Source organism: Pseudolactococcus plantarum, from assembly GCF_002441715.1.
GTDB classification, from domain to species: Bacteria; Bacillota; Bacilli; order Lactobacillales; family Streptococcaceae; genus Pseudolactococcus; species Pseudolactococcus plantarum.
Genome location: NZ_JXJX01000002.1, coordinates 57,672 through 115,342 on the forward strand (window position 1 = coordinate 57,672; position 57,671 = coordinate 115,342).

Below are 57,671 nucleotides of genomic sequence, written 5' to 3' on the forward strand. Positions count from 1 at the left end.
TCCCATTGGTGATAACACCTTTAAGCATATCTGTAATGATATAGGCTGTGGTTTCTTTCATCGCACGACTTCTTACAGGTTTTAAGACAGTTTCTTTACCTTCAGAATCGACGATTTTATTGACATAATACGGTTCTGTATAAACGCCACCAGCACCTAAAGCAGCATAGGCAGCAGCCATTTTTTCAGAACTTGCACCATAACTTTGCGCTTTAGGATCATTGTCATCTGGCTTATTATTACTTGAAATCGCATTAGAATATTGCATATTCGGATAATGAATTCCTAAGCCTTCAAGGAATTTTTGAGAGTTATCTAATCCAACAGCTGCAAGTGTTTTTACAGCTGGTATATTTCTAGATCCCCAAAGGGCTCTCCGCACTGTGATATTACCTTGGTACAACTTATCCCAGTCATACACCGGAATGTTAGTACCTGGGTAGACATACCAATTATCACCGATGATATCGCCTGTAGATTTATAAACGCCATCTTCATAAGCAGGTCCATAGTCTGTTATCGGTTTCATGGTAGATCCCCAATCCCGGTTCGTCTGCACTGCTTGGTTGAGCCCAAACGTCACATCTGTCGGTTGTTTACGCCCACCAAGTTGCGCGATAACTGCACCCGAGTTAACATCAACAATCGTTGAAGCAACTTGGAATAAGTCATCTGGGAAGTGTACATATTGATCTGTGTTAAAAATATCCCACAATTTCTGTTGCGCAGCATTATCTAGTGGTGTATAAATTTTAAGTCCAGCTGTAGCGACATCTAAGCCAGTTTTATCTTGGACTTCATGCATCACTTGCTTGATATAATTATCAAGATAACTTGGGATAGATTTATTATCTGCTTTAGGCTGTAAGCCATCCGTAATCGGTTTAGCAATCGCTTCAGTCATCTGTTGCTTAGTGATGGTCTTATAGCGATACATTGCTCGTAACACCATATCACGTCGATCTTTAGCCGCTTCTGGATGGGCATAAGGATCATAAGAATTTGGTGCTTGCGGCATTCCAGCAAGTAGCGCAATTTGAGATAGATCTAAGCTTGAGAGTTCTTTACCAAAATAACTTTTTGACGCCGTTAACATCCCATAATAGCCATTTCCTAAGTATGTTTTATTAATATAATAAGTAATAATTTCTTCTTTAGTTTTTTGGCGTTCTAGATTAACTGCCATCCACGCTTCTTGCGCTTTACGCTCAATCGTTGCATCTTTAGTCTTTGTAGAGAAAAAAGATAACTTAATTAATTGTTGCGTGAGTGTTGAGCCACCTTGTGTGCTGTCATTTTGCGTGTTATGGACAACTGATGATATGATCCGAATCGGATCAACCCCTCGATGTTTAAAAAATCTATGGTCCTCGATAGAAGTGATCGCATTAACTAAGGTTAATGGGATGTCTTTAGTCGATGCAAGTTCTCTTTTTTCAACTCCCAAATCCGCTAAAACTTGTCCATCTTTGTCATAAAAAACGGAAGAAGGTTTAGATACAAGTTTAGATTCTTCTAACGGTGGTGCATCTTTAGCATAATAAACAAAGAGTGCAACGCCAGCTGAAAAACCTAAAATGATTAACGTGAATACTGAAATCAACAGCCACTTAATCACTTTTATAATACGAAGATTATTATTGTGTTTTAGACTTGAAATGTGAGTTACCTCCTAAAAGTTTGTGAATACAGTCAAGATAAGGAATACTTGGTAGTTTATTTTTTGAAATTTCATATCCTTTATCTTCTATAAAAGCAATCGGGATAGACTTTTGTCCCTGTTTTTCCTTATAAAATGGAATGAGATCTGTCGCTTTTAACAAAAACGTCCTAGACAAAACTGTAAAATGCAAAAGAACAAACGCTATCCCATTTTGTTCGACAACATTCTCCATATGGAGAATCTGATGAGCGTGAAAATTTTTCAGAGGAAAACTCGTTTTATTTTGTGTTTCTTTTGCTTCAAAATCAATATAGTGTCCTTGATAAACGCCCGAATAATCCGTAGTCGATGCCTGGCGAAAATAAGCTTCTGTAATCTTGGCTCGGCTACGCTGTGGATAATCTACTTTAACAATCTGGACTGGTGTTGGTTTTTTATGTATGACCGCAAGCCCATGGGCTAAATAGTAGGCATTTGTCGCGTTTATTTCAGCTTCAAAGTCCATCCCACGTTTGCCAAACATGATCGCTTTCGGTTGTCTTGGTGTTATTTTTTTGGACCTTAGCATCCCAGCAGGATAGTTAACCATATTTTCCCTTTCATTTTATATTAAAATAACTTATTCAACTACTCTTACAAGAGGACACCCTGATATCAAAGACTAGAGTTGACATATATTATGTTTAGCATATCATCAAATCTGTCATACATTATATAGTAGTCTTTTATTACCTTATTTTAATAAAATACAGTTATAATAAGTATATAGGTTTATAGCAAAATGTGCAAGTATGACCTTACTAATCATGATATGAATTAGATAGTTATACCACAATTAAGGAAACAATGAGAATCAAGCACCATAAATTTAAAAGGATAATACACTGATATGAAGACACTTTTAGTTACAGGATATAATGCCTTTGACTTAGGCATTTTTGATGAAAAAGATTTGAAGTTGACCATTATCAAAACAGCTATTCGAAAAAAGTTAGAGCAGTTTGCCTCGCAAGGGCTAGAATGGCTTATATTCACTGGCAACTTAGGATTTGAGTACTGGGTACTAGAAATCGCAATTGAGATGCAAGCAGATTATGGCTTCAAACTAGCTACAATCTTTCCATTTAAAACACATGGTCAAAATTGGAACGAGGGTAATCAAGCAAAACTTGAGCTGTTCAAAAAATCAGATTTTGTACAATATGCCTACGATGCATACCAAAACGGCAACCAATTTCGTGAGTATAACGAGTTTCTCATCCAAAATGCTGATGGTGCATGGGTATTTTATGATGAAGAAAATGAAACAAAGCTTAGCTACTTAATTACCAAATTTAAGCAAACAGCTGACTTTCCTGTTTACTTTCTAACATTTGATGTATTACAAGATATCGCTGATGAGCTAAATGATTCCGAATAAATAAATTAATTCCCAAATAAAAAGCTGGCTAGTTGAATAATCCATCAACTAGCCAGTTTTTTGTAAGACATGCTAGTAGATGCTCACACAGGTGCCATCCACTATCCCATTTTCTGAGAGAGTTAGCTAATTTTTTATGAGGTAACCATGCAACTAAGTCATATGAATTAAATCAAATCACCTTGCCAGAGTGCCACGCCACCCTTAACGTTTGTCACATCGTAACCTTCTTGACTCAAAAATTCACATGCACTGACTGAACGAACGCCCGCATGACAAATCACATAATAAGACTGATCTTTAGTTAATTGGTCATAGTCTAAAACAAGACTACTTAACGGCATATTTTTACTCCCCTCGATATGCTCCTCTTCAAACTCATGTGGTTCTCTAACGTCTATAATCGTTAGCGATTCTATTTGTGATTTCTGAAAAAACACATCATTTTCCATCGATTTATACATTTTTGATTATCTCCTATTTAGTATACTAAACCATATATTAAACACTATCACTATCACAAAGTCAACTCATTTAACTTGGTTAACTCATCCATTTTATCTTTAGATTTTTAATGCCCATCTCAAGAGTCCTCTAGGGATACTCATGAAATTTACGCAAATAAGCAGTTTATCTCTTATGCTAATATCAATAGCAATAAAAAAACAGCTACTCTTTAAGTAACTGTTTAATGTTTTTTTGTATATTAGGTAATTTGAATTACTTGCTGTGAGAGTTGTTTAAAGGATAATTTAGATCTTTTCATTACTTTAAGTTGATAAGTCATCGCTTTTATCTTAGTTTGTCCGATCAACACACATAGCGCATCATCTTTGGTTTTTAAACAATACATCCCTTTTGCTAAGTGATCAATCTGATAAGTACCCGTCGCATCTGGTATTAATATCACCGCCTCACCTTGACGCTTCAATGCTCTTTTACCCGTTCGATCATAAAGATGTAAAGGTTGTGCGTAAGGCGATTGATCTGAGGTAATAATCTGTAAAACAATCGACATATTTTGCTTAGCGAGCAGGTATTGGTGGATAATCCGATAAAGTATCCAGAGCATTAAGCAAACTAGTAAGGTAAATAAGACTAGCAAAGCAAGTTGGATCAGTTTGCGATTATGGTCATTTTGCGCTAACATCTTTTCAACTTTTGGCGTATAAGGGACACGACTGCCAGTAACTAGTAAGCGATGAGAGTTGATCATATAAGGTGTACAAGTCAATAACGTCACCAAGTCTTGCCCTGGCTCTATCTTTAAGACCTGTGTTTCTTCTGGTTTCACCACAACAATCGTCTTCACTTCATAGGCTAATTTATGACCCAATACTTCTAAAACAAATATATCCCCTGCTTTTAGTTTTGGTAAATCAGTAAAAAGTGCACGGTCTGGTAGCCCTCGATGAGCCGAAATCACAGCGTGTGTATTTTGACCTCCTAATGGGTATGAGGTCCCATTTAAGGTTGTTGCACCAATTTCTAACAGTTCACTATTAGTCGTATCAAATAGTGGGATTTTAATGTTGATCTTAGGAATATCAATGGTGCCTAGTAGATGTTTTTTATAATAATCTTCAGAAACACCACTTGCTTTGGCATCTTTAAAAGGATCTGTAGAGGGTGTCAAGCCTTGTTTAGCTAATTTTTCATTAGCTGCTTTCAACTGCTTTTCTTGTGTGTCGTGAGCTTTTTGTAAACTATCCTTATAAAGTGACACACGAACATTATCTAAATAGTCATTTAAGGCACTGATATAAAACGGATATAGCATGATCAATATACCAATCAAAAATAAACTATAAACCATCAAATTAATCAAAAAACGCTTGCCTATGCTTTTTTTAGCCTTAGCTTGTGGCTTTTTTTTATTTTGCATGATGTCCCCTATCGATGATATAGTCACGATGATGTTGCTTACCGGTTCTTTTTACGCGTGCACCACGAGCCTTAAGTGTAAAGTTTTGATCCTGTAACAGTCGCACAAATCCAGATACTTTTGGAAAAGCGGTTTGTTCATCAGGATAAGCAACATAACGGCCACCTGGAATACCTTCAAACAGGACACGCCCATCTTTATCACTGATTGCTTTAAGTCGTTCACCGTCTCTTAATACTGGTATTTTCCCTTTTTTCTCTACCAGATAAAAGGCTAAATTAGCGATTCCTTGTCCATCAGCTACAGCATAGAATACAAAATCATAGCGATGTTTGATACATAGATAATAGACAAACTTGCGCCATATCAAGTATGCAAATAAGAAACAAAAAATCGGGATACCGACTGCAAAAGCGAGTAGTCTATTCTCATGATAGGCTTGTGCTTTCTTGATTTGCTTGGTCATCTTTTGTTCGACAAAAGGAACGCGTTCTCCCGTGATCAATAACCGATGCGTATTAACCATATAAGGAGTACAAGTCACTAAAGTGACTAAATCTTTGCCATCTACTATCTTTAAACTCTCTAATTGCGTTGGTAATACTGTTTTAAAGTCAACTGCTCGATAAGCTAATTTCTCACCCAATACTTCAATGTAAAATAAGTCACCTTTTTTCAATTTATCCAAATCCGTAAAGAGTTTTTTATCTGGTAGACCACTGTGCCCAGTCAAAACTGAATGTGTACTGATACCACCTATCGGATAAGAAGTTCCCTGTAATACTGTAGCGCCTTTTTCTAATAAATCATCGTTAGTTTCATTAAAAATGGGTAGGCTAACATGAATAGAAGGAATAAAAACGGCACCTATCATATGAGATTGGAAATAAGCTTTGCTTGGTGTCACATTATTTTTTAGTGCACTTTCAAACGGATCTTCAACTAAGCCCATGCCAGGAATGTTTGTCGTATGCTCTTGTTTGAGAAGGGATTCATTTTCTGCTTTCATTTGCGTTAAGCGTTTTTTTTGTTGTGCTTTATGTGCTGTTTGATATTGAGTTTGATAGTTATCAATCACACGTTGATCATAAAAATTATTAATGGCATCTACCACAAAAGGATAGGCGAATACCATTGCACCAACAAAGAACAAAAGTGCCATCAAGACCTTAAGCCATAAATTGATTCTTTCGTTTTTTAAGTTATCTTGCTGCGGGTATTGTTTTTTCAATGCTGATTCACCTTCCTTTCCGAAACACAACAAGGCTGGGAAAGTTCCCCAGCCTTGTTAACGTTAACCTTTAACTTCAGGAAAACACCTGTTAGTCTAAAGACTTAAACTTCTGCTTGTTGTCTTGATTTTTTAAACCAAATATATGCACCAATCATCATCGCTGCACCAATAATGATGAAGGCGTAGATACCAGCACCACCAGTTGATGGCAATAGCCCTTTAGGTGTATTCTTAACATCTAAGTTTGATGCGCCATATTTACCATGTTCAACTGTAAATGTAATTGTACCATCTTTTAAGAGAACATAGTTAGCTGAAGGTGTATCCGTTTCATTTAAAACATAATCGCCATTTAACAACCCAATGACTCTAATAGATCCGTTAGCATCTGAAACGACTTTAGTCGCAGCATCTTTTGTATCTACCCATTTTGTAAATACGTTATCACCATTAGCATTAGTAGTAAAAGTTGCAAATTTTGATTGATCTTTATTGGTTACAACAAATTTAGCGTTTTGTAACACTTTACCAGTTTGAGCGTCTTTTTTAGTGAATTTATAGCCACCAGTTCCTACTGGTGTAGGCGGTGTGATTTGTTGCTCAGTATCATTGTTAATTTGAACACTTGCTTTGTTACTTTGTAAAGCATCTGGATCAACCGTCGCTGTTAAAGTCATGTTATAAGCTAATTGTAGTTTTTGACCTGCCAAAGCTTTAACAGCAGCACTATCTAATTTAAGATCAACAGTAAAACCACCATCATGTTCAGTAATTGTATAATCAGTATCTTTTACTAGACTACCTACTTTAACTGTTCCAGCTACTAAAGCCAAGCCAGCTGACGGTTTATCATTGATTTTGTAACTTGTTACGGCATTTGAATCACCGATATTAGCAGGGATATTTACAGTTAATTTGTAATTTAATGTATCACCAGTTGTAACATTTGCAAATGTTGTACCGTTTACAGTAACTTGATTGAATTGTCCTAGGTTACTAAATTCTTTAGTATCTTTAGCTGTTTCATTTTTAGGATATAACTGGATATCTTTATTGATGTCATTAGTTGGTTTTAGATTTGCATCTAATTTGTAGATCGGCATTGCGACTACCATCGGTACAGCACGTTTTGTAATCGTCACATTATTAGGTGTTTTTGTTTCTACAAAAAGGTATACAATATATTTACCATTTGAATCTGTAAGTGGTAGATTAGCAAATGTTGCTTGACCTTGACCAGCTGTTGTTTTGGCATCCACTTTTTTAGCATAATCTGGTGCTACACTAGCAGCATCTTGTTGAATTTTAGCGATAGCAGTATTTTGGTCGCTTCCTTTAATTAAGCTATAATATTGATCACTCACATTATAAACTGTGAATTCTGAACCATTTAAAGGTTGACCACCAAAGTCACTCATCACATCACCTGTATTTTGTTTGTTAGCAGGTGTTTTTCCTTCATCAAAAATACGTTTGTTGATTGTGATATTCGTATTTTTTACATCTACATTATCATCAGCTGAAACGATATGCTGATTTGACACAAAAGCGGTTGTTAACAACAAAATTGTTGCTAAAATCACTTGTAAGAATTTGTTTGTTTTCATATTTTTCTCCAAAATTTTCTATATAAGCTTGACAATAATTGACAAAGACTTTAGTTTATGACGGCTTTGGCTTACGTCGGTTATACCAAAAGCTAACTGCTATGATTACGACAATACCACCCAAAACAACCATTACCGACTTAACTTCACCTGTATCAGGTAAAAAAGGGAAATGAGGTGGTTTCGGATTTACCGGATTTACTGGTGGGATAACTGGTGTTTTGACTGCTGTATTTTTAGGATACAGATTTATCGTTGTCAAAAATGATGTTTTATCAACAGGATTCGCTACTGGTAATATAACCAACATCGGTGTTGCCGTCATCTTGACTTGACCTGCATCTTTATCAGAGATCTGCTTCTCCAGTATCAGATAAGCACTGTTTTGAGAAGTAGGTTGAACACTAAATCGTGCAACACCATCTTCTCCATCGCTTGAAACTGTCACAACTTCCTGACTTGTTGGCTGATATGGCTTTATTTCGGCCAATAGGCTAGCCTTATCAGTATTTGTGACGTGTTTCATAAGCGCCTCTTTAGATGTACTTTTTAAAGCATTTGATACATAGCTAGTAACATCATAAACATCGAAAGTGACACCATTCAACCCATATGTTTTATCCGAATCAATCACACCTGAATTGGGATCATTAGGTGTAATCACTAACCCATTATCTTTAATTGTTTTTAAGTCTCCACTATCTTTAAAGACACGTTTATGTAAGATAAAGGTAATCGGTTGTTCATCTGCTGCTATTTTCTGAGCATTTGTAAAGGTTATCCCAAGAGACGTGATTAACAGCAACAGTAACAGATGACTTTTGTTAACTGGACCTTTAAGAAGTTGATGATGACGTAGACGTCTATTACGATAATAGAAGATACCACCGATAATCGCAACTAATCCCATAAAGATAAGACTCGCTATAAAATAGCCTGTCCGACCAGAGCCACCTGTACTAGGGAGAATACCTTTTTGCTGATTTTTAACGGTTAGTTTAATCGTATAATTATCAGCAGAAATAGGCTTCCCATCTTGTGTAACAGATCCATTCTTGGCAACAGTGATGATAATCGGCTGACTTAAAATAACATAACCATCTGGTGCTTTCGTCTCAGTTAACGTATACGTACCAGGTGTTAAGTTTGCAAATGTAAAAATAGCACCTGTTGAATCTGTATTAATACTGAACTCTTTACCACTCGAATTTACCAGTTTAAAACTAGCACCTGCTATATTTTTACCATTACTATCAGTTTTTGTGACCTGTAAATTTAAGGGTTTAAACTGTTTTGTATTTTTATAAGTCATCTCATCTACTTTAGTACCATCATAACCATTAACAGCGACTTCCTCAGATACACTATAGTTGAATGCGACACCATTTGTATTGTACTTAGGTAACGATAAACTAGGTTGACTAGTTGCATCTACTGCAAGTTTTGAGACACTTGTCGTCCATGTATCATTGCTGGACGTACCTTGGATAGTGGCAAATCCTTTTTGCCAAGCATTGTTTGTTACAGTATTGTTTCGTGTGATACCATATGTCACTTGAGTTGGTCGATTGGTTTTAATCCCATCATACTCTTCCCAAATCTTCTTTAGGTTAAGTGTGATTCCAGGGGCCTTCGCAGATGGCACACCAAAATCAACTTGATAATCAGGAGTGTTGATATTTGGCATCAGCGTCGTACGACCATTCATCTGATACCAATAATCTGGTTTAAAATCATTGGTCTCAGTATTTAAGCGAACTTGGTAATGAAATTGAACTTCTTCACCTGCACCTAAAGACATATCTGACACGTTTAATTGATTACTCGTCATATTCGTCGTAGGTAATTTCACAATTGACTTAGTCCCAATACTTTTCACATCGACTGTACCATTATACTGAAATTGTGATCCTAGAGGATCTGATATCGTCGCATTATTGACCGTATCGAATTCACTGATCACATTTTGTGCACGATCTTGTAGATATTTTTGGATATCATTTGCTGAATTAGCATCTTGATAGAGATCCTGAGATGCTAATAATTTCATATTAGACAAAACTTGCTGTCGCGTCATGTAGGGATTACTACTATCATTGTAATAACCATTGTCTTGGTCCAGTTGAATTCCTAAGGCATGAAGAATAACTCCTTTATCCTTCGAAATTTTAGCCTCTCCTAAAGTTGCTGGCCATGTATCTTTAATCAATATTGGATTGTTACGTGAACCTATATTATAAGGTGATTGAAATTGGGCTGTATTGCCCGGGTTATCTATAGAATTAGAAAAAGATGTTCCGTAAAGAGTACCACCATAATTTTGAGCTGCAGTCACTTTGTAAGCATATGTTGGTACACCATCTGTTAGCAAAATCATCATCTTCTGATTTTGACTACTATCTTGAGCTAACATCTCAGTACCTTTGCGAATTCCTAACTGAGTGAAAGTCCCACCTTTAAATTTCGGACTTATTGCATTATTTAGCGCAGATATTTGCCCTTGATTAGATACCTTGTTCATCGGAACAGAAATATATCCAGTTCCAGGAGTTACAGAATCATTTCTTGTACTTGAAAAACCGATTAAACCAACATTCACATAATCACCAATCCCAGCGTTTGTGATTTGTTGTAAAAAACTAGATATCCCAGATCGTACAGCGGCAGCTCGATCAGGCTCCATAGAGCCCGACATATCGACAACTAAGACGATATCAACCGGTTTGATATTTTTTTGATCGTTACCTCTGACATTTAGATAAACATCATATAAGCCTGGTGTTGCTGTTTCTTTAGCGTACTTACGCATGGCAAACTGTGCAGCACTCCCTGTTCCACCATATTCTATATAAGAAGTGCTCTTGTTACTAGGATCACCACTCCATGATTTGTTGCCATCCCATTGATTTGTGGCATTGACATTACCTTGATGGTTAATGACTGTCTGATTGCCTGTTGGGATCCAACTATTAGTCGGATATATTCCTGTCGCATCAGTTGTATATTGCGGAACTATATTAGGGCCAGCTGTTAACATTTCAGTCTGAGATTTAGTAGCAGTTGACTCACTTGCTAAGGTCGACGCCCTTGTTTGACTTGCTTGGGAGTTCGTCACTGAATTTGATGTAGTTGAAGCTGAACTTGAACTTGGCGTTGCACTAGAACTGGATGATGTTGAAGCACTTGACTTACCAGCTACTGCATTTTCAGGTGGTGTTAACGCATAAGTTTTACCAATGTCTTTAGGTAAGATATCTGTTTGCAGTTTGCCAGATTTATCTTGTGCGTCAGCTTGAACATTTAAAGAAATCTTAGTAATACTACTTTCAGTTGTTAATCTGACATAGCCTTCATCTTGTGCTCTAAAGGTACTAAGCAATTGCTTATCTTTGGTTATCGTCCAGCCTTTTTCTGGTACTACAGTAATCGGTTGGCCTTGAGGATCTAAAAACTGAAATTTCAAACGCCTTGTTTCACCATCTTCAACTGCATGATAACGATAATGAATCACCCAAGCATTACCTGTTTGAGTAGGAGTTGCTTTATAACTGACTAATAAGTCATCATCTTGTATTAACATCGTTTCATCACTCGCTAATGAATCTGCTAATACAGTATAACCATGTCTAATATTTGCTACTATACCCAAGCATAGTACCAATAGGCTGAGCCAAGTCGCCCACTTTTTCTTCATATATCGTCCCCCTTTCTCTTAAAATATATATGTAAGCAAATCTTGACTCCCATCAAAGATCTGAAAACAGCTTAATTCGGTTGGAAACTCAAAACAATTATTACGCTCAACTTTTTAATTTATATCATCTAGATTTATATCATAATACTAGAGATATATTTTCTAATTTTTCTTATACTACTTTTATGTTATAACTATTATTTATTATCAAATAAGTTTTAACAAGCTGTTTGCTAGCATAAGTTTGCTGTTAAGATGCGATACTTTATCCATTCAAAAGTAAAATTATGTTATTAAACTATAATTTTCAAATCATTTCATACAATTTCTTTTGAAATATTAAATAACTTTAATATTTCAAGAGAAATTGTATAAGTAAATAGTTACCATTAACCATTATATAGACTATATAACTTTAGATAATTTCTATCAAAAGTGATGTTGTAATTATAATAAAAATACAAAAACATTAGAACTATTTTTAGACATTTTACCAATACTTGTTTTAAATTGCAACTTAGTTGACTCATTATTTCTCTTTTTTTAATCAACCTATAATAATTGGGAATAATGTTAGTTTATTACCATATTTTCAGATATAGAGATCATTTTTTAATAAAAAAAGATTATATGCTCAGCACATATAATCTTTATATATAAACTAATGAATAGCTATGACTTTAAAACAAGTCGTAAGCATTATAACAATTAATGACTAAGACACAGATAACGACTGACTGAAAAACGAGTGTGACCTTATCTTCTGATAATAGATGAGTCAGTTTTGCACCTATGATACCCCCAATCATTGCAGCAGGGATAATATAGTAGAGCATACTTAAATCATACTGCATCACACCAGTTGTAAACAAAATCGTTAGTAATTTAGCCAACTGTGAAAAAAATATGGTACAAATAGAGTAAAACGTAGCCTCTTTAATTTTAAAAGAAAACATCAACATGAATAGAGATACATTAATTGGGCCGCCACCGATACCTAATAAGCTAGCTAAAAACCCTAAGCATAACCCACAAACCAAATACCACTTGCAACGCATTAACTTTGCTGTTGGCCAATCGTATTTTGTAAAGCAAAAAGCAAAAAGTAGGGTGATGACGGTCAAGATAATCTGCATCAGTTGCACTTTGTCTTCACTCTCGAAACGGTTAAGACTATACTCCAGTGTGATATTTCCTAATATCCCACCCATAATCGCACCTGTTGCAACCCAGAAAACAATTCGCCAGTTAGCTTTTTGACCACTTTGTATTTGTCGTGTTGTCGAAACTATCGACATGGTAAATACAGCTAAAGTAGCATAAAATGAAATCTCTGAAACTGAGTGAACGTTTATCAGATCAAAAATTGGTTTGATCAACACCCCGCCACCCATACCAGATATAGCACCAATTGTATTGGCTAAAACGATTACGATAACATACAAAATACCTATCATCATCTTCTCCTATACTAACGCTAGAACCTCTTCAATTTTGGGTATAAAATCATGAAGTAAACTTGCATAACCACAGAAATCTGCTTCATCAACATATACCGTATCCTTCATTCTCTTACAACCGCCTCGACACATGTTTAAGAACGGACAATCGTCACATGTACTAGGCAGCGTCGTCCTTTCACAAAGAAACTGTCTTCGTATATCTTTTGAAAATAACTCTCGTAGTGTTTCATCTTGAATATAGCCCATTCGATAGGCATCTAATACATAGAAATCACATGGATAGACACTACCATCTGCTTCAATCACATACTGAATCTGGCAATTGCCCAGCATCCCACAAGCCGTTACCTGCTTTTTAACAAGTAAATTCAAAATATCATCAAATAATTTGATACTGATATAATGACCCTGTCTCAGCTCTTTCAGCCAATAAGCTAATAATTCTTTATAAAATCCTGCAAATGCTTTAGGCGTCAGTGCATTGTGGTTCACTTCTGTTACCTCTAAATCATCCAAACAGGGGATGAATTGGATGTAGTGAATATCTTGCTCCTGAATAAACTGAAATACTTTTTGGGCTTCTTTAGCTAACTGATTCGTTAAGACACATAAAACATTATACTCGATCTCAAATCTATCAAATAGTTGCTTAGTCCTGATGACTTTATAAAATGTCCCTCGACCCTTAGTATCTATCCGATTTAAGTCATGATACATGGGATGACCATCAATCGAGAGGCCCACCAAAAAATTATGTGACTTTAAAAACTGACACCAATTTTCGTTAATTAAGATACCGTTTGTCTGTATAGCATATTGAACGCTGACAGTTTTGGATTGTTCTGAAACTAGTGTCGTAATCAGCTTAAAATAAGATAATCCGGCTAAAGTTGGCTCCCCACCTTGAAATGCGAGGGTAAGTTGATCGCCATCTGCCAAATCTTGGTAGATATTGTCAATCATCTTTTGTGCCACTTCTGTTTTCATTTTACCAAATGAACGTACTTCTCTCAAACTACTGACATTTGCATAGAAACAATACTTGCACCGGATATTACAAAGTGATGAGGCTGGTTTAATTAAGACTGATATATGTTTCATGCGCGCCCCTTTCTAGTGTTGCCTTTATGACGGTAAATACCACCTACTTACTATCTTTTATCACGTTTATTTGGTACAAAATCTGTTGTCTCCATATAGAATTGCGTCACTCTATTTTTCATTTCTTGTAACATCTCTTGATATTCAGGTTTCACAGCTAAATTATTAAGTTCCATCGGATCTTCTTTTAGATAATACAGTTCATCTAGTTCATACAATCTCATGATATATTTATAGTCACCCATTTTACACATGACAGCCTTGGTATGTTCTGGGCCCTCACTATATTGCGTTGAAAGTCGTGGCCAGTATGGTGATGATGGCCCATGCCCTAACTCCATCGCTTGGGTTTCACCATGTATACGTCCGCCTTCACAAAATACAGCATCTTTATGTATCTCTTGTCCTGCCAGAACAGGTAATAGCGATTTGCCAAACTGTGTATAAGATAAATCAAAATCTGCTAGTGCCGCTATAGTAGTCGGTAAATCTAACAACTCAACTTGTGCTTTAGAGATACGTGGTACAACTGCAATACTTTTAGCTGGTTTAATCAGTAACGGGACATTTGAGATTGGATCCTCAAAACAGTTTTGTACTTTTTCAGTAATCGAGTAGTCGCCTGTGTAATCACCATGATCACTAAATACAATCAAACTGGTGTCATCATAAAGATTGGTTGCCTTTAGTTTATCTTTGATTAACCCAAGTTGTGCATCAAATCGTGAGACCATCGCTAAGTAAGTCGCACGTAACTCATCAAAACGCGACTCTGTCCAATTATCTAACTGTTGTTTTTGATTAATCCCATATAGCATAGATGCTTTGTTTGGTACATCTTTTATATTTGGTCTACGTTTTGGTAGTAGATGACGATCAATACTCGAATACCACGGATCTTCACAAGCATATGGCGGATGTGGAAAAGCAATCGTGCAATAAACAAAGAAGGGTTTATCAGACTTTTCTTGACTTCTACGATCGATATAGTCAAGTGCCTTTTCAACACAGTTCCAATCTGTCTTACCATATCCTTCACCATCCGGCAATTTACCCATATAAAAAGAATAGTAATTATCGCCAGAAAGCATCTTTTCTTGCAGTTTTTTACTTGCTTCATTCATAGTTGCACCATGATCCACTTCACTGTTTTCGGCGTCACGTGTGTTTTCATCCAACACGCCGTCGTAGTATTCATCACAGTAATCCGTTTTTTTACGATCAGCAGGAACGACATCATTACGACCAATCCAGATGACTTCATAACCATTATTTTTCATTTCTTTCAAAATATTAGGTTCATCGTCTCTTTGCAGATAGTGCATGGTTCTATGTCCACCAACATGAGGATATAAACCCGTTAAAAAGCTATTTCTTGACGGTACACAGACTGGATTTTGACAATAAGCATTTTCAAAAGATACCCCCTCATCTACTAATGCATCCAAGTTAGGGGTAATCGCTGCCGGATTACCCATATGTGCTAGTGAATCATTTCTCATCTGATCAGCCACAAATAAAAATATATTTTTTTTCATCATTTTTCTCCTTAATTGATAACCGTTAACAATGTATCTGTGGGTTCAACGTGCGTGTCGCTTGTTGTGACAACCTCTAAAAATTGTTTATAATTTGTGACAATAACTGGTGTCTGCAGGACATAACCCGCCTCTTGGATAGCAGTCATATCAAATGTCATGAGTAGTTGACCTTTTTTGATACCCTGTCCTTGCTTAACCAACGGGTTGAAATACTTCCCTTTTAGATTAACCGTATCCATGCCGACATGAATTAATAGTTCAATACCAGCTTCAGTTGTTAATCCTAAGGCATGATTTGTAGGAAATAGTGTTGTGATTTCCCCATCTGCAGGTGCATAAACTTTTCCTTCTTCTGGAATGATTGCAAGACCCGTACCCAATAGTCCAGTAGCAAAAGCGGCATCTTTTACCTCACTTAAGGGGAGTACTTGACCTTTTATCGGTGTTTCAAGTTCATATAAAACTGTTTGCCCAACTGATTCAGGTACCCCTTCAAGCACTGCTACTTCATCATCTATATCTGCTACGATATCCTCATCTATTTTAGGGTTGTAGGAGTAAAGATAAGTGATTAAAAATCCTAATCCAAAAGCAACTGCACTGGCTATAGCAAACCCTATAAAACTATTATCTATCCCTGCTTTAGGATTGATATAACGAGGTAAAGCAAAGATACCTGTTCCGCCATTAATATACACTCGCGTTTTAAACAACCCCATAATACCGCCTGCAACTGCAACTGCGATAGATGTGGTATAAAAGACTTTCTTTCTAGGTAAGGTCACGCCATATAGGGCTGGTTCTGTGATACCAAAAAATGCTGAAAGAAAGGCAGGAAAAGCAACTTCTTTTAATTTTCTATTTTTGGTTTTCAGACAAACGGCAAGCGTTACCCCTGCCATTGCAACTGGTGTCGTCGCTCCAGACATCATGACCACGTCATATCCTAATGTCGCAAAATTATTCAAGGCAATCGGTAAGAATCCCCAGTGCAATCCAAACATGATGAAAATTTGCCAACATCCGCCAATGACGATACCAGCTATCACAGGACTAAAACTATAAGCAGCTGATAATGATTTCCCTAAAAATAAGCCTAGCCATGTTGTGAGTGGTCCAACGATTAAAAACACAATTGGCACTGTGATAATAATTGTCAAAAATGAGACAAACAAACTTCTGATCGCACGTGGTAGCATACGTGTAAAAAGGGCTTCAATTTTGGCGGCCATAAAGGATGCAGCGATAACCGGAATAACACTGGACGTATAATTCATTAAAATAATCGGAATACCTAAAAATGTGATATGGATTGGCGTTTCAATAATCGTCCCCGAAAATAAAGTATATAAAACAGTCGGACTTGCATTAGCCGCTAAAATACCTGGATAAACCAAGGCTGCCCCTATCGCCATGCCCATAAACGGTTTACCACCAAATTTTTTTGATGCCGTATACCCTAAAAATAATGGGAAAAAGTAGAAGAGAGCATCTCCAGCAGCATTTAAAATAATAAACGTACCAGAGGTCTTATCTAATACATTAAATGCCGTAAGCACCGCTAACAATCCTTTTATCATCCCTGCAGCCATCAAGACATTAATAACAGGGGTAAAGATAGCTGATACATTATCAATAAAGATATTTAAAATGCCTTTAGGCTTATCAGTATCACTTTCTGCCTCTTGATCTGTTTGAATACCAGCCAACTTAACAAACTCGTCACAAACTTCTCCAACATGATTCCCAATAACCACCTGATATTGACCACCACTTTGTACAACAGTTACAACACCTGATAATTGTTTAATCGTTTCCGTTTTTGCCTTCGACTCATCGTTTAACTTAAATCTCAATCGCGTCATACAATGTGTGATGCTCTTAATATTTTCTTTGCCGCCAATATTATCTAATAGCTCGGCGTTCAGTGTTTCATAAGCCATAATAACTCTCCTCCTAATATATAAAATAAAAAAAGCAAGACTAAACAAAGCTATATTCTAGCTTCATTAAGTCTTGCCTGCTATAACAGTAACACCTTATTTAGTTTTNAGCGATACTTGAGTATGTCATCGAATTAAATTTAATGGAGTGATTTGTTGGATAGCCTCCTGTAGAAGAACTGATATTAAAATGTAATTCTGAATTTTGGTCAACAATTCCGTTAAGATTTTTACTAAAATGATATATTGTTCCGTTGTAATTTAGCTCAACTGTTAGTCCCATATTACCATCATAATTAATAGATAATTTATGGTATTGACTATCTAAAATACCATCGGCGATTTTTTGATAACTACTCGCATCAATCTTTCCAATCCCTGAAGCATTAGTAGTCACAAATGCACCATAAGGTACTTGTTTCCCATTATCATTTTCTCCTTTGAGATCATTGGAATTTTGAAAGGGGTTAGACTTCATTGATTCATTATTTTGCCAAGTATCAATTTTCCAGCCGAAAGCGTTAGGAATGCCATAAATACCCAAATTACCAGCTGAACCACCAATTTGTTGCTTTTCTCCGGAATAAAAAGCAATCCCAATGCCATCAGCAGCAGGTGCAGTGCCAACATTTATATCAATGTCAAGATGAAATGCTTGCTGTAAATCGATATTATTATTGAATGTCACCACTCCAGCTTGTTGAGATCCAGTAGTCATTTTTTGAATTCCGGTATTTACTTCATAATTATTTAATGCCGAACCAAGCTGCGTAAAGTTTTTTAAAAAATTTTCTCTTGAAATAGTATTTCCGTTAATAGCACTTGACTCGTCGGCCAATGCGATTATTGGATTAGAATATAACGGTACAGAACATGTAGTCAATGTTAAGATTCCTGCTGCAGTTAATTGTATAATTTTCTGCTGTTTAGACTTTTTTTTCACTTCTTATCTCCCAAAATAGTTTGTTAAACATATAATATAAAATTATGACTGGTCAAAATATTATTCCCATCAAAAATAAATACAATTTCAATGATACGATATATTTATGCTTTATTCAATTATTTAATTTTATTATTATATATTTATTACTATTTTATAAAGAAATGACAAAAATTAATGTGATTGTTGTAAGATATGGGGTTAGCGTTTATAATGCTAGGATGCAGAAGCTATAAATTTGCACAGACTCTTCATTAAATAAAGTAAAAAAATTTTATTACTATTTAATTTTAGTTAATTAAATAAATTTTAGTAAGAGAAAGATGAAATTAAACTCAATTCCATGTCTATACTAACAAAGTTATATTCTAGCTTCATTAAGTCTTGCTTGCTATAACAGTAACACCTTATTTAGTTTTCAAGTATTTTTTGTATGTGTAGAGTGATATAGAGCTGTTCTTCCTCAGCAAATGCTTGTCCTAGATATTGTTCAATCAACTTTGCCGTCTCATAAGCTAAGCTGCTCTCGTTAATCACGGATAGATTATACTATCTAGCAATAGATAAAATATTTTTCGTCGTATCCTTCAAATTATTCTCAAATAGTCCTTGATATAATTTAAAAGATAAATCTCTATACCAATATCAGAATCCTTCCTTCATCCGACAAATACATAATTATTATTTAAAATAATACTCATCTCCAAACAAATAGTCACTTCCTTACAAAAAACTATACCTTAAAACACACTCGATAATTTGAGTACATTTCAAGGTATAGCCTGTTTCATCAGTAACTACCCATCTAATTAACTTAATTCTATATCATTTCTATAGAAAATGCAAACGTTTTATTGGTCGATTTTTACACTGATTTATCTATTTTATTTGAAAAAAATATTTTTGCTAATCAATTACTTTTTGCAATTTATAAAATAGTATTAGAATTATCTTCGTCATTTACAAATTACTTCTTATTTTTTTTTACTCGGAACAACAAAGATCCCAATGCGCCTACTAGTAACATGAATCCTAAATATATTGAATTCGAAGGCTTTTCAGATGTTTGTGGTAAGTTTAGTACAGAATCAGGTATTTTATCTTGACTCGCTGCTGGTGTCTTAGTACCGTTTTGAGTATTCTCTTTACCCGGCAATGTTTGATTGTCTTTAGTAACAACACCAGTCGCTGGTTCACTATCTCGGTTACTACCTGGTGCTTTTTGCGTAGCAGTAAGTTTGTCACCAGCTTTTAATGTACCTTGTTCTACTGGAAGATCCCACTTACCGTCTTCCTTAACAGTTGCGGTACCTAGTTTTTTGCCTGATGCGTCATAAACTGTAACGCTATTGCCAGGTGTACCTGTGCCGGTCACACTAGTGTCGGAATCTTTAGCGTTATTAATCACTGGTTTATCCGCAGCTTTATCTTCACTAACAACACCAGTCGCTGGTTCACTATCTCGGTTACTACCCGGTGCTTTTTGCGTAGCAGTAAGTTTTTCACCAGCTTTTAATGTACCTTGTTCTACTGGAAGATCCCACTTACCGTCTTCCTTAACAGTTGCAGTACCTAGTTTTTTGCCTGATGCGTCATAAACTGTAACGCTATTGCCAGGTGTACCTGTGCCGGTCACACTAGTGTCGGAATCTTTAGCGTTATTAATCACTGGTTTATCCGCAGCTTTATCTTCACTAACAACACCAGTCGCTGGTTCACTATCTCGGTTACTACCTGGTGCTTTTTGCGTAGCAGTGAGTTTTTCACCAGCTTTTAATGTACCTTGTTCTACTGGAAGACTCCATGTGCCGTCTTCCTTAACAGTTGCGGTACCTAGTTTTTTGCCTGATGCGTCATAAACTGTAACGCTATTGCCAGGTGTACCTGTTCCAGTCACACTAGTGTCAGAATCTTTAGCGTTATTAATCACTGGTTTANGAGTTGTTCTTCCTCAGAAAATGCTTGTCCTAGATATTGTTCGATCAACTTTGCCGTCTCATATGCAATGGGATACTTATTTATCACATGTGGTAGCAACGAATGACTACCGTTTGTCGGTGGTCTTTTTTCAAGTCGTTTAAAGAAAAATCTGAGATGTGTCACAAACCGTTCAAAAGCTAAACTGTTTTCATCAATTTCGACTTGATTGTGCAATCTAATAATCGATATAATATCTTTTATTTTTTCGGTCATATCTTCAATATTATCAACACACTTGGCACTGTTTAGTTGGGCATTAATAAAATGCATGGCGATATAACTCCCCTCACATTCATCCAATACAACACCAAACTTTTGATTAATCAACTCGACCGCCTTCTCACCTACTGCAAATTCAGTCGGATAGAACTTTCGAATCTCCCAAAAAAGGTAATGTTTTAAGACCACGCCTTCTTTTTGTAAGCGAATTGTATTATAAATATGGTCTGTCAAAGAGATATAAATGGCATCACTAAAGGCATAAGCTAATTCTTTCTTAGCATACTGGATGATATCATCAGCTAACGCTGCATACGTAACTGGTATTTCTTGTAGCAAATTCATCAACCGTTCAGTTGACTGTTTTTGCAAAATAAACACACGCTCGATCTTACTATCATCGGCTTCTTGGCCTGGCTTTTTCCTAAAGCCAATACCAGTACCGACCCAAATATAATCCTTCATCCCCTGTCCAACTAATACAGAATTATTATTTAGCACTTTTCTGATTTCCAAACAACACGTCACCTCCTTACAAAAAAGCTATACCTTAAAACATACGCGATATCATCGGGCATATCTTAAGGTATAGCCTGCTTTATCAGTAACTACCCACTTAACTAACTCTATTTTATATTAAACTTCCTAAAATTGCAAGCGCTTTCTTATTTATTTATGCATTTACTTTTTTATTTACTAAAAATCATAGAAACTGCCTTGATACTCACGCGCAACTAACCGTTGCTTGATACGTCCTCAGTTTGTTTCAACTGCAATACCTCAACCTGCTTTTCTGCAGCCAGTTCATCCAGATGATCTGATAAATAATCATAAGCATCTTGCGTCGTTTTCGCTTCTTTAAATAGATCAACTAGATTAAACGCATCAACCATTGGAGTATGATGTCTGGATAGCAACTCAAACAATGCAACAACTACACTGATCGATTCACATGCAACATGTAGCTGAGTATCATCTTTTAACAGTAGTTTCAGATCCAAATTAATGCGAAATCCCAGTCCAAAAACAGCACCTATCACCTTTTTTACAGGATTAATCTCTATGTGCTGTATTTGCTCGTAAGCTAAAGTAGTGATAACCTCTTTCTTCTTTTTGTTTAACAATGGCGCAACTCCATGTATAGCGATACCACTTTCGTCGAACGTTAAGTAGCAAAACGCTGGCATTTTTATAGGAAAACTTGGGTATACATCATCATTAATTTCAATGATTGCTTGTAAAATACGATTACTAGCAAATTCTCTAAATGTTTTTGTATCCATATATGACCTCTTCTATTTTATAAAAATCATGCAACTATCTTGACGATGTTCAACTACCTTTAGCGACTACTTCTTAGTCAGTAATACTTTTTTAGCTACTGCTTCTATAACTGATAGCTCACCCTCTACTTTATAGAAAACGTTTACTTTTTACCGACATTATAACACTTTATAGAGAAAAGACAATCATTTACTGTTAATCATGGACCATTTTCGTGCTATTCTATCAGAAACTTATCATGGTATGGACTAAATATAGTCAAGCTGTGTGAGGAAAATTCAGTATCATTTTCGTTTTTAAGCTAAGAAAAAAATCAAGTCGGCATACTTGATTTCAATCCCTTCTGTTTTAGGACTACCAGCTTAATCAGTTCTTTTTCTAACTTTATAAGATACTAAACAAGCAGTCAACACCATCGTTATTCCCACTAATATCTTTATTTTGGGGCTTGTTTCACCAGTTTTAGGCAACACTTTAAGTCTATCTTTGCCCTTATCATAAGAGTTATTCGTATTCCCTGTGACGACAGGTTTATCTTTTGGTGATTGAGTGTTTTCTTGATGTATCCCACTACTTCTCTCTTTTACCGTGACTGTAATTGTTTTAGTGGCACTACCATTTCGATAACTAACTCGATATATACCAGCTTTTGACGTATCAACGTCATGACTTACCATGCTTGGATTAAATGACATCATATGACCTGATTTATCTGTAGTAGAAATAAAGTTATCCTCTGCTGACCACTTATCTCCGATAAATAGCGTTGAGTCCTTGGCATCTATTGATTGTTTACCTGCCTGAACCGTTATTTTTGCGACACTAGTGACACCGGCATAGCTATAGTTGACTTCATAAACACCTGCCTTATCCGTATTTAGGGTCTTAGGTGTATAAGTTAATAAACCTGATTTAACTGCATCAGAAAAAGCATAGGGAGCGTCATCTTTGATCAATTCAGCAATCGCCAATTCTGGATCCCAGGCATCTCCTTGTATTAAGGTAACATCCTTTAGTACTAGTTTATTTATAGGTAATACTGGTTTTGCTACTTTTTTATAAATAAATGTATGGCTTATAGGTTTGAGTTGATAGCGCAACTCTATACTCGCAGTACCTTCTTTAAGTTGGTATCCGGGAATATTTTTTGCTTGGCACTGTCGACTTTCACCAAATCGTCCAGTTTGACTGTCTGGAGCAGCTATGACTTGTCTATCCTCATCAAGGTAGTATAACGTCATCACGCCAGGTCTAAGATTTAAAAAGTCTTGATATGCTACTAATAATTTATCTCGGTCTTTTTCAGGTAAAGCAAGTATTGCGACAATGATTTGATTTTTTTCAGGTGAATCTTTAATCTCGCTAATAGCTGGATCTTTCTTCAAATTATCAATCGCACTAATAATTTTCTCAACCCTAGATGCTGTATCTGGTTCGCCATTCTGATTAACTAAATATCCATTTTTAACAAGTAGGGTATTCGTTTTACGCTTTGCATCAATCAACCCAGTTGTTGTCGATGTCAAACGATTTTTAGTTTCAGCATGAAATATTTGAATTTGAAACCCTTCTTTTATAGGTATGTCAACTTTCTCAAGTTTAGCATTAGTACCGTCTATGTCTTTTTCATATACTAAATTTCCTAACTCATCAAATATTTTTAAAGAGGCATAAAGTTCCCCAGCATAACGGCTGTGAGGATTCTTTGTAAAAACATCAAATGTCAGGTTTTGGTTTTGAAAATCTGTTTTGATTGTTGCAAACTCATAACTCCACCCTCTAAACCTGATCGTTTCATCAAATAACTGACTCCCATTCAAAACTGTAAAATTAACCTGCGTATCATTTTGTGTATCTCGTACATAGGCATAGTGATTATCAATGTCATATCTTCTTTCTGTTTCCGGAAAAGCCATTGTATAGATACCGTTTTTCATATCTGGTATCACTAACTCAGGAGAATCAATCGTCACTTCTTTTACAACCCGCTGACCATCCTTTAATGCTAAGGTCTTACCTTTTAACTGTGCAAACTCATCGATCTTTAAATGAATTGTTAGTGATCCTCCAGATAAGTTCATGCCAATCAAATCTTGATTCGTTACAAGGTTAAATTTAGAATCTATCAACAGGTTTTGACTTAATGCAGTAACTGCTTCATCTAATTTATCTTTGGGCACAACGTCTACGAGTGAACTCACTGCTGGATAGTCATTTCCTCTATTGATTGTAGGTTGTCTCGTAGCTGTTAGTGACAACCCCCATTTGTTAAATATCGGACTATAATCTTTCTTAGTTTGATCACTATAATAGAAAGTAAACAAATCAGGAAGGGATAAATTTTTGACAGCTATATTGCCATTATTAATCGCTTCTCTGTAAAATACATTAAATTTTGTCCAATTTTCTTTGCCTGCGCTTTGTGTCAAATCAGACAATAAAATTAATCTGCGACGATGATCTAAATCTGCATAACTTTTCTGTTGTTCAACTAATAACTGATATAGAGAATCTTCAACACTTTTTTTCTTATTATAGTTATACAACCAAGATTTTTTATCACCAATGGTTTTCCCTCTATGTTCATAAGTAAATAAAACAGCTAATAAATTATTGGATACCTCACCTGTATACATTCCTTTATTATTATATGATGGTTGATAGGCATGTCCTAACTCATGTAATGTTCCCCAGTCCCATTTTGACATCCACATGCCAACAACAGTTGAATAGCCGTTTGCAGTATAATTATTACCATAATAAGCGCCTACCCCAGAAGGTGTCCCGCCATCTCCTTTCAGAAAAAAACGATTTTTAGGTGTCTTATTAAAACCTGTTGTTGATGATAGCCCCATCGTATCATCATAATAGGTGATAATGCTATCTTGATAAGTCATATAAGTATCAAGCGTATCAAAATCAGGTAAACGTTTAGTTTTATTTTTTTCCGCAAGTGGTATTAATAATTGAAATTTGTCTCCTTTAACTAGTGCGAAGGGTGCATCACTACCATCCCATTCTGAAAAAAATTTTGCTTCACTTGTATTTTTCTCATAGATAGGTAATGGTGTTGCTGACCCCTCAATCTCATATTCAATTTCTGTATCAGTTGTCCCATATGGTGTATCTATGAATGGTACACCACTTGATTCAATCTTGATTGTTTGCCAATCACCTGTCAGCGAAACAGATTTTTCAGCATTTCTATTATTACCCAGGAGCCTAAAATTCAAATTTTTATAGCCATCTGATGTATTCGACTTTCTGATTTTTATCGTTGCACCTGAATTCAAAACAAGCCCTAAATCTTGTCTATCATGATACTTCCCGCGCGACATCCCCGTTTTAAAAACCCAAGAAGGTTCTTCCAAACAGGTAATTTTTTGTGTCTTTACTTGTGCTTGCACTGATTGCATAGACAAAAATAGACTCAAAAAAAATAATACGCCAACTAACCCCATCTTTTTACTCATAAAACACCTTTTTCTGTATACTAATCACGATATTCCCATTATACTAACAATTTAATCTTTTATCAAGTCGTCGAACATTTTAATTTAATGGTAAGTTGTGATTATTTTATGATAAAGGTGGAGATATGAGAGATTGTCAATAGACATGCAAAAAATTTTTTTAAAAATAAAAAACCTCCAAAATGGAGATTCTCTAATTATAACCCGACTTTATCTTTAAGCCCATCAAATAAATGTTTTGCTTCATCTTTAAGATTTTCAGGCGCAAGTTTTTCAATGCCTTCAGAAACTACGTCAGAAACCTTCTCCTTGATATCATCAGGTACTTTACCTGTGAGGTCCTTTGCTTTTTCTTGTAAGTCGTTAATGTCCATCGATCGTCTCCTCTTACTTAAATATAATTCATTATATCATAGGCTATAATTTGTTTAAACTATTTGATACTGGTCCTAATTTTTACTAACAGAAAAAGCTATCAAACTTATTATGGATCTTTTTAGAAATGTCATCACGTATATTAATCTATTTTTTTACAAATGGATAGGATTTTTAGATTGATTTAAAATCATCTAATCAGACTTCATTACAATATTTTCTTTATCAATAATACGCCTGATATACGATTTTATAACCTTTCTGTATAATACTATAGCAAAAAAAGCAAAAATAGCCAAAAGTATAATCCTTATTATACTCAAAGATAAAATCATATCTGATGTAGGAATCTTATAATCGCTACCTTCAATTTTATTCTTATTCATTTCAAGAGCTAGTCTTTCAACTACTCCTTTATCACTTAATTCTTTTGAAATTATTAATGAAAAGTATATAATAACATTATATACAAGAAGTATTATTCTACCTCTCATAAACTTAATTTTTAAAGAATAAGGTAACTGATCTTTTTTTATTTCTTCAGGAACAAAAAAAATCATAATATCTTCCGAATATAAAACCGTCACTAATGCTGATAACAGCGATATTCCTGTCCACCATTCAGGTTTTATATATCCAATAACATATACTACTATAATTAAAATAACTAGCTCTCTGAATCTTATAGATAAGGACAATAAAAGAATTCTAATTAATAAAAATAAACCAAAAAATGTGAGCAAAAAATCATCTAATATTACTTTATCTTTCAAATCTAAAATGTTAAATTGATATAAAAATTCAACTAATGTAATACAGGGTATCAATAATAAAAAATCAAGCCCAAATCTTTTAATTTTTATAAGCCATTTTGCATATTTATCTGTTCTTACCTTACAAACATAATAAATAATATAACGCAAAGACCCCAACATTACTAAAAAAAATCGAATATTTGCAAATAAATTAAATCCTCTAGTAAAAATAAAAAATATGAGCATTAAAACCCAAAAACTTTTTTCAATATTTTTTTTTAAAATACCTTTCATATAAACACCTTTCTTTTATTTTAGTATACCAAAAAAACACGCCCTAAGACGTGCTATTTTTTAATTTACTGATTTTATTATTAATGCCATGTGTCCTTTCAAACACTATAATCACACTCTAAGTATAATCTTATTTTCGACAAAAAAAGCTATCAAACCGAATGTTTAGATAGCTTTTATATTTTTTACCCAACAGAGCCTTCCATTTCGTAAGAGATGAGTCGGTTAAGTTCAACTGCGTACTCCATAGGGAGTTCTTTTGTAAAGGGTTCTACAAATCCCATAACGATCATCTCAGTTGCTTCTGATTCACTAAGACCACGACTCATGAGGTAGTAAAGTTGTTCCTCAGAAATCTTAGAGACTTTGGCTTCATGTTCAAGGGCAACTTGTGAGTTGTGAATTTCGTTAAATGGAATAGTATCAGATTTAGACTGATCATCCATGATAATCGTATCACACTCGATATGGCTGACTGATTTTTTACTAGCTGGGTTAAAGGTTACTTGTCCACGATAGTTGACCTCACCACCACCTTTAGCAATCGATTTTGAAACGATCGAGCTAGACGTATTTGGTGCATTATGTATCATTTTTGCACCTGTATCTTGAATTTGTGAGCGGTTGGCAAAGGCGATAGACAGCATCGTCCCACGTGCACCAGGCCCATCAAGATAAACAGCAGGGTACTTCATGGTAATGGCAGCACCCAAGTTACCGTCGATCCACTCAACAGTCGCATTAGATAGGGCACGCGCACGCTTAGTTACCAAGTTATACACGTTATCAGACCAGTTTTGGATAGTTGAGTAACGGACATAAGCACCATCAAGTGCAAAGATCTCAACAACAGCCGCATGGAGTGAGTTACTGTTATAAGTCGGTGCTGTACAGCCTTCTACATAATGCACACTTGCGCCTTCATCTACAACGATCAATGTCCGCTCAAACTGTCCAGTATTTTCATTGTTAATCCGGAAATAAGTTTGCAATGGAATATCGACTTTGATGCCTTTAGGCACATAGATAAAAGTACCACCAGACCAAACAGCCGAGTTAAGTGCTGCGAGTTTGTTATCAGTTGGTGGGACAAGTTTCGCAAAATATTTTTTAAAGATTTCAGGATATTCTTTTAACGCTGAGTCTGTATCTGTAAAGACGATCCCTAATTTTGTGAACTCGTCTTTCATGTTATGATAAACAACTTCTGACTCGTACTGTGCTGAAGCACCGGCAAGATAAGCACGCTCAGCTTCTGGAATCCCGATACGCTCGAACGTTTCTTTAATTTTTTCTGGTACGTCATCCCATGAACGCGCTGGTTTATCTGAAGCTTTTTGGAAATAAATAATATCATCAAAGTTAACTTCTGACAAGTCAGGTCCCCACTTAGGTAGTGGTAATTTATGGTAAGCTGCTAAAGCTTTTAAGCGAAACTCAAGCATCCACTCAGGTTCTGCTTTAGCTTCTGAGATATCTCTAACAACCTGCTCAGTTAAGCCACGACCGGTCGAGTAAATCGGCGTTACATCATCATGAAAACCAAACTGGTAATCGCCTAAATCCACTTCTTCAATATTAGGTTTAATTATATCTTCTGCCATCTGTTTTATTACCTTTCATTTTTTTACAATTACGGTTCAACCCGTTCTCATTGCCAGTCTTTAGGACTGGTATAGAGGAAATCTTGTGCTCTTTCTTGTCCATAATATCTGATAAGAAAGTCACGTTTATAAGCCCAGAAAGCAGCATCTGATTCGTTTAGTTTCTGACGGATTTCTTCCACCGTCCGGATCACAAAACGTTCATTATGAATACTAGCAAGCACCATACCCGTTACTTCATTTGCCTTAAATAGATGGCGCATATAAGCTTTGGTATGATTGAGACAAGTATAGCAATCACAGTCTTGATCGATCGGCGTAAAATCATCTTCAAATTTTTTGTTTTTGATATTAATTCGCCCATCATAGGTGAAAATCGCACCGTTTCTGCCTTGTCTCGTTGGTGCGACACAGTCAAAGGTATCACAGCCAAACTCGACTCCCAAGAAGAGGTCTGCTGGTTGTGCACCCATGCCTAACAAGTGACGTGGTTTACCTTCAGGTAGTGTCTCATTTATCCAAGTCAAGACATCTGGTAACTCTTCAGGTTGGAAGGTCCCACCGATCCCAAAACCATCAAACTGCTCACCCGTTTCAAGAGTCAAACCACCTAAGAAACCAGCACTCTCATAGCGAAAGTCTTCTTCTCTAGCACCCTGTACAACACCGAACAAAGCTTGTTGGTGCTCTCCTTTTTCAGCATGTAGGCGATTGAGTTCAACGTGACGTTTTAAAGACCGCTCAGCCCAGGCATGTGTCGTATCGAGCGCTGATTTGATTTGCTCACGACCAGAAAGTGGAGACGTCAACTCGTCAAATGCCATGTGGATATCTGCAGCGATTTTATGCTGCAACTCCATAGAATATTCTGGTGTCATGAAAATCTTATCACCGTTAAGATGACTCTTAAACCAAACACCTTCTTTATTAACTTTAGTGAGTTGATCTGAACTCATCACAGCATTATCAGATGACCCTTTTGTCGTATGACTCGTTGCATCTAACCCTTTTTTATAAGCCATGCCAAGTGAGAAAACTTGGAAACCACCTGAATCGGTATACATGGGTTTATGATAGTTCATAAATTTATGAATACCACCTGCTTTAGCTAATAAATCAGCACCAGGACGCAACATGAGATGATAAGTGTTTGATAAAATCGACTGAGCACCAAGCTCGTCAATTTCAGCATTTGTTAATGTTTTCATCGTTGCCGCAGTCGCTGCACCAATATAGGCTGGTGTTTGGATGTCACCGTGTGGTGTCGAAATCACACCAGTTCTAGCTAAAGTATCAGGTAACTTGCGTTTTATATCAAATGTTAATGGGGGTGTATGTTGTGTCATCTTAACTTTCACAGTGTCCTTGCAAGTTGGCAACTTGTGCGCTACCACTTGCATTTTCTAAAGCTTTTTTCAAAGCATTCCATGCTAAGGTTGAGCATTTGATGCGTTGTGGAAATTTTGCAACACCTGCAAGCAGGGCGCCATCTCCTAATTGTTTTTGACGATCATCTGTTTTGCCTTGCACCATATCTGAAAAAATATCAGCTAATTCAAGACTCTCAACCGCTGATTTACCGATGACAGCATCTGTCATCATTGAAGCTGAGGCTGTCGAAATACTACAACCTGAGCCACTAAATGCGATATCTTTGATCGTGTTTCCTTCTAGTTTTAAAGTCAACTGAATGACATCTCCACAAGTTGGATTATTTAAATCTACCGTTTCTCCACCTGCCACTTGCCCATGATGGTGGGGGTGACTTGAGTGGTCAAGAATGACTTGACGATAGAGATTATCTAATTTAGACAGTGCCATGTTTAAAAAACTCCTTTGTTAATGTTATCGCTTCGACTAACTTATCACAATCAGCAAACGTATTATAAATATAAAAACTTGCGCGTGCTGTCGCTGATACGTCTAAATAATTAATCAAAGGTTGTGCACAGTGATGCCCTGCCCGAACAGCAACCCCTTCCATATCGAGTGCTGTCGCCACATCATGTGGGTGTAAGCCATCAATATTAAAAGAGATGACACCACCACGACGGTGGTTATCCTTTGGTCCATAAATCGTTAAGCCATCGATTTCTCTTAGCTTAGGCATGACATAGTCAATCAACTCTTGTTCGTGTTGATGAATGTTAGCCATACCCAGTTCAGTTAGATAATCAACTGCTGCACCAAGACCAATCGCATCAGCAATATTTGGTGTACCTGCCTCAAATTTCCAAGGCAACTCTGTCCAAGTCGCTGTTTGTTCGTAAACAAAATCAATCATTTCACCGCCGAACTCGATCGGATCCATCTGATTCAGTAACGCTTCTTTACCATATAAGACACCGATACCAGTCGGTCCAGCCATCTTATGACCAGAAAGCGTAAAGAAATCACAGTCTAGGTCTTGAACATCTATTGCCATATGAGGAGCAGACTGCGCACCATCAACGACCATAAGGGCACCATGATCATGCGCAAGCTTAGCTATCTCTTTGACAGGGTTAATCACACCTAACACATTAGAGACATGTGTGATACTCACAAACTTGGTTTGATCAGTCATCTTGTCTACTAAATCGGCCATATCAAGTTCGCCATCTTTTAAATAGGCAAACTTAAGTACAGCTCCCGTTTTAGCGGCTGCTTGCTGCCAAGGGATAATATTTGCATGATGTTCCATGATTGAGATGACAATCTCATCACCTGGTTGTAAGAGTTGTTCAGCAAATTTTGCGACCCAGTTTAACCCCGTCGTCGTACCTCGTGTGAACAAGACCTCTTTACGAGAGTTAGCATTGATAAAGTCTTTAAGTTTATCACGGCTCGCTTCATACTCAGCTGTCGCACGTTCTGCTAGTGTATGAACACCACGATGGACATTTGCATTATCCTGTTCATAGTAATGGCGCAACACATCTAAAACCTGTTTAGGTTTTTGAGTTGTTGCTGCATTATCCAGATAGACTAGAGGCTCATCATTGACGATTTGGTCTAGGATTTGAAAATCACGCCGAATTTTTTCTATTGCTATACTCATTATGTCTCGTTTCTCTATTTAACCTATGGGACTAGCCCATCATTGTGTTTATTTGACAGTCAGCTAATGCGACTATCCATTAACAACCTTATATCTGATCAACTAAACAGTTAATGACGCAACAATAGGACCTAATTAAACATGACACCTATTAAACATTAACGCTTGTCTAGCTTACTTTCGATTACAGCAATCATTTCTTGGCGCACTTCTTTAACCGGAATTTCACCGATAACAGTGCCAAGAAATCCTCGAATGACAAGGCGTTCAGCTGTATCTTGATCTATGCCTCGACTCATCAAGTAATACATATCCTCAGGATCAACTTGACCGATAGAGGCAGCATGTCCTGCTGTCACATCATTTTCATCGATTAACAAGATTGGATTGGCATCTGAACGTGCTTTATCAGACAACATCAATACGCGAGATTCTTGTTGTGCATCGGCACCTTTAGCCCCACGAATAATGTGACCAATCCCGTTAAATGTCAACGTACCAGCCTCTAAAATAACACCATGTTGTAAGATATGTCCGATTGAGTGCGGTGCATAGTTAGTCACACGCGTATCTATTCCTTGCACCTGTTTTCCAGATGAAATCGCAACTGCTTTTAACTCAGCATGGCTACCTTCGCCAACTAAGTCACTATCGAAATCAGCGATGACATTACCTTCATTCATCACACCTAAATTCCAGTCAATCGTTGCATTTTTTTCCAAACGACCACGACGGCTCATAAAGGTTGTGATATTTGCACCTAATCTATCGATTGCAGAGAATTTAACCTGTGCACCTTCTAGAGCAATCACTTCAACTGCAATATTTGCTGTTGTTTTCTCACTATCCTCACCAAGACTTTCAAAACGTTCTAAGTAAGACACTTTCGAATGTTTTCCAGCAATGATCAACACGTGTTTGTTAAACTCAACAGCTTCATCAGAATTTTGGTAGAAGAGTCCTTCGATCGGCACATCAATCTCTACATTATCTGGTATATATAAAACTGCTGCAGAATTAAAGTAAGCATGGTGATAAGCTGTTAATTGATCTTCGTCAAAAGCCAAAGCTGTACCAAAATACTGTTCAATCACTTCAGGAATAACTTCCAAAGCAGAATAGAAATCAGTAAAGACAACGCCATTATTTACTAAATCTGGTGATAGTTGTTCAAATACAGTACTTGTCCCAACTTGGATTAATTTTGGATTATCTCCTAAGTTTGTAAAATCAACGACGTTTGCTGTTTCAACAGAGTCACTGATTGTTTGATTACCAAACTTCCAACGTGCAATTTTCACACGTTCGATAGATGGTAATGGTAATTCACTAATTTTATCAAACGCTTTTTTCCGACGCGCTTGTAACCACTCTGGTTCCGCATGCGCTTGTGAAAAAGCGATAATCGTTTCTTTCGTCATATTGATATACCCTCTTAAGCTTCTTCTTTGTACTCGATATTAAGCTCTTTAGCTATACCATGGTAACCTTCTAACTCAAGGCGCGCAGCAAGTTCAGGTCCGCCTGTCATGACAACACGACCTTCCATCATAACATGGACAACATCAGGCGTGATGTAGTTTAGTAGGCGTTGGTAGTGAGTAATAATCAACGCACCGAATTTTTCTCCACGAATCGCATTAATCCCTCTTGAAACAACTTTAAGTGCATCAATATCAAGACCTGAATCAATTTCATCTAAGATACCGAATTTTGGTTCAAGCATCAAAAGTTGTAAGATTTCATTACGTTTTTTCTCACCACCTGAGAAGCCTTCATTTAGGTAACGTTCAGCCATATCTTCATGCATGTTAAGTAAGGCCATTTTTTCATCAAGTTTTTTCAAGAAGTCCATGACACCAATTTTGTCGTCATCTTCACGACCTGCATTCATAGCAGCTCGCATAAATTCTGCATTTGTAATACCTGGGATTTCGCTAGGATATTGCATCGCCAAGAAAAGACCCAAACGTGCACGTTCGTCTACATCCAACTCTAAAATATTTTCACCATCAAGTAAGATTTCACCTTGCGTAACTTCAAAATTTGGGTTACCCATAATCGCAGCAGAAAGTGTTGACTTACCTGTACCATTTGGCCCCATAATTGCATGTATTTCATTTGTATTTATAATTAAATTTACACCTTTGAGAATTTCTTTCTCCTCAACACGAACGTGTAAATCTTTGATTTCTAATGTAGACATAGTATCCTCCAAGTATTCTTAATTTGACTAGTCCCATTTTAACAAAAAAAAAGACAAAATAGAATCATTTTGTCTATAAAGCTTTACATCTTGCCCTTTTTTTTGACCTCTTGACGATAGTCGCTATTGCCGACAAATTTGATAATGTGTAACAGAGGCGTTCGATCTTTTCCTAACACGCCGACAAGTTCAATCATCACCTCTAGTCCTATCAGACTAAAGATTAACAAGAAAATGCCGCCCCAACGAGATGAGACATTTAAAATCAAGGCGATAAATGAGAAGATACCAGCTATACCGTAGATGACGAGTACTGCTGCGTGTGGTGTCAACCCTAGACTTAAGAGTCTGTGATGGAGATGCATCCGGTCTGCTACCGCAATACTTCCTCCGTTTAGTTTACGTCTGATCATGGCAACCACAGTATCTGTTAATGGCACACCAAGGATTAACATCGGTGTTACGATTGCAACGGCTGTCGCATTTTTTAAACCTTGTAGGGATAATACTGAGATCATAAACCCTAAAAATAAAGCCCCCGTATCACCAAGATAGATAATAGCTGGTGGAAAGTTATAAGGAAAGAAGCCACCAATAGCGAAAACTAAAACAAAAATAGTAACCGGAAGATAGATATCTGACGTCCCTAAAAAGAAATAACTGACTATCCCCATCGTTGTTAAACTTATAATAGATACACCACTAGCTAAACCGTCTAACCCATCTATCAAATTCAAGGCATTGGTAATGGCAAGTATCCAAAATATGGTCGCAAAAAATGACAACCAGGTCGGAAATATCAAAAGCGGACCACCAAACGGGATCTTGAAATTATCAAATCTACTCGTTGAGAAAAACCAAATGACACAAGCCCCAAGTGTCTGACCTAATAACTTGCTCTTAGCTCCGATTTCTAATATATCATCTATCAACCCTGTTATTGCGACGATACCACCACCTAAGATAATTGGCCAAATGTAGTTCAAATACGTGGCATTCACACGGTTATGATTGGCTAAGCCAACAAATCTAGGCAAAACAAATAAGGTAATCACAGAAAATGCAAGAAAAATAGCCACGCCACCTGCTGATGGCATTGGTTTCAGATTAATACGTCTTGCATTTGGATTGTCAACAGCCCCTATCCGTCTTGATACGAAAACCATAATCGGTGTCAAAATCAAGGCGATAATTGCAGTAACCAGTAAAATAATAATATAGTTAACAGTAAACGGAAATTTAGTTAAGTTATGCATATAGTTCATTATAACAAAAAATTAGTTAATTTTGCTTTTTATTCCGAAATCGATGTGCTATTTGCCTAAATTATCTAAAAATTGCCAAAACCAAATTATCTAAACTGCTGTAACTACTCTACCATTTGAGTAATCAGCCATACAGTCAACAAGGTTGTTACTCAAAAAAAGACAACGTATCGACTATCTCGTACTTTGTCTTTTTTATCTTATGATGACGAGCTACTCAAATGCTTTGGAGATTTTCTAAAGCTTCTTCTCTAAAGATCGTCTTAGCGTGTTCTAGTAGTGTTTCTCTTGAAACATCTGACGTTTCGCCATATTCTAACATTCTAGCACGTAGCAGACTAACTGCTTTCACACCTTTTCGTTTTTGATTATCTAAAATCGTGAGGTAAAGATGGTCTTGAAACTCAAAGAGTTCAGATTCTTCAACATCGTCTAAGACAGCTTTACTTAGCTTGATTGCTTCAGACATCGTCTTGACTCTAAGAATGAAGTAGACAAAATCAGCATGGTCGTCCATGACATCAAAGTTAGGTGCTTTTTCTGAGTTATCTAGCATATTTGCCAAATCTCCCATCTGCCCCATCGCTTCGTCCATCATTTCTTGTAACCCTTCAGCACCATCAGGAAACTGCATGTTTTCGATATCAGTTTCTTCGGTTACAAGTAAGTCCACGCCTTTTGGATGAGGGCGTACTTGAAAGGTCATCATACCTGTATTTGAGAATTTATCTTCTATTTCAAGTTCACTTACTAACTCATAAAAAAGTTTCTCTACCATCCCTTGATTGACTAAAAAATCACTCATTTTGATATCGTGATTTTTTAAATCTTCAAATGTAAGGGAAATTTTCATTGTTTTATCGTTTATTTGTTTATATTCCATAGGTTAGCCCCGCATTTCATTTCAACAAGTTTTAAGTAGTTTTACTTACCTTGACTTCTAATTATATCATATTATTACAAAAGCGCTAACTTGAGCGCTTTTACAACTGTCATATGTTAAATTTACCTTTAAAATCGTTGATTGCTTTATGCTAATCTTATCACACTTATAGTACTTTAGCTAAAAATTCTTGGGTTCTAAGTTCTTTCGGGTGATCAAACAGTTCTGTAGGTTCCCCAGATTCAACGATCTTACCATCAGCCATAAAAATCACACGATCTGCAACTTCTTTGGCAAATCCCATCTCATGCGTTACGATGACCATCGTCATCCCATCACGAGCTAGATCTTGCATCACTGATAAGACATCCCCAACCATTTCAGGATCGAGCGCTGATGTTGGTTCATCAAACAACATCACATCAGGACTCATAGCTAAAGCACGCGCGATCGCCACACGTTGTTGCTGTCCACCAGACAAGCTTTGTGGATACGCTTCAGCCTTATCAACCAAGCCAACTTTGGCAAGTAATTCAAGCGCAACTGTTTTAGCAGCTTCTTTTGTTAACTTACCAGTATTAACAGGTGCTAAGGTTAGGTTATCTAGTACCGTTAAATTTGGAAAAAGATTGAACTGTTGAAACACCATGCCCATTTTTTCACGGTGTTTGAACACGTCAGTTGATTTGTCTGCGATATTAGTCCCTTCAAAGTACACCTCTCCTTTTGTGGGGGTTTCTAAGAGATTCATCGTCCGAAGAAAAGTTGATTTACCAGAACCTGATGGTCCGATCATCACGACAACTTCTCCCTTTTTGATTTGGATATCTAGGCCCTTTAGGACCTCATTTTTATCAAACGATTTATATAAATTTCTGATTTCAATCAAATTTGGTGCAGTCATTTTACATATCCTTTCCCAAGTTTTCTCTCAAGTAAATTAACTAAGCGACTGGTAATAAAGGTCACAACAAAGTAATACACTGCAACCAGTAGCCAAGGAGATAAACTTTGATAAGTTGTTGAGCTAGTTGTTTGGGCACCATTATAAAGTTCCATAACACCAATTGTTGCAAGGAGTGAGCTATCTTTGATGATCGTTACGAATTCATTTCCCAAAGCAGGTAAAATATTACGAATCGCCTGTGGTAAGATCACCTTTAACATTGTTTGACGTGGTCTAATGCCTAGAGAATAAGCCGCTTCAGTTTGGCCTTTGGGTACTGCATTAATCCCACTACGCACGATTTCCGCAACATAAGCACCTGAATTCATCGATAACACGATAATCCCTGGGACAAGACGAGATAAATCCTCAGTCAAAATACCAAGTTGGAATTCTGGTAAAGGCATTTTCCCAAGTACTTGAAACCCAATCATGATTTGTACTAACATCGGTGTCCCACGGAAAATTTCGATGTAAGCATTGGCAAGCCAACGTAAGAAACGTATTTTAGATAGTTTTCCCAAAGCAATCGTTGTACCCAAAATGGTACCACATACAACCACAAAAGCTGAAATAATCAGGGTAACGATCAATCCGTCATTAAAGTAAGGCAAAAATTTATCAATAAAACTAAAACTCATATGTCATCTCTTTCTCAAAATAGTTATAAATTATTATATCATAAGACATACTGTTTTGCATATTAATTCATTTATCTGTATATTTTCTTTTTTGTTCAGGGACAAACAAAAAACGCCACTTGACGTTTTTTTATTTTCCTTAACCAATAATACGTTCTTCTGTATTAATATCAAAGAAATGGGCTTTGTTGATGTTGAAGGTTAGGTCTACAACCTCACCTGGCTGACGAAAATCACGTGCATCTACTTTTGAGACAAACTCAGTATCACCAACTTTTGCATATAACATCGTTTCAGCGCCTAACAACTCAGATACCACAACTTCAGCCTTAACGATTTGATTAGGAAATACATCTTGTACAATAGGTTCAGCAGAAATATCTTCTGGTCGGATACCAAACCACAATTTTTGACCCTGATATCCTGCTTTTTTAAGTAATTTTTCTTGTCCTTCTGGGATAATCATCTCAAAACCAGTACCATTACTAATGACATTTCCATTCAGTGTAACCTCAAAGAAATTCATAGCTGGACTACCGATGAAGCCTGCGACAAATTTATTAGCTGGTTCATTATATAGGTCTTTTGGTTCACCAATTTGTTCGATTCGTCCTGTTGTCCCATCTGCACTTTTAGTCGCACTCATGATAACAATACGATCAGCAAGTGTCATCGCTTCAGTTTGATCATGGGTAACATAGATCGTTGTTGCACCAATACGGCGGTGAATCTTTGCAATCTCAGCCCGCATCGTCACACGTAATTTGGCGTCTAAGTTTGATAATGGTTCATCCATCAAGAAAACTTTTGCATCACGAACAATCGCACGCCCCATTGCCACACGTTGCCGTTGTCCACCTGACATATCAGCAGGCTTACGATCTAATAACTCAGTTAAACCAAGAATTTCAGCAGCTTCTTCTACTCTTTTCTTGATATCATCTTTTTTATATTTTCTAAGTTTTAACCCAAATGCCATATTATCAAATACAGTCATATGGGGATAGAGTGCATAGTTTTGAAAGACCATTGCGATATCTCTATCTTTCGGTGCGACATCATTCATGCGAACATCATCAATCGAAAACTCACCACTTGTGATGTCCTCAAGTCCTGCTATCATTCGAAGTGTTGTTGATTTCCCACAGCCAGACGGGCCTACAAAGACGATAAACTCTTTATCTTTGACATCCAAATTGAAATTTTCGACTGCTTTGATTTTAGCATTAGGATAGACTTTATCTACATGTTCTAGTTTTAATGTTGTCATTTTTTCACCTCGTTTTATTTGATACTTTAATTATAAAGAAAACGTTTGCAAAACAAAAGATACAAAAGGCCTATATTTTTTGTACAATCTGCTTATTTACTACATAGCATGAGTTTTCAAAAATGACACTGTAGCTGGTTTATTCTCAAAAAAAAATAGACCACTCTCTAAAGACTAGTCTACTTAATCTGATTAGAAGCTTTGACGTTTAGCTTTACGCTCAGCACGACCTTGTGCACGACCTTCAATCCGTTTTTTCGCTTTCTTTTGTTTATCAATTTCCCAGCCAATTTTCTTCTTATAAGCTGGTTTGATTTGTTTTTTCTTCTTCTTAACAAGACCAATCATGGTAATATCAAGCGCTTCACGCGTTTTTTCTCGTTTATTACGACGATCACGGTCATAAGAATCGACAATTTCATTATTCTTGATCACTTTTGGGGTAAAGCTAATGCCCATTTTTTCAAGTTCATGAATCGCAGCATCATCAGATGGTTGATATAGCGTGATCGCAGTACCCGACATACCATTACGACCTGTTCGACCAACACGATGCACGAAGAACTCTAAATCACGTGGAATGCCGTCATTGATGATATGACTCACACCCTCGATATCGATACCACGCGCAGCTAAATCTGTCGCAACGACAAACTGATAGTCCAGATTCTGAACTGCTTTCATAATACGCTTACGTTCACGTGGTGGGACACCGCCATGAATTTTCGCGACTTTAAAGCCATTATTTGCTAAGAAACGATGTAACTCATCAGCTCTTTCTTTAGTATTGGTAAAGATCATTGCTAGATAAGGATTTAATGTTTGCAAGATTTCTAGAATCGTCCCATTATTGCCACGACCTTTAGTTGAAAATACCCAATTATCAATCGTATCGCTGATGACTGTTTTTGTTGCAATCTTTTCCATAACTGGTTGATTGAGGTACTTCTTAAGAAATGGTTGTAATTTTTGTGGAATCGTTGCTGAAAATACTAGCATCTGTACTTTTTTGTCAAAAGTACCTGCGATTTTGTCTACCTCCGACAAAAATCCCATATCTAGTGTCATATCTGCTTCATCGACTACAAACATACTAGCAGTATAAGTTTTCAAGGCTTGTGCATCGATCAAATCTAAAATTCGACCTGGTGTACCAATCACGATATGAGGTTGGTTACTCGCTAGTTTTTCAATCTGACGTTTCTTATCTGTACCACCAACAAAATTAGAAATACGGATGTTGCCATCAAACTGTGTAAAGACCATGGCAGCTTGATATATCTGAGTCGCAAGCTCTCGTGATGGCGCTGTGATAACTGCTTGGACACCATCTATCGTAGGGTCTATATTCTGAAAAATTGGTAGCAAAAAGGTATGGGTCTTACCAGAGCCAGTTTTGGATTCACCAACAATATCACGCCCATTAAGTGCAATAGGAATCAATTTTTCTTGAACAGGTGTTGCTGTTTTAAAGCGAATTTTTTCTAATGTATCATTTATAAATGGTTTAAAATTAAAATCTGTAAATAGCATATTTTTCTCGTTTTTCTAGTAGTCGTGCTTCTATTATAACATAAAATATTCTTCTAATTTTTCTTTTATCCCCTAAAGGAGCTGCCGATGCCAATTTGCGATACTCAAAAAACACCACCAAGCTCGTTGCTCAGTCGTGTTTGATGATCATTATTGCCAATAAGCAGGCCGTTTGGCCTCATATGCTGTAATTAGCTCTTCAAATTCTAGAGTGATGCCGATGTCATCAAGACCATCCACAAGTTTTCTCTTCCACTCTGCATCAATCTCAAAGGTAAAGTTACCTTTAGATGTCTTGATTGTCTGATTAGGTAAATCAATTTCAATTGTTTCATCTGCAGATAAAGATGCTAATAATTCACGCGTCTCAAGTGGCTGTACGATAGGTAAAATCCCATTTTTTAACTCATTGTTGTAATGAATATCTGAAAATGACCCAGCGATAACAGCATGAAACCCGTAATCTTTAATCGCCCAAGCCGCATGCTCACGAGAAGATCCTGAACCAAAGTTATCCCCAGCAATGAGAATCGTTGCTTGACGATATTCTGGATGGTTGAGGATGAAATCAGGATTTTCAGTTTCGCCATCGCTCAGATAACGCCATTCAAAAAACATATTTTTACCAAAACCAGTCTTATCGGTTGATTTCAAAAATTGTTTTGGAATAATTTGGTCTGTATCGATATTATCGTTCATGATTGGTACTGTTGTACCTTTATAAACCGTAAACTTCTCCATTAGGCTACTACCTCCCGTGCATCTACAAACTTACCATTGATTGCTGCGAGTGCTGCCATCACTGGGCTACAAAGATGTGTTCTAGCACCATGACCTTGACGTCCTTCAAAGTTACGATTTGACGTTGACGCACAATGTACACCTTCTGGTACATGGTCAGGATTCATACCAAGACACATCGAACACCCAGGTTCACGCCACTCAAATCCAGCATCTGTAAAGATTTTATCAAGCCCTAGTGCTTCTGCTGCTTCCTTAACAGGACGACTACCTGGTACAACAATCGCTGTTAGCGTGTCTGCAATTTTATGTCCTTTAACAATATCTGCGGCTAATTGTAAATCGCTTAGACGGGCGTTGGTACAAGAGCCTATAAAGACATAACCTAGTTCGATCTCTTCAGGTTTGCCACCTGGCTTAAGATCCATATAATTATAAGCACGCTCATCATTAAAATCTTTAATTTCAGGGAAAGTTTCTGTAAACTCGATACCCATCTCAGGGTTAGTGCCCCATGTGACCATAGGCGCAAGTTTTGAGACATCTATCGTGATCACTTTGTCATATACTGCATCCTCATCAGAAGGTAGTGTTTTCCAGTCTGCGATTGCTGCTGCCATATCTTTTGGTGCAAACTCACGGCCACTCACGTAATCATACGTTTTTTGATCTGGATTCATCAACCCTATTTTTGACCCAAATTCAATTGCCATGTTACAGATGGTCATTCTCTCTTCCATCTCGAGTGCATCAATCGCCTCTCCAGTAAATTCAACTGCATAGCCAACACCAGCATCAACACCATGTTTAGCAATCAACGCTAAGATGAAGTCTTTTGAGTAGACACCTTTAGCTGGTTTACCTATGAATTCAACTTTCATTTGTTTTGGTTTAACTTGCCAAAGTGTTTGTGTCGCAAAAACATGTTCCACCTCACTAGTCCCAATACCAAAGGCAATCGCGCCAAATGCACCATTAGTTGCCGTATGTGAATCACCACAAACAATGACTTTACCTGGTTGGCTATTACCAGTTTCTGGTCCTACCATGTGAACAATACCTTGACGTTTAGAGCCATGAGTGGCAGCATCAATCCCAAATTCTTTGACATTTCTAGCTAGAGTATCAATTTGATTTTTTGAAATCAAATCAGAAATATTAAAAATGTCTACAGTTGGGACGTTATGGTCAGTTGTCCCAAAAGTTAAATCTGGTCGACGTACTTGACGTCCAGCTTCTCGTAAACCTTGGAATGCTTGAGGACTGGTTACCTCATGAATCATGTGAAAATCCACATAAAGGAGTTGCGGTTCAAACTCCTCACCTGTAATGACATGACGAGCCCATAGCTTATCAAAAATTGTTTGTCCCATATTTTGCTTCTTTCTAATTTTTAAACAACAAATAGATAATAATTGCCTCTATTATAACACTAAACCACCAGATTATCTGAAAATAAAGCTTTCGTGTTTTGTGATGATAAATATGCGCTGCAATCACAGCACCGATACCCCCACACAAAGCTGTTGATACTAACAGTGTTTTTTCACTAATTCGCCATTTGCCTTTAATCGCACGTCTTTTGTCTATAGCATATAAACTAAAGGTCACGATATTCCAAGCTACTAGTAAACTAGCCAAAATCAACCTTATACGCATAAATTGTTGATGATTGCTGATGTCATCTCATCCAAACTCGCATTGCCACCCAAATCTTTGGTCAAAACACCATCTAACAAAGTTTTGTTTACTGCATCTTCGATGTACTGAGCACCTGTTGTCTCACCAAAGCTTTCGCGAAGCATCATGGCAACAGATAAAATCATCGAGATAGGATTCGCAATCCCTAAACCAGCGATGTCAGGAGCTGACCCATGGATTGGTTCATAAAGGGATGGACCATTTTGCGCATGAGAAGCTGATGGCATAACCCCTAAAGTACCTGGTAAAACACTTGATTCATCTGATAAAATATCTCCAAAAAGATTTTCAGTCACGATAACATCAAAGTCACTCGGATTTGTGATCATTTTCATCGCTAAACTATCTACAAGTGCATGCTCTAATTGGACATCTGGATAGTCTTTTGCAACTTCTTCAGCTACAATACGCCATAACTTAGAGGTAGCAAGCACATTTTGTTTATCAACAGAAGTTACTTTTTTACCTCTACCACGTGCGATATCAAAAGCAACACGAATAATGCGTTCAATCTCTTCATAACTATAGTCATTCACGTCTCTTGCAAACTGTTTGTTTAGAGAATGTTCCCCAAAATAAATCCCTCCAGTCAGTTCACGAACAACGACAAAGTCTACCCCTTCGATAATTTCTGCCTTGAGTGGTGAAAGATGTTTAAGCGCCTCAAATATTTGCACTGGTCTGATATTAGCAAATAAGCCAAGTTCCTTTCGTAGCTCTAGCAAGCCTTGCTCAGGTCTTACTTCGGCATCATTATACTGAGGACCACCAATAGCAGCCAGTAATATGGCATCTGATGATTTAGCACTTGCCAATGTCTCATCAGGTAGCGGATGACCATCTGCATCGATAGCTGCCCCACCGAAGTTTCTAGCTTTCGTTTCATATTCAAAGTTAATTTTTGGTGCAACTGCCTCTAAAACTTGTAGCCCTGCAGCCATAATTTCTGGTCCAATGCCATCACCAGCTAATGTTACAATCTTTTTAGTCATTTTATATCCTTTTTATTAACCTTCAGGGTTTGCTTTTTCTGAGATTTTTTTTGTAATAATCCCTGCGTTTTCACGTTGTACTAAACTATTTGCATTTGAATAAGCGATCGCACTTGCACGTAACACATCAAAATCTAGACCATTTGCATTAAAAATTGTGCCTGTATCTTCGTTTTCAACCGTTACATGTACCTCTGCCTGTGCATCGATACCTTTTGTAATGGCAGTGATATCATAGCTGTTTAGTCGAACTGATTGTGTGAAGAAGCTATCAATCGCATTAAATGCTGCTTCAACTGCACCACTGCCAGTAGCTATGGTATCAATCACTTCATCACCTGCATTTCTCATCGTGATGGTCACAGTTTGTTTACCATCTTCAGTAGAGGTAATCGCTAAATTATCAAATTGGAAACCAGTTGGATTTTCGATTGTTGTCCCCGCAACTAAAGCACGAATATCTGCATCTGTCACTTCATGTTTTTTATCTGCTAATACTTTAAATTTAGCAAAGAGTGCTTGCAGTGCCTCATTAGTAATATCATCAAAGCCAAGTCCAGAAAGTTTGTCAACAAAGGCATGTCTACCAGATAGTTTTCCTAGCGGTAGTGAGTTTGTTTTCACACCCACAAGTTCAGGTGTGATGATTTCGTAGGTTTCAGGATTTTTCAATACACCATCTTGGTGAATACCAGACTCATGTGCAAAGGCATTTCCACCAATAACAGCTTTATTTTTAGGTACTGAGATACCTGAGAAGCGTGAGACAAGTTCAGACGTCGCAAATGTTTCATTTAACACGATTTCTGAGTTTGCTTGGTAGTAATCTTTTCTGATTTCAAGTGCAACTGCGACCTCTTCTAAGGCAACGTTCCCAGCACGTTCACCGATCCCATTCACTGTACCCTCAACACGACCAGCGCCACCTTTGATAGCAGCAAGTGTATTAGCTGTTGCCATCCCTAAATCATCATGACAGTGAGGACTAAAAATAATCTCACGATCACTAGTGATGTTTTCGATCAAGAATTTAAAGGTCTCATAATATTCAGTTGGTGTTGTAAAGCCCACTGTATCTGGAATATTAATATAACTAGCCCCAGCATCTACAGCTGTTTGGACTGCTTTAAGTAAAAATGATTTTTCAGTACGTGTCGCATCTTCTGGTGAAAATTCGACAATGTCAAATCGCTCTCTTGCATAAGTGACATGCTCTTTAATTGCTGCGATGACCTCATCAGGTGTTTTTTGTAACTTGTATTTCATATGTACTGGACTTGTTGCAATAAACACATGAATCTGAGGTTTTTTAGCATCTTTCAATGCTTCGTAACATGCATCGATATCAGATTTAACTGCTCTTGCAAGACCCGTTACAGCTGTTTTTGTCAAAATTTTGGCAATTTCCTGAACAGCTGTAAATGAATCAGGACTCGCAGCAGGAAAACCTGCTTCAATCGCTGAAATACCCCATTTTTCAAGCTGTTTAGCAATCATTATTTTTTCATTAATTGAAAAATTAACACCTGGTGTCTGTTCCCCATCACGAAGACTCGTGTCTAGAAATTCAATGTTACGCATAATACCTCTCCTTTTTTTGCTACATACAATCCATAATAAATGCGAATACGCTAACTCCCCTACAACATAAACAAGTGTTACTGACTAGTTTAAGTCAGTTTTCAACCTGTGATTTAGTAAGTTTGTTAGATAAAATGATAAAAGAAAAGCGCCTCACCTATTCAGCAAGACACCCTTTTGTCCCGCTTGAAAAATGAACGCCAAACAGGATACGATCTATAAGAAAAAATTTCTTAGAACGTATCCTTCTTCAACAACAATAAGTTTGTGTTTGGCATCTTCATAATTCAACCGTAGAACCTTTCATATTTTATTATAGTTTAACGCTTTAATTAGCGTTTGTCAATCTAAAACACTTAAAATATTACTATTTTTCCGATAATTCTGTCAATATAGCAAACAGGCTAAACTCAAAGTAAAACTTGTATGACATTAACAGCAATCTGACTAACGATAAGGTTATGCTTACTTAGTTGGAAAAACATCTTTAGAGAACCATTTGTCTGATATTTTTTGGAATTCTCCATCATCGTGTAATGTTTTAAACGCTTTATTAATATTATCAACTAACGTTTTATCAGATTTTCTAGCCCCTACAGCAAAGTTTTCTCCAGCATACCCAGTTGTGATAATATTATAATTTGATAACTCACCATTTTTAGTAAGGTAGTAGTTGGCATACACATTATCGATTAATAGCCCATCAATACGACCTGCTTTTAAATCTAATAATGCTGAATTAAAATCATCATATAGCGTTGCATCATTATCTTTCACACGATCTTTTAAAACATCCGTTTGTTTAGTAAACGCATCATAGCCTGATGATCCTTGTTGCGCACCTAGTTTTTTATTTTTCATATCAGAGACTTGTGTGATATTACTCGATTTTTTAGTCACTAGAACTTGTTGGTTTGTCATATATGGCATAGTAAAGGCTACTTTTTTCTCACGCTCTTTTGTAGCAGAATAGCCGTTCCAAATTAAGTCAATCGATTTATTTTTTAATTCAGTTTCTTTCATATCCCAATCGATTGCTTGCATTTTGACTTTAATATCATATTTTGCAAAGACGGCATTGGCTAAATCAATATCAAAACCGACATTTTTACCATTTTCATCCTTGAATCCCATTGGTACAAATGTGTTATCAAATCCAATAACAACTTCTTTTTTGTCTTTAATTGACTGCCAGCCATCTTTAGCTTCTTTTTTACCACATGCTGTCAAACTGATCATCGCTACAAGTAAGGCAACTATACCCATCCATTTTTTAAGTTTCATCGTTTACTTCTCCTAATCTTTTGTTTTGCTATTGACCTTGATAATCGTATCGGCTATCTTTGTTGCAAATGCCATGTCATGTGTCACAACAATTTGCGTAATCCCCAAAGATTTATTTTCTAATATTAGGTTAGCAACTTGATCACGCAAAGCTGGATCTAGTGCTGATGTAGGTTCATCGTAACCAATAATTTTAGGATCAATCATCATGGCGCGTGCTAGAGCAACACGTTGTTTTTGCCCACCAGACAAACTATAAGGGTAGGCATTTTTTTGTTCAATAACTTCTAAATTAGTTAATAATTTTTCAGCTTTTAACACCGCAGCTTCTTTTGACATCCCCATTGTTTTAACAGGTGAGAGAGTCAAATTCTCAAGTACAGTCATATGTGGAAATAGTTGGAAATCCTGAAACACAAACCCCAAAAAGTTGCGCGTAATTAACTCATCTAATCCGATCACCTCATCATCAAAGATAACTTGACCAGAATCGATCGTCTCTAATCCAGCAAGCATCCTAAGAAGTGTCGTTTTTCCACCACCTGAAGGACCCGCTATTGCGACCACTTCACCTGCATTGATGGCTAGATTAAAGTTATCAAAGATAACCTTTGACCCAAATTTTTTATTAATATTTTTTAATTCCAGCATGATTACCTCCTATTTGTAATAATCAAACTGCTGTTCGATTTTCTTGGACAAAATTGTGAGAATCCCGATGAGAATCAGATAAATCATAGCAGCCATCATAATCGGAATTAATGAAACATCTCGGCTCATAGCGATTTTACCCGCTCTTAATAAGTCACCAAGTCCAACCACATAAATAAGAGAAGAATCTTTGACTAACGTGATAATTTCATTAAATACTGAGGGTAAGACAATCTTCATGACCTGAGGGATTTGCACATAGCGCACAGTTTGCCATTTCGTTAATTTGAGTACCTTTGCGGCTTCCAGTTGCCCTTTCGGAATCGCATTAATACCACCACGAAAAATTTCTGCATAGTAAGCTGCATAATTTAAAACAAAAGCAACTAATGCTGCTAAAAATCGTGGTAATGTCAAACCAACCATCGGTAGCGCATAAAAAATGATAATCAGCTGGACCAGTAAAGGTGTCCCACGCATAATCCAAACGTAGATATTAACAAACCATTTCACAATAGGTAGACGCAATAAAAATGCCAATAACATCCCCAAAGGAATCGATAATACAAGGGTCAATACAAAGACTAAAACTGTAAGTTTTAAGCCATCAAATAATTGTGGTAAAATTTCTAAAATATAGGACATCAGTTCTCCAATAGTGTAAATTCTTAACTTGATAAATGTTGCATAATAAATTATAGCATGATTTGGGCTGGTTTTGATACTTTTTTGTCGTTATCTTTATATTCATGCATATTAAAATACACTAAAATACGTTACTATTTTTAAAAAAAGACATTATATGATAAACTAATAGGTATGAATACAAAAAATAAAAAAAATCTATTGATTGTTCTCCTCGTTGCTATTGTCGCTATCTTAGCCTGCATATTAGTCTATGTAGCAAACAAACCCAAAGAGAGCACTCAATCAACAACACAAAGTAACACCCAACAAGCATCAAGTGCAGAACAAAACGCAGATACACAAACGCCAAATAAACCTGATTATCAACTATTTACTAATTTAGCAAAAGCTGAAAAGTTTGATCCAGCTAGTGTGAAGGAGTTGAAAGTTGAAGAACTGAAAGCAGGAACAGGTGATACCGTTTCAGAAGCCGATACAATTTCTGCAAATTATGCTGGTTGGAACGCGTCTGGAACCATTTTTCAATCAACAAAAACGGCTACAGATAGTCAGGCTAAGCCTATCGACTTTCCTTTATCTGGTGTAATTCCTGGTTGGACAAAAGGATTATCTGGTAAAAAAGTTGGCGGGATTTATAAGTTAATGATTCCAGCAAATATGGCTTATGGTGATAAGGCACCATCTAAAGATGTGTCAGGGCCATTAGCTTTTGTTGTTGAAATCGTCGCTAAAAAATAAAAGAAAAAAGAAGATGCGATCATCTTCTTTTTTTATGTTCTGATGTAGTCATAGCCAGTAATAGACTATATAAAACTAATAAAGATTTCTGCTATAGAAAAGTAAATAAACACACTGGTGATATCTGACATGGTAGAGATAAAAGGCCCTGATGCAACAGCTGGATCAAACCCTAGTTTTGACATACCTACAGGAATAAGCGATCCTGCCAAGTTGGCTACTGTAATGGCGCAAAACATCGCCACACCTACAGCAAGCCCCAACATGACGTTACCTTTCCAGATACTTACCACAGTAAAGATCGTTAAACCTGTAACAGCTCCTGTCACCAACCCGGTTGCAATCTCGGCCATAATCAATGAAAAGAAAGATTTATTTTCTTCATCATTTATCGAAATACGGCGGACAGAGACGGCTAGAGACTGTGTCCCTGCATTACCGGCAGTACCTGTAATCAAACTAATAAAAATTGCTAAAACAGAGGCCTGACTCACAAGACCATCAAAGTGATCGATAAGACTCGCTGTCCCCATGCCCAAAAATAACAAAGCAACTAACCAAGGTAAGCGTTTTGCAGCCGATTCAATAGGACTTTGATTCACATTATCCGTATTCACCCCGGCAAGACCTGAATAATCACTTTGAGCTTCATCATCAATAACGTCAATGATATCATCAACCGTTACGATCCCCAACATCAAGTTATCATGACTGATCACTGGCAAAGCAAGTAGATCATAATCCCTAAAGTAACGTGCAACACGCTCTTGAGGTTCATCAACATCAACCTTGATGATGTGTTCATTCACAATATCCGAAATCAAGGTGTCATCATGGGAAATTAAAAGACTACGCAAGGAAATCACACCTAACAGTTGTTTGTTTTGGTCTAAGACATAAACATAGTAAATCGTTTCTGCATCCTCTGCTGTTGCCTTGATGACAGTCATGGCTGACTTTACTGTTTGATTCGCTACGACAGCAACAAACTCTGTCGTCATCAAAGACCCAGCCGTTTCCTCATCATAGTGCATGAGGTTACGAATCTCTGTTACTTTTTCAGGTGCCATCTGTGCAAAAATGGCCCGGCGCTCACGTTTTGTTAAGTTAGTTAAAATATCTGCTGCATTATCGGCAGACATCTCATCAAACATCGTCGAGAGATATTCTGGAGAAATTTCTTTAAGATAAGGACTGATATCTACTTCATCAAAATCAAGATTTTCAAATATTTCTGAGAGTTCTTGAGGTGATAAAAACTTATATAGTTCCAGACGTTCTTCATCAGTAAAATCAAGATAGTACTGAGACTGATCATAGATATGGTGTTCGAGAAATTCATCTCGAAAGGCTTGGATTGCATTTGTATTCAGGTACTCCTGCAACTTTGAAAAAATTTGTTGTGTTGTTAAAATGTTAGTACTCATTTTATCAGGAGCTCCTTAACTTAATTTATAAACTATAATATTGTGCATCAGCGTCAATACTGCACACATGATTAACGTTTTTTTATGATAAACAAATAAGCACATTTTTTCTTTGATACCTTTTCCTTGTCATTATAACGTAATGGCTTCTTGATGTAAACTATAGCCTATCGGTATCTGGGTCTTGCTGTGCTTCCTCTTTTAAAATCTGAGCCATATCCTCAGGTAATGCAGCCGCTAAGTTAATCAGTTCACCTGAAAAAGGGTGTTGAAAACTTAGTGTGTGACAATGCAAGGCTTGACGCTTTATCTTATCTCTAAACCCACCATATAAATCATCGCCTAGTAACGGCGCTGATAGATGCGCAAAATGTACTCTAATCTGATGTGTGCGCCCCGTATGTAGTTGGATATCAACCAAGCTAAACTGTTCATCTGTCTTGATAATCTGATAGGACGTATGCGCATACTTAGCAGTTGGATGATCCGCAGCCACCACAGCTCGTTCTATAATTGAGCCATCCTTACGTCCGATTGGTACCTTAATTTCATGTGATGTCTGTAAGTCATTTGACGTATGCACCAAAGCAAAATAACGTTTTGTAATCTTTTTTTGCTGTAGTAAGTTATCCATTCTGTTATGTGCATAGCCATGCTTAGCAAATAACATCAAGCCAGAGGTATCTTTGTCTAGTCTGGTAACCACATGAACTTTTTGATTTTCATATCTTTGTGCCTTTAAGTAACCAGCTATAAAATTACTCATCGTCTTATCTGGATAGTTTTGCCCCGTCACACTAGCTACCCCGGCAGGCTTATCAACTACTAAAAAATGGTCATCTTCATAGACGATGGAAAGGGGCATCTCTTGTTGCTTTAAAGTGACTGTTGCTTTTTCTTTTGGAATATCGACACTGACCAAATCATTTTGAGATAACTTAAAAATGGCATTTCTCTCAATGCCATTCACAAGTAATCGTCCACCGTCAAACTTAATCTTTGCTAAGAGTTTTTTGGAGATGCCGTGCTGTTTTAGTAGCGTTTTCAAAAGCAAACCATCTTGGCTAGCTGTAAATTCAAATCTCATTCTACTTCACCTATAAATGAATTTTTGACACGATGCCAAAACCCAGTGTGACCGCCATTAACAAAAGCAATCTCTCCACCATCAAGGCTATAGGTCACAGAAGCAATCTTGTCATAATAAAACTCTAGCTGATCTACAGTTAACAAATAATCATTTGCATTTTCTAAAACAAATGTGACCGTATCTTTAGCAGCTATGATCATAGGTGCCCCTAAAGTTCTATAAACCAAATTATTGAGCGAGGCAACCTCTGTCACTTGAAATGCTTTGACACGTGGGTGCATGACAGCCCCTCCGATTGATTTATTATAGGCAGTAGAGCCTGTAGGTGTTGAGACTGCTAGACCATCTCCTCTAAATTTTTCAAATAAAAAATCTGAAATTTCAACATCAGCAACTAATGTTTTTGACGCTCGCTTAATGATTGATTCATTTAAGGCTAGATGTGTTTTTACCTCACCATCGGTAAATTGAATTTTAACTTTTAAGAGAGGGTATCTAAAGGCCTCCTCTGGTGTTTCATGCTTGATTGCCTCTATCAATTTTTCAAGTTCATGTTCTTGGAAATCCGTATAAAACCCGAGATGTCCTGTGTGTAAACCAATGAATCTGACTGTATCTAATTGGGTTTCATAATAGTGAAGCGCAGCAAGCATCGTGCCATCTCCACCAACAGAGATGACAATATCTGGATGTGCTTCGTCAAAAACAAACCCTGCTTCGATACATAATGCTTCTAGTTCTGATGCTATGGTCAGTGTTCTTTGATAATTATTTTTTATAATCCAAACTTTTTTACCAGTTATTTTCTTCATCAAAATCATCTCGATTTTCTACACCATCATCAACTTTACGATGTGGTGGATTAAACAAAAGTTGTGCGTCTTGTATTTCCTCGCGAATTTTACTCATCTCTTCATCCAATGCAAATGCAATTTTTGCTGTCGTGGCTAAACGATTTTTCAATTCATCTGGAAAAGCACCTTGATATTTGTAGTTAAGTGAATGCTCGATTGTTGCCCAAAAATTCATGGCTAGTGTTCGAATCTGTATTTCAGCAAAAATCAATTTTTGCCCTGTTACCATCTCTACAGGATACTCGATCACAACATGATAACTTCTATAACCAGATTCTTTTTGATTGTGGATATAGTCTCGTTCTTGGATAATTCTAAAATCCTCACGTTTGCGTAAGAGTCGTAACACTTCATCTACATCTTCTACAAACTGCACCATCACGCGCACTCCGGCAATATCTTGCATTTCAGCTATATTTTCTGACGTGAACCCACGCAGTCGAGCCTTATTTTTGATTGATTCAGACGGTTTAACACGACCGGTCACAAATTCAATCGGCGAATGTCGATGTTGTTTTTGATATTGTTTTCTTGCACCACGTAACTTAATTTTTAATTCTCCAACAGCTTGGATATAGGGGTCAAGAAAAGATTCCCAGTCAAATTTTTCTGTCATGATTTATCGTTGATAGCACTTATGTTCAATGTTTGTTGATCATTTGCAACTGCTATCTTTCCTCTATAACTATATTACGAATAAAATAAATATTCTCTTTCTCATTTTAACATATTTTCTACTTGCATGCTATGTGAGACAAATGCCATCTCAGCTAATCCATCAGGTGATAGCCTTTTCGCCTCATACCTGTTTGCCCTAAATTTTTTAATTTTTTATAATGACTAGTCTTATTTGACATGAGTTTGGATTGGCGATACTTACGATACTTTCACCATATCTCATGTAAACAGGATATCACCTGTCTTGACAAGGGCTAACACAAAGTTTTACAATAGACTTTTAAAGGTGTTACGTATTGTTATATCTATTTATCACTCATCCTTTCTCTACGAAAGCACGTAAGGACATGCTATGAAAACAAATCTTGAAATTGAATACAAAACGCTCCTAAGTTTATCTGAATTTGATCAACTCAGTAAACGCTTTAGTCACATCACCCCAATCCAACAGACCAATCATTATTTTGATACACACGATTTACAGCTTAGAAAGAATAAGCTTTCTTTACGTATCCGTACATTTTCAAAAGGCGCTGAGATGACTTTGAAAATACCGCAAAAGGTCGGAAATATTGAGTACAATATTGACTTGACAACGCAAGAAGCACTAACTATTTTAGAAAAAGATACCCTAACCAACTATCCGTTATTGATCGAAGGTATTCTCGAGCAGTTAAAACAATACGATATCCAGCTGAGCGATATCCATACGCTAGGCTCACTCACCACAACACGTCGTGAATACCAGACAGCTATTGGCCTAATGGCGCTAGACAAAAACGAATATAGTCACAAAATTGATTATGAGTTAGAATTAGAAGTTGAAGAGGCTATCAAAGGGCAACGAAATTTCAACCAATTTTTAAAAGAAAATCATATTGAACATCGCTATGCCCGTAGTAAAGTTGTACGCTTCTTAGAATCAATAGGCAAGATGAATTAATGCTATTTTTTGAGTTATTTTGAGTGATATGGTACGTTTTGATCTGTAACTTTCATTTTGATTGGCGGTTGCATATTAGATAGTAAATATTTTTATCTCTTATCAAACTTTGGTAAAATGAAGGTAGATAACCTTCTTTTTTTTCTGCAATCAGTCTCAAAGTTTACCATGACCTACTCGTTTCAGTAAACCTGTTGAGATATGAGCAGATAGGAGCAACAGTATAGAAATCAGGGATACAGATGGGTCAAGAAATTCAACATTACTTTACTATTTTTGACGATGATTTTGCTAATTTTGATACACAAACTTACGATTGGTTTTTACATCCAGTCGTGACACCCGCGGCCATAAGAAAAATTCAAAACAGGTATCACTTAAAACAAGATATTGCGACTTATAACAAGATTTTTAATCGTATTCATAAAGTCACACTAGATTATTTTACTGTTAATTTTTCTGGTCGTCATTCAGGTCGCTCATTTCTACTTGCACTGCAAGAAGAGATGCGAGGTCTAACCCCACTAAGTTATGATAATCATGTGTTGCTAGCACTCTTACATCGACTACATTTTGATGTGTCAGAGTTTATCAAATATTATCCGTATGCTAAGAGCAGTATCAGTGTAGAACAAAAAAATTTTAACTCTGAACAGCTAACTGTCTTACCGGCAACATTTATTTATTATCAAGACGATGTCATCAAGATAGAATCTCTTGCACAGCGTCAAATTTTCGATTTTCTTAATGAAAAAACAGCTGAACGTTAGTCGTCAACTGTTTTTTTATCTGTCGCAACGATTTGCTGAAAGGCACTGGAGAAATCTTTATTGATTTGATCAAACTGAGACACTTTGACATCATGGACAAAATGCAAGTTTGTAATTTTTGGTAACACCTCATCGAGTGAGGCCGTATCAACATACAACATAGCATAGCGTGCTTTTTTACTACTATAGACTAACTCGCCATAATTGCTCAACTGTCTAACGTGTTTATAGCTATTGTAAAAAATATACATCGCTGTTCTGCCTTTAATCTCCATCGTAGGCACTTTTGATTGTTCAGCCACAAGTGTGGTGTTTTCCATGGTGTCCTCCTTTTTTTAGCGGTAGATGTTCATCGACAGGGATATCAGCAGAAATGACCTCTGCAATTTTTTTGACAAGATCAGATAGTGATTTTTGTACATCATTTTCAGCTACTTTAAGTTCATATATCACATCACTCATCAATAACTCTTTTTGTAACGCTTTAATTTCAGGTCTATAACGAATATATGCTAAATTTTCTTCTAGTATCTTGATTTTATTTTGAAGCACATCATCCATCTCAAATGCGTTTTGCTTCGACCGGAATGCCTCCACAACAGCCAACTCTGTAAATTGAGAGGCTAGTTTATCTGCAAGTTCATCAAGTTTTATTATTTTTTCATCAATTATCAACATTACTTTCATTATATCAAAAATCTAACTTTATGACCAATACCTAAAATACCTAAGCATATGCTTAGGTATTTTGATTATTTTAATTCGTTACGGTCCATAATCTCATCTATAAAGCCGTATGCTAATGTCTCTTCTGCTGACATCCAACGATCACGCTCAGCATCTTTATGAATCTTATTCACTGTTTGACCAGAATTATCTGCTAAGATTTTTTCCAAAGTTTTACGTGTTCTTGATAAATGATCAGCAACAATCTGCATATCAGTTTGTTGTGTACCACCACCTGTGCCACCCATTGGTTGGTGAATGAGATATTCAGCGTTTGGTAACATGAAACGTTTACCTTTAGTACCAGAAGAGGCGATAATCGTTCCCATAGATGCTGCCACACCCATCACAATTGTTTGGACATCTGATTTGATGAAATTCATCGTATCAACAATAGCAAGACCTGCTGAAACTGATCCTCCAGGAGAATTGATATATAAATAAATATCTTTAGTCGAATCTTGTGCATCTAGAAATAGCAGTTGTGCAATCACTGCATTAGCCATATTATCTTCCACTTCACCAGTTAACATGATGATTCTATCTTTTAAAAGACGTGAATAGATATCATAGGCACGTTCACCGCGGCTAGATTGTTCAATGACTGTAGGAATGAGTACCATAGGAAAGGCTCCTTTATTTTCTTATTAGTAGCTCCATTATAGCTTAATGGTCAGTCAAGGTCAAATATTTAACTTCAGTATCTGACTATAGGCTTTCCTACTACAGGATCACTCTGATAATATCTGATGTTTGGTCAGCTATTATAAATTAATAATTAATAGTTTTTCACGGGTCATCGCATCAATTGTCTTAGAGATACCATGAACACCCATACCTGAGTTTTTAACACCTAGGAATGGGAAATGATCTGGTCCACGTTCTGTTCTACCATTGATTTGAACTGAACCTGCTTCAATCTTGCCTGCGATTGCAACTGCACGAGAAAAGTTTCTTGAAAATACTGATGCTTGTAAGCCGTATTCTGATTGATTAGCAATCTTAATCGCTTCTTCATCAGATTTGACGCGAATAATAGGCAAAACAGGTCCAAATGGTTCTTCCCATGCTAAGCGCATATCAGTCGTCACATGATCAAATAAAGTAGGATAAATTAAGTTATCTTCACGTTTATTGCCAACAAGTAATGTCGCACCGTCTTTGATTGTATCCGTAATCAAACCATCAACATAATCTGCTGATCCTTTATTGATAAGTGGGACAATCACAGGATTATCGATTGGCATCCCAACGCTTAACGCTTCTACTTCCACTTTAAGTTTAGCAGCAAGTTCATCAGCTACAGCTTCATTAACCAAAACACGTTTGATAGCTGTACAGCGTTGACCAGAATAGCTATAAGCACCACTCATAATTTCAGTCACAGCTTGATCAATATCGGCATCTTCACAGACAATAGCTGGGTCTTTCCCACCAAGTTCTAACACCATCGGTTTCATCGTTGAAAAACTAGAGAGATGACGGCCTGTTGTTGCGCCACCAGTAAAGGAAATCATATCTATCCCTTCATGCTCACTCACGTAATCACCGATATCTGATCCCTTACCTGTGATTAATTGCAAAACATTTGCAGGAAAGCCAACTTTATCAAAAGATTCAATAATTTTGACCGCTGAGATAGCGCCTTGTGTCGCAGGTTTAAATACAACTGCATTACCTGATATCAAAGCAGGTGCAAGTTTTGCAACTGATAAGTTTACTGGATAATTAAATGGAGAGATGGCAAGTACTGTCCCCAAAGGAATACGTTTGATAATGGCGATTTTATTTTTTGATCCGCCAGGGTAATTTTCTCCCGACATGGCACTATCATTTGTATGGATGTATTCTTGAACTGTGTAGCGAATGAACTCAGCTGTTCTAGTCACTTCTTTAACAGCATCATTCCATGTTTTGCCAACTTCTTTCATAATGATTTCTGCAATATCATGCGCATCAATTTCAAGTTGATCAGCCCATTTGTTTAATAAGTCAGCACGCTTAAACAAATCGAGTTCAGCCCACTCTTTTTGTGCTGATTTTGTCGCTGCAATCGCTACATCAGCTTCTTCTTTAGAAATAGCTTGTACGCGACCGATAACTGTTTTTTCGTAAGGGCATTCAATATCAATCAAATTACCTGAGTTTGATTCGGCAAATTTGCCACCTACGTAATACTTATATGTGTTAATTTCAGACATGTTTTCTCCTTTTAAACCCTTTCACCAAATGAGTCGTCTAGTCTAACTTTGCTTATCTATCCTTACTTGCTTTTTACATTTTTAGGCAATGTAGAGATGGGATAATGACTCGGTTAGCCATCTTGTTTTCATGACAAGCTCATTAGGTAATTCCCTTTATTGTAAAATAATTCACAGTATTTGTCAATCAATTTTCAGAAAATTCGACTTATTTATTTTTGTTATCATTATACAGCCATTAACTGTCTATCTATAATAAAAAAAATCAAAGTTGCTTGTCAGCGCCTCTAATTTCTTTTTGGTACCTATAGATATATTAGTCTTCAAATGCTTGTTTCCTGAGTTCTGCTAAGCGATTTTCTCTTTTTTTAGTCAAATCACGCA

At 36.7% G+C, this 57,671-nt stretch carries 50 protein-coding genes and 2 pseudogenes (2 of these 52 cut by a window edge); 4 read left to right on the forward strand and 48 right to left on the reverse strand.

The annotated features are described in order from the left end of the window. Both RU87_RS01380 and recU read right to left on the reverse strand, forming a co-directional pair. Window positions 1–1,618, reverse strand: partial view of a PBP1A family penicillin-binding protein gene (locus RU87_RS01380; RefSeq protein ID WP_231860464.1) — the 5' portion only. It extends 347 nt beyond the left edge of the window; 1,618 of the gene's 1,965 nt are visible here — the first part of the coding sequence; it begins with the start codon at window positions 1,616–1,618; the stop codon falls past the left edge of the window. A gap of 19 nt (window positions 1,619–1,637) precedes the next feature. Further along, the gene (recU, locus tag RU87_RS01385) at window positions 1,638–2,252 is read right to left on the reverse strand and encodes a Holliday junction resolvase RecU (RefSeq protein WP_068164792.1); all 615 of its coding nucleotides are present in this window, start codon (window positions 2,250–2,252) and stop codon (window positions 1,638–1,640) included. A 300-nt stretch (window positions 2,253–2,552) separates the two neighbouring features. Between recU and RU87_RS01390 the strand changes: the two genes are divergently transcribed. After that, complete coding sequence (locus RU87_RS01390; RefSeq protein ID WP_068164789.1) at window positions 2,553–3,083, forward strand: SLOG family protein; 531 nt, start codon at window positions 2,553–2,555, stop codon at window positions 3,081–3,083. Between the two features lie 167 nt (window positions 3,084–3,250). On the opposite strand, the gene RU87_RS01395 is transcribed toward RU87_RS01390, so the two are convergent. The 37 genes and pseudogenes from RU87_RS01395 to RU87_RS01570 all read right to left on the reverse strand — a co-directional run bounded on the left by RU87_RS01395 (window position 3,251) and on the right by RU87_RS01570 (window position 47,857). Then, on the reverse strand, window positions 3,251–3,547 hold the full coding sequence (locus tag RU87_RS01395) for a rhodanese-like domain-containing protein (protein ID WP_068164787.1): 297 nt from the start codon (window positions 3,545–3,547) through the stop codon (window positions 3,251–3,253). A 242-nt stretch (window positions 3,548–3,789) separates the two neighbouring features. Further along, the gene (locus RU87_RS01400; protein ID WP_068164785.1) at window positions 3,790–4,968 is read right to left on the reverse strand and encodes a class C sortase; all 1,179 of its coding nucleotides are present in this window, start codon (window positions 4,966–4,968) and stop codon (window positions 3,790–3,792) included. Continuing rightward, a complete protein-coding gene (locus RU87_RS01405; RefSeq protein ID WP_068164781.1) occupies window positions 4,958–6,199 on the reverse strand; it encodes a class C sortase in 1,242 nt (413 codons plus the stop codon). Before RU87_RS01405 ends, RU87_RS01400 begins: the two co-directional genes overlap by 11 nt. A gap of 104 nt (window positions 6,200–6,303) precedes the next feature. Further along, window positions 6,304–7,809 (reverse strand): SpaH/EbpB family LPXTG-anchored major pilin, encoded by a 1,506-nt coding sequence (locus RU87_RS01410; protein WP_068164779.1) that lies wholly within the window; start codon window positions 7,807–7,809, stop codon window positions 6,304–6,306. 55 nt (window positions 7,810–7,864) lie between these two features. Beyond that, window positions 7,865–11,503 carry a pilin N-terminal domain-containing protein gene (locus tag RU87_RS01415; RefSeq protein ID WP_068164776.1) on the reverse strand — a complete coding sequence of 1,213 codons (3,639 nt, stop codon included), beginning with the start codon at window positions 11,501–11,503 and terminating at the stop codon, window positions 7,865–7,867. A gap of 680 nt (window positions 11,504–12,183) precedes the next feature. Beyond that, on the reverse strand, window positions 12,184–12,960 hold the full coding sequence (locus RU87_RS01420; RefSeq protein WP_068164772.1) for a sulfite exporter TauE/SafE family protein: 777 nt from the start codon (window positions 12,958–12,960) through the stop codon (window positions 12,184–12,186). A 9-nt stretch (window positions 12,961–12,969) separates the two neighbouring features. Next, window positions 12,970–14,067 (reverse strand): radical SAM/SPASM domain-containing protein, encoded by a 1,098-nt coding sequence (locus RU87_RS01425; protein ID WP_068164767.1) that lies wholly within the window; start codon window positions 14,065–14,067, stop codon window positions 12,970–12,972. Window positions 14,068–14,117: 50 nt separating this feature from the next. Continuing rightward, entirely contained in the window at window positions 14,118–15,605 is a 1,488-nt protein-coding gene (locus RU87_RS01430; protein ID WP_082782214.1) for a sulfatase family protein, read from the reverse strand. A gap of 11 nt (window positions 15,606–15,616) precedes the next feature. Then, window positions 15,617–17,551: a beta-glucoside-specific PTS transporter subunit IIABC gene (locus tag RU87_RS01435; RefSeq protein ID WP_068164762.1), complete on the reverse strand. Its 1,935-nt coding sequence runs from the start codon at window positions 17,549–17,551 to the stop codon at window positions 15,617–15,619. Between the two features lie 109 nt (window positions 17,552–17,660). Next, window positions 17,661–18,494: pseudogene (locus RU87_RS09955) on the reverse strand (lectin-like domain-containing protein); the annotation flags it as partial. A 411-nt stretch (window positions 18,495–18,905) separates the two neighbouring features. Continuing rightward, window positions 18,906–19,031, reverse strand: a complete 126-nt coding sequence (locus RU87_RS09960) for a PRD domain-containing protein (RefSeq protein ID WP_082782213.1) — start codon at window positions 19,029–19,031, stop codon at window positions 18,906–18,908. Window positions 19,032–19,461: 430 nt separating this feature from the next. Continuing rightward, on the reverse strand, window positions 19,462–20,424 hold the full coding sequence (locus tag RU87_RS09965) for an Ig-like domain-containing protein (RefSeq protein ID WP_096835790.1): 963 nt from the start codon (window positions 20,422–20,424) through the stop codon (window positions 19,462–19,464). 8 nt (window positions 20,425–20,432) lie between these two features. Then, window positions 20,433–21,221: pseudogene (locus RU87_RS01455) on the reverse strand (PRD domain-containing protein); the annotation flags it as partial. Between the two features lie 206 nt (window positions 21,222–21,427). Further along, window positions 21,428–21,976, reverse strand: a complete 549-nt coding sequence (locus RU87_RS01460) for a hypothetical protein (protein WP_068162822.1) — start codon at window positions 21,974–21,976, stop codon at window positions 21,428–21,430. Window positions 21,977–22,339: 363 nt separating this feature from the next. Continuing rightward, window positions 22,340–25,450, reverse strand: a complete 3,111-nt coding sequence (locus RU87_RS01465; RefSeq protein WP_068162819.1) for a putative mucin/carbohydrate-binding domain-containing protein — start codon at window positions 25,448–25,450, stop codon at window positions 22,340–22,342. A 197-nt stretch (window positions 25,451–25,647) separates the two neighbouring features. After that, on the reverse strand, window positions 25,648–25,824 hold the full coding sequence (locus RU87_RS09600; RefSeq protein ID WP_167373819.1) for a hypothetical protein: 177 nt from the start codon (window positions 25,822–25,824) through the stop codon (window positions 25,648–25,650). Between the two features lie 195 nt (window positions 25,825–26,019). After that, complete coding sequence (locus RU87_RS01470; protein WP_068162814.1) at window positions 26,020–26,874, reverse strand: hypothetical protein; 855 nt, start codon at window positions 26,872–26,874, stop codon at window positions 26,020–26,022. Between the two features lie 185 nt (window positions 26,875–27,059). Next, on the reverse strand, window positions 27,060–28,478 hold the full coding sequence (gene sufB, locus RU87_RS01475; RefSeq protein ID WP_068162811.1) for a Fe-S cluster assembly protein SufB: 1,419 nt from the start codon (window positions 28,476–28,478) through the stop codon (window positions 27,060–27,062). Between the two features lie 47 nt (window positions 28,479–28,525). Next, entirely contained in the window at window positions 28,526–29,824 is a 1,299-nt protein-coding gene (tgt, locus tag RU87_RS01480) for a tRNA guanosine(34) transglycosylase Tgt (protein WP_068162837.1), read from the reverse strand. A 1-nt stretch (window position 29,825) separates the two neighbouring features. Continuing rightward, complete coding sequence (gene sufU / locus RU87_RS01485; RefSeq protein WP_068162807.1) at window positions 29,826–30,299, reverse strand: Fe-S cluster assembly sulfur transfer protein SufU; 474 nt, start codon at window positions 30,297–30,299, stop codon at window positions 29,826–29,828. Continuing rightward, window positions 30,286–31,518, reverse strand: coding sequence for a cysteine desulfurase (locus tag RU87_RS01490; RefSeq protein WP_096835792.1), 1,233 nt, complete (start codon window positions 31,516–31,518; stop codon window positions 30,286–30,288). The genes sufU and RU87_RS01490 overlap by 14 nt, the downstream gene beginning before the upstream one ends. Window positions 31,519–31,676: 158 nt before the next feature. Next, on the reverse strand, window positions 31,677–32,939 hold the full coding sequence (gene sufD / locus RU87_RS01495; protein WP_068162802.1) for a Fe-S cluster assembly protein SufD: 1,263 nt from the start codon (window positions 32,937–32,939) through the stop codon (window positions 31,677–31,679). A gap of 14 nt (window positions 32,940–32,953) precedes the next feature. Further along, window positions 32,954–33,724 carry a Fe-S cluster assembly ATPase SufC gene (sufC, locus tag RU87_RS01500; RefSeq protein ID WP_068162800.1) on the reverse strand — a complete coding sequence of 257 codons (771 nt, stop codon included), beginning with the start codon at window positions 33,722–33,724 and terminating at the stop codon, window positions 32,954–32,956. Window positions 33,725–33,807: 83 nt separating this feature from the next. Further along, window positions 33,808–34,980, reverse strand: a complete 1,173-nt coding sequence (locus tag RU87_RS01505) for an MraY family glycosyltransferase (protein WP_068162797.1) — start codon at window positions 34,978–34,980, stop codon at window positions 33,808–33,810. Window positions 34,981–35,206: 226 nt separating this feature from the next. After that, window positions 35,207–35,872: an adaptor protein MecA gene (locus RU87_RS01510; protein ID WP_082782170.1), complete on the reverse strand. Its 666-nt coding sequence runs from the start codon at window positions 35,870–35,872 to the stop codon at window positions 35,207–35,209. A 166-nt stretch (window positions 35,873–36,038) separates the two neighbouring features. Then, window positions 36,039–36,776, reverse strand: a complete 738-nt coding sequence (locus tag RU87_RS01515) for an amino acid ABC transporter ATP-binding protein (protein WP_068162793.1) — start codon at window positions 36,774–36,776, stop codon at window positions 36,039–36,041. Beyond that, window positions 36,773–37,459: an amino acid ABC transporter permease gene (locus RU87_RS01520; protein WP_068162790.1), complete on the reverse strand. Its 687-nt coding sequence runs from the start codon at window positions 37,457–37,459 to the stop codon at window positions 36,773–36,775. Before RU87_RS01520 ends, RU87_RS01515 begins: the two co-directional genes overlap by 4 nt. Before the next feature lie 139 nt (window positions 37,460–37,598). Then, window positions 37,599–38,729 carry an ABC transporter ATP-binding protein gene (locus tag RU87_RS01525; RefSeq protein WP_068162788.1) on the reverse strand — a complete coding sequence of 377 codons (1,131 nt, stop codon included), beginning with the start codon at window positions 38,727–38,729 and terminating at the stop codon, window positions 37,599–37,601. Between the two features lie 192 nt (window positions 38,730–38,921). Then, window positions 38,922–40,262, reverse strand: a complete 1,341-nt coding sequence (locus tag RU87_RS01530; protein WP_068162785.1) for a DEAD/DEAH box helicase — start codon at window positions 40,260–40,262, stop codon at window positions 38,922–38,924. Between the two features lie 150 nt (window positions 40,263–40,412). Then, window positions 40,413–41,003 (reverse strand): 3-isopropylmalate dehydratase small subunit, encoded by a 591-nt coding sequence (leuD, locus tag RU87_RS01535; protein ID WP_068162782.1) that lies wholly within the window; start codon window positions 41,001–41,003, stop codon window positions 40,413–40,415. After that, a complete protein-coding gene (gene leuC, locus RU87_RS01540) occupies window positions 41,003–42,376 on the reverse strand; it encodes a 3-isopropylmalate dehydratase large subunit (RefSeq protein WP_068162778.1) in 1,374 nt (457 codons plus the stop codon). The genes leuD and leuC overlap by 1 nt, the downstream gene beginning before the upstream one ends. Window positions 42,377–42,389: 13 nt before the next feature. Beyond that, window positions 42,390–42,662 carry a DUF1294 domain-containing protein gene (locus tag RU87_RS01545; protein WP_068162775.1) on the reverse strand — a complete coding sequence of 91 codons (273 nt, stop codon included), beginning with the start codon at window positions 42,660–42,662 and terminating at the stop codon, window positions 42,390–42,392. After that, a complete protein-coding gene (gene leuB / locus RU87_RS01550) occupies window positions 42,653–43,696 on the reverse strand; it encodes a 3-isopropylmalate dehydrogenase (RefSeq protein WP_068162772.1) in 1,044 nt (347 codons plus the stop codon). The genes RU87_RS01545 and leuB overlap by 10 nt, the downstream gene beginning before the upstream one ends. 15 nt (window positions 43,697–43,711) lie before the next feature. After that, a complete protein-coding gene (locus RU87_RS01555) occupies window positions 43,712–45,277 on the reverse strand; it encodes a 2-isopropylmalate synthase (RefSeq protein ID WP_068162769.1) in 1,566 nt (521 codons plus the stop codon). Between the two features lie 465 nt (window positions 45,278–45,742). Next, window positions 45,743–46,561: an amino acid ABC transporter substrate-binding protein gene (locus RU87_RS01560; protein WP_068162764.1), complete on the reverse strand. Its 819-nt coding sequence runs from the start codon at window positions 46,559–46,561 to the stop codon at window positions 45,743–45,745. Window positions 46,562–46,573: 12 nt separating this feature from the next. Then, window positions 46,574–47,212 carry an amino acid ABC transporter ATP-binding protein gene (locus RU87_RS01565; protein WP_068162761.1) on the reverse strand — a complete coding sequence of 213 codons (639 nt, stop codon included), beginning with the start codon at window positions 47,210–47,212 and terminating at the stop codon, window positions 46,574–46,576. 9 nt (window positions 47,213–47,221) lie between these two features. Next, on the reverse strand, window positions 47,222–47,857 hold the full coding sequence (locus RU87_RS01570; RefSeq protein ID WP_068162758.1) for an amino acid ABC transporter permease: 636 nt from the start codon (window positions 47,855–47,857) through the stop codon (window positions 47,222–47,224). A gap of 174 nt (window positions 47,858–48,031) precedes the next feature. Between RU87_RS01570 and RU87_RS01575 the strand changes: the two genes are divergently transcribed. Next, on the forward strand, window positions 48,032–48,598 hold the full coding sequence (locus RU87_RS01575) for an FKBP-type peptidyl-prolyl cis-trans isomerase (protein WP_068162754.1): 567 nt from the start codon (window positions 48,032–48,034) through the stop codon (window positions 48,596–48,598). Window positions 48,599–48,663: 65 nt separating this feature from the next. On the opposite strand, the gene mgtE is transcribed toward RU87_RS01575, so the two are convergent. From mgtE to yjbM, 4 genes are all read right to left on the reverse strand, one after another. Beyond that, window positions 48,664–50,025 (reverse strand): magnesium transporter, encoded by a 1,362-nt coding sequence (mgtE, locus tag RU87_RS01580; protein ID WP_068162751.1) that lies wholly within the window; start codon window positions 50,023–50,025, stop codon window positions 48,664–48,666. A gap of 160 nt (window positions 50,026–50,185) precedes the next feature. Continuing rightward, the gene (locus RU87_RS01585; RefSeq protein ID WP_068162748.1) at window positions 50,186–51,112 is read right to left on the reverse strand and encodes an RluA family pseudouridine synthase; all 927 of its coding nucleotides are present in this window, start codon (window positions 51,110–51,112) and stop codon (window positions 50,186–50,188) included. Next, complete coding sequence (locus RU87_RS01590; protein ID WP_068162834.1) at window positions 51,109–51,927, reverse strand: NAD kinase; 819 nt, start codon at window positions 51,925–51,927, stop codon at window positions 51,109–51,111. Before RU87_RS01590 ends, RU87_RS01585 begins: the two co-directional genes overlap by 4 nt. After that, complete coding sequence (yjbM, locus tag RU87_RS01595; protein WP_068162746.1) at window positions 51,908–52,585, reverse strand: GTP diphosphokinase; 678 nt, start codon at window positions 52,583–52,585, stop codon at window positions 51,908–51,910. Before yjbM ends, RU87_RS01590 begins: the two co-directional genes overlap by 20 nt. A gap of 414 nt (window positions 52,586–52,999) precedes the next feature. Between yjbM and RU87_RS01600 the strand changes: the two genes are divergently transcribed. Both RU87_RS01600 and RU87_RS01605 read left to right on the forward strand, forming a co-directional pair. Continuing rightward, window positions 53,000–53,590, forward strand: a complete 591-nt coding sequence (locus RU87_RS01600; RefSeq protein ID WP_068162743.1) for a CYTH domain-containing protein — start codon at window positions 53,000–53,002, stop codon at window positions 53,588–53,590. Between the two features lie 242 nt (window positions 53,591–53,832). After that, complete coding sequence (locus RU87_RS01605) at window positions 53,833–54,360, forward strand: DsbA family protein (RefSeq protein WP_068162740.1); 528 nt, start codon at window positions 53,833–53,835, stop codon at window positions 54,358–54,360. On the opposite strand, the gene RU87_RS01610 is transcribed toward RU87_RS01605, so the two are convergent. From RU87_RS01610 to RU87_RS01630, 5 genes are all read right to left on the reverse strand, one after another. Continuing rightward, entirely contained in the window at window positions 54,357–54,680 is a 324-nt protein-coding gene (locus RU87_RS01610) for a DUF2129 domain-containing protein (RefSeq protein ID WP_068162738.1), read from the reverse strand. The genes RU87_RS01605 and RU87_RS01610 overlap by 4 nt on opposite strands. After that, window positions 54,655–55,038: a hypothetical protein gene (locus tag RU87_RS01615; protein WP_068162733.1), complete on the reverse strand. Its 384-nt coding sequence runs from the start codon at window positions 55,036–55,038 to the stop codon at window positions 54,655–54,657. The genes RU87_RS01610 and RU87_RS01615 overlap by 26 nt, the downstream gene beginning before the upstream one ends. Before the next feature lie 74 nt (window positions 55,039–55,112). Beyond that, window positions 55,113–55,709: an ATP-dependent Clp protease proteolytic subunit gene (locus RU87_RS01620; protein WP_068162730.1), complete on the reverse strand. Its 597-nt coding sequence runs from the start codon at window positions 55,707–55,709 to the stop codon at window positions 55,113–55,115. Between the two features lie 141 nt (window positions 55,710–55,850). After that, complete coding sequence (locus RU87_RS01625) at window positions 55,851–57,278, reverse strand: NADP-dependent glyceraldehyde-3-phosphate dehydrogenase (RefSeq protein ID WP_425268474.1); 1,428 nt, start codon at window positions 57,276–57,278, stop codon at window positions 55,851–55,853. A 325-nt stretch (window positions 57,279–57,603) separates the two neighbouring features. Further along, window positions 57,604–57,671, reverse strand: the final stretch of a protein-coding gene (locus tag RU87_RS01630) for a 4-hydroxy-3-methylbut-2-enyl diphosphate reductase (RefSeq protein ID WP_068162725.1). The gene runs 925 nt beyond the window's last position; 68 of the gene's 993 nt are visible here — the last part of the coding sequence; its start codon lies off the right edge, out of view — the gene reads right to left on this strand; it ends in the stop codon at window positions 57,604–57,606.

Excerpts from the sequence above, each read along its gene's own strand:
- recU (WP_068164792.1), bottom strand. The coding sequence starts at position 2,252 with ATGGTTAACTATCCTGCTGGGATGCTAAGGTCCAAAAAAATAACACCA.
- RU87_RS01390 (WP_068164789.1), top strand. The coding sequence starts at position 2,553 with ATGAAGACACTTTTAGTTACAGGATATAATGCCTTTGACTTAGGCATT.
- RU87_RS01395 (WP_068164787.1), bottom strand. The coding sequence starts at position 3,547 with ATGTATAAATCGATGGAAAATGATGTGTTTTTTCAGAAATCACAAATA.
- RU87_RS01400 (WP_068164785.1), bottom strand. The coding sequence starts at position 4,968 with ATGCAAAATAAAAAAAAGCCACAAGCTAAGGCTAAAAAAAGCATAGGC.
- RU87_RS01410 (WP_068164779.1), bottom strand. The coding sequence starts at position 7,809 with ATGAAAACAAACAAATTCTTACAAGTGATTTTAGCAACAATTTTGTTG.
- RU87_RS01415 (WP_068164776.1), bottom strand. The coding sequence starts at position 11,503 with ATGAAGAAAAAGTGGGCGACTTGGCTCAGCCTATTGGTACTATGCTTG.
- RU87_RS01420 (WP_068164772.1), bottom strand. The coding sequence starts at position 12,960 with ATGATAGGTATTTTGTATGTTATCGTAATCGTTTTAGCCAATACAATT.
- RU87_RS01425 (WP_068164767.1), bottom strand. The coding sequence starts at position 14,067 with ATGAAACATATATCAGTCTTAATTAAACCAGCCTCATCACTTTGTAAT.
- RU87_RS01430 (WP_082782214.1), bottom strand. The coding sequence starts at position 15,605 with ATGAAAAAAAATATATTTTTATTTGTGGCTGATCAGATGAGAAATGAT.
- RU87_RS01435 (WP_068164762.1), bottom strand. The coding sequence starts at position 17,551 with ATGGCTTATGAAACACTGAACGCCGAGCTATTAGATAATATTGGCGGC.
- RU87_RS01460 (WP_068162822.1), bottom strand. The coding sequence starts at position 21,976 with ATGGATACAAAAACATTTAGAGAATTTGCTAGTAATCGTATTTTACAA.
- RU87_RS01465 (WP_068162819.1), bottom strand. The coding sequence starts at position 25,450 with ATGAGTAAAAAGATGGGGTTAGTTGGCGTATTATTTTTTTTGAGTCTA.
- RU87_RS09600 (WP_167373819.1), bottom strand. The coding sequence starts at position 25,824 with ATGGACATTAACGACTTACAAGAAAAAGCAAAGGACCTCACAGGTAAA.
- RU87_RS01470 (WP_068162814.1), bottom strand. The coding sequence starts at position 26,874 with ATGAAAGGTATTTTAAAAAAAAATATTGAAAAAAGTTTTTGGGTTTTA.
- sufB (WP_068162811.1), bottom strand. The coding sequence starts at position 28,478 with ATGGCAGAAGATATAATTAAACCTAATATTGAAGAAGTGGATTTAGGC.
- tgt (WP_068162837.1), bottom strand. The coding sequence starts at position 29,824 with ATGACACAACATACACCCCCATTAACATTTGATATAAAACGCAAGTTA.
- sufU (WP_068162807.1), bottom strand. The coding sequence starts at position 30,299 with ATGGCACTGTCTAAATTAGATAATCTCTATCGTCAAGTCATTCTTGAC.
- RU87_RS01490 (WP_096835792.1), bottom strand. The coding sequence starts at position 31,518 with ATGAGTATAGCAATAGAAAAAATTCGGCGTGATTTTCAAATCCTAGAC.
- sufD (WP_068162802.1), bottom strand. The coding sequence starts at position 32,939 with ATGACGAAAGAAACGATTATCGCTTTTTCACAAGCGCATGCGGAACCA.
- sufC (WP_068162800.1), bottom strand. The coding sequence starts at position 33,724 with ATGTCTACATTAGAAATCAAAGATTTACACGTTCGTGTTGAGGAGAAA.
- RU87_RS01505 (WP_068162797.1), bottom strand. The coding sequence starts at position 34,980 with ATGCATAACTTAACTAAATTTCCGTTTACTGTTAACTATATTATTATT.
- RU87_RS01510 (WP_082782170.1), bottom strand. The coding sequence starts at position 35,872 with ATGGAATATAAACAAATAAACGATAAAACAATGAAAATTTCCCTTACA.
- RU87_RS01515 (WP_068162793.1), bottom strand. The coding sequence starts at position 36,776 with ATGACTGCACCAAATTTGATTGAAATCAGAAATTTATATAAATCGTTT.
- RU87_RS01520 (WP_068162790.1), bottom strand. The coding sequence starts at position 37,459 with ATGAGTTTTAGTTTTATTGATAAATTTTTGCCTTACTTTAATGACGGA.
- RU87_RS01525 (WP_068162788.1), bottom strand. The coding sequence starts at position 38,729 with ATGACAACATTAAAACTAGAACATGTAGATAAAGTCTATCCTAATGCT.
- RU87_RS01530 (WP_068162785.1), bottom strand. The coding sequence starts at position 40,262 with ATGCTATTTACAGATTTTAATTTTAAACCATTTATAAATGATACATTA.
- leuD (WP_068162782.1), bottom strand. The coding sequence starts at position 41,003 with ATGGAGAAGTTTACGGTTTATAAAGGTACAACAGTACCAATCATGAAC.
- leuC (WP_068162778.1), bottom strand. The coding sequence starts at position 42,376 with ATGGGACAAACAATTTTTGATAAGCTATGGGCTCGTCATGTCATTACA.
- RU87_RS01545 (WP_068162775.1), bottom strand. The coding sequence starts at position 42,662 with ATGCGTATAAGGTTGATTTTGGCTAGTTTACTAGTAGCTTGGAATATC.
- leuB (WP_068162772.1), bottom strand. The coding sequence starts at position 43,696 with ATGACTAAAAAGATTGTAACATTAGCTGGTGATGGCATTGGACCAGAA.
- RU87_RS01555 (WP_068162769.1), bottom strand. The coding sequence starts at position 45,277 with ATGCGTAACATTGAATTTCTAGACACGAGTCTTCGTGATGGGGAACAG.
- RU87_RS01560 (WP_068162764.1), bottom strand. The coding sequence starts at position 46,561 with ATGAAACTTAAAAAATGGATGGGTATAGTTGCCTTACTTGTAGCGATG.
- RU87_RS01565 (WP_068162761.1), bottom strand. The coding sequence starts at position 47,212 with ATGCTGGAATTAAAAAATATTAATAAAAAATTTGGGTCAAAGGTTATC.
- RU87_RS01570 (WP_068162758.1), bottom strand. The coding sequence starts at position 47,857 with ATGTCCTATATTTTAGAAATTTTACCACAATTATTTGATGGCTTAAAA.
- RU87_RS01575 (WP_068162754.1), top strand. The coding sequence starts at position 48,032 with ATGAATACAAAAAATAAAAAAAATCTATTGATTGTTCTCCTCGTTGCT.
- mgtE (WP_068162751.1), bottom strand. The coding sequence starts at position 50,025 with ATGAGTACTAACATTTTAACAACACAACAAATTTTTTCAAAGTTGCAG.
- RU87_RS01585 (WP_068162748.1), bottom strand. The coding sequence starts at position 51,112 with ATGAGATTTGAATTTACAGCTAGCCAAGATGGTTTGCTTTTGAAAACG.
- RU87_RS01590 (WP_068162834.1), bottom strand. The coding sequence starts at position 51,927 with ATGAAGAAAATAACTGGTAAAAAAGTTTGGATTATAAAAAATAATTAT.
- yjbM (WP_068162746.1), bottom strand. The coding sequence starts at position 52,585 with ATGACAGAAAAATTTGACTGGGAATCTTTTCTTGACCCCTATATCCAA.
- RU87_RS01600 (WP_068162743.1), top strand. The coding sequence starts at position 53,000 with ATGAAAACAAATCTTGAAATTGAATACAAAACGCTCCTAAGTTTATCT.
- RU87_RS01605 (WP_068162740.1), top strand. The coding sequence starts at position 53,833 with ATGGGTCAAGAAATTCAACATTACTTTACTATTTTTGACGATGATTTT.
- RU87_RS01610 (WP_068162738.1), bottom strand. The coding sequence starts at position 54,680 with ATGGAAAACACCACACTTGTGGCTGAACAATCAAAAGTGCCTACGATG.
- RU87_RS01615 (WP_068162733.1), bottom strand. The coding sequence starts at position 55,038 with ATGTTGATAATTGATGAAAAAATAATAAAACTTGATGAACTTGCAGAT.
- RU87_RS01620 (WP_068162730.1), bottom strand. The coding sequence starts at position 55,709 with ATGGTACTCATTCCTACAGTCATTGAACAATCTAGCCGCGGTGAACGT.